The organism is Paenibacillus sp. J22P15, from assembly GCF_056269345.1.
In genome coordinates this window covers 1-51,416 of the sequence record NZ_JBWDNT010000031.1, presented here as the reverse complement: position 1 = coordinate 51,416, position 51,416 = coordinate 1, and the positions used below count along the sequence as shown (strand labels likewise).

Sequence of the window (51,416 nt, the reverse complement as noted above, 5' to 3'; positions counted from 1 at the left end):
GCCAATCCATTCAGAGCCGCTTATTCCTAAAAACAAACTGTAATTTTGAAAAGCAGTTACGACACCGACCATGGGATAATAAGCAAAGAAACCAATCATGATTAATCCCGGAAACGATAACAACAGAAGAAAGCGGTTGCATTTCCAGTCATAATTTAACTTAGAAATAAATGACTTTTTAAATATTTTTTCAGTAGTCGTCGACAAGAGCTCACCTCATCCCCTTTTTTTGAAACGAACGAACTGCTTAGGGTCCAACCATTCGCTACCCTCGATCCCCTTGGTCGCAAGAACTCCTTACGCGAACGAAAGCCGCCAGCCGTACCGGAACCGATCTCCGTTTGTGCCAATTGCATTCCAAGACACCCCCCTTTCTTTTAAGCTCTACTAGATGTTTGCAGATTCCCGTAATGTTTCTAGCCGGAAAACCGGTACATTCATCATAGCTGCAACCTTATGAAGCGAAAATAAGCAAGAATTCAGATACGTGCGCATTAATGCAGAATACCGATGTGCAATTCTTATTTGCTTGCGCAAAAATTGAGAATTCGTTAAAATTTTCGGCCCTAAGCGCTTCTAAATAAAATAATATGTAGATAAGGTATGATTTTCCTTACAAACACAATGATCCCCCCTGCATATTGGCAAGGGGGATCATTATTAAAACCGGAGTGTGACTTTTTGATCCTTGCAAACTTCCAGGGACAGATAACCCTCGGTCGGTTCAAGGGTCCAGTCTTCCTTTCCTTCTTCACGGACAATTGCCGATTTATCGGATTTCATTCGAAACGTATTATCGACACGGCAAGCGATGTCAAGCTGACTGACTTGCATACGCTCCCATGTAAGAGAAATTTCAAACCCACCACGGACGCGAACGCCGGATAACGCCCCGCTCTGCCAAGCGGATGGAATTGCAGGCAATAATTCGACATACCCTCTGTGGGATTGAACAATCATCTCTGCAATGCCCGCCGTATAGCCGAAATTTCCGTCAATTTGAAAAGGAGGATGGGAACCAAGTAGATTAGGAGATATGCCGCTGCCTTTTCCTCCATATGCTGTAACGACGTTAAAAATACGCCGAAGCAGCAGAAAAGCGCGTTCCCCATCCTTCAAACGAGCCCATAAACAAACCTTCCACCCGAGACTCCAGCCTGATCCGGCATCGCCGCGTCTGTTCAACGTTAGCCGGACGGCATCCAGCATACTATCCTCCGTCAGTTGATTTCCTGGATACGCGCCGTAAAGGTGTGACACATGACGATGATCCTGATATTCATCCTCGTAATCAATGAGCCATTCTTGCAGCTGGCCGTATTTCCCTATTTGCATCGGATGAAGACGTGCCTTGGCTGCAGCCATATGCTTCACCCATTCATCTTCAACTCCAAGGATGGCAACCATGTTCAAACAATTCTCAAATAAGTCGCCGATAAGTTGGAGATCCATCGTCGCACCTTGTGAGACCGCTCCCAGCTGACCGTCATTCGAATAAAAATGGTGCTCCGGCGATGTCGAAGGCGATGTAATCAGATATCCGCTTTCATCCTCCACGAGCCAATCCAGGCAAAATTCAGCCGCGCCTTTCATAAGTTGATACGCTTCTTCTGCAAGAAATTGTTTATCCTGCGTGTACTCGTAATGCTCCCATAAGTGGCGGCACAGCCAAACCCCGGACATCGGCCAGAATGCCCACGCCGGATCTCCGTGCCGCTCGGCGCCTACAGGCTGTGCATGTCTCCATAAATCCGAGTTGTGATGCGCCGCCCAGCCATTTAGCCCATACCGCTCCTTGACCATTTTCCTGCCGTTTACCGAAAGCTCCTGAATCGCCTTCAGCAGCGGACGGTGGCATTCGGATAAATTCGTCACTTCCGCAGGCCAATAATTCATTTCCGTATTAATATTCAGCGTATAATTGCATCCCCAAGGAGGCCGCACCATATCGTTCCATATCCCCTGCAGGTTGGTCGGCTGAGTCCCTTCCCGGGAAGAGGCGATCAGCAAGTAGCGTCCGAAATGAAACAACAAGGCAACCATTGCTGGGTCGTTAGCACCATATTTCTGCATCCGCTTATCGGTATCAAGCATTTCGTCCTCCAGGGCACCATCCTCTAGAGTAAAATCTACTCGATCAAACAGCTCCCGATAATCGCGTATATGCTCCTCTTTCAATTGATCGTAAGAAATTTCCATCGCTTTCGAAAGTATTGACTCATTATGTCGGGCCAATAGGCCAAAATCGGTGCCTGGCAATTGATCGTAGCCGTTGAAGGACGTCGCGGCCGCAAAGTAAAGAACAACTTTTGTAGCGTCTTGAACACATAACTTGCCATTCCGATATACAACTTGGCCATCTTCGATCGAAGCACCCAATCTTCCCTCAAAATGAATTGATTTCGTATTACCGAATTCCCCGTACACAATCGGCAGCAAGTCCTCTTCGTAATAACCCGGTGCACAGTATTCGGGACAAATTCCTTGCAAAAACAATGCATGATCGTCTTGCAGCGTATAAGATTTATGCGGACTATCCAAGGTCACTTCGAAGTTAAGCTGCTTCGGAACGGAGCTGGTCAATCGAATTGCCAATACCTGGTGGGGGCTTGAAATAAAAGCCTCGCGCGTATATTCGACCGGGCCAATCGTGTACGTTACCGAAGAAAGAGCGCGTTCTAGGTCCAGCGACCGTTTATACCGCCGGCCTTCTTCGCCGTGCATAAAGCGTATTCCCAAGTTCCCAAGAGGCATATACACTTGCGCAAAAGGGCCGAACATATTTTTCGTTTCCTCGTCTGCCTCGCCATATTTATGCTCGCGAAGCAGCTGCCTCACTTTCTGCAGCGATTCCCGATCGTCATGCGGCTTATATCGGCTTGGGGGACCAGACCACAGCGTATCTTCGTTCAGCTGAAAACGCTCCTCCCCCACGCCTCCAAAATGCATAGCACCTATTCTTCCGTTGCCAAGCGGCAATGCCTCCGTCCAGTGCAACGCAGGCTTGCTGTATAATAAACTTTTCATATCGTTCCCCTCCCTTTATGGCTTTTTGGACATCTTCGCGTCGTATGCGGTTTGATAGATTTCCAGATAGCGCTTCAATTTCATGCCGTCTAACGTTTGGATATAAGAATCCCAATCTTTATCGAGAATTGCGTCTCCCGTCACAAATCGGGCTATCATTTCTTTTACAAAGTCTCCGATCGTTTTCTCCAAATCAGCAAGCTCGGATGCCTGTTCGTTCGTCATATAAAGTTCAGGAATGATCGACGCCGCATCCTGCTTATATTTCTCGTAATTTTCGTTTGTCTCTTTATACAAAACGCTTTCAAGCGACGGTTTTGTCGGATCCGTGGCTTTTCCGAGTCGCAGCTCGTTCGTGCGCAATGTCGGAGCAAGCTGCACCCAGCTGTCGTTTTGTACGGCAGCCTCATTCGGGTTAGGGAGGACTTTCCATATTGCCTTTTTGCCGTTAACTCCGATTTCGGATTCAATCGCCCATGTCCATCGCTTATCTTTCTCCCCATAAATGGAAGTGAGGGTCATCTCCGTGTTATATAACAAGTCGGCCAGGCGGAATGCAACTTCCGGGTGTTTACTTGATTTCGTGATCAGGTAAAAGCCGCCTTTGACACTTTGAGCAACGGGAGCAACTTGAACACCTGCAGGACCTTTTAGAGGCGGAACCGTAACGTAATCAAGCCATCTTCCGCTTTTTCCATCCACGTCCGTAAAGCCTGGAACTAATCCCGATCCTGCGCCGACCAGTTCGGCTTCTGGAGTTTCACCGATTTGTTCATATTGCGTACTGTCCATCGTGAACGATTGCGGGCTAATCAGGCCTTCCGCATACAGCTTCCTCAGGTAAGCAAGACCCTCTTTCCATTCCGGTTTATTGTATGGTACATCCACCTTGTTGTTGTTGATGTAAAGACGTTTTGGTCCGTTATTCACTACAAATGCGTTCATCAAGAATGAATCGATCTCGGCATCAATATTGGTGCCTACCATCGGAATTTCATCCGCTTTCTTGTTACCGTTTGGGTCTTGCGTTTTAAACGCTTTCAACACTTCGTAAAATTCGTCTGTCGTCGTAGGCACTTTCATTCCGAGTTTGTCGAGCCACACTTTATTGATCCACATTTTTTGCGGTAACGAACAGTGGTAACATTCATTAACCATTGGCAATGCGTAAATATTGTCATCCGTTGAAGTAATCGAATCTTTTACATTAGGCAACGTTTTGAACATCTCTTTCGTTTCTGTACCATATCGTTCGATCATGTCGTTCAGCGGAAGGAATACACCTTGGCTGCCGTAAATCAGTTGTTGGGTGTTGGAAATCCCGAAGCCCATAATGACATCCGGATACTCACCGCTGCCCAGAACGAGATTAAGCTTTTCCTGCGCAGTCTTATCGTTGACAATGTCCCATTCGATATGGACGTTTGTCTTTTCCTCCAAATACTTGGTAAACCAATTCGTCTCGAAATTTTCTACATCGCCGGGGTCTTTAATCATAATCTTTATCGTTGTTTTCTCTTTCGTAATCGGAAATTGACCGGCTGGATTCACCGCAATGGTCGTCTCCGCATTATTTCCCTTGTCATTCGTATCAACGGCTTCTTTTTCGCTGCTGCAACCGCTTAATACGGATACTGCTCCAAATCCAAAAATCAAGATCAAGCTGACTATCCATAATTTCCTCATGTAACAGTCTCCTTCTTGGGAATACTGTAGAATTTCTAACCATTCAGTGAACCGATCATCATCCCTTTGACAAAATGCTTCTGTACAAACGGGTAGATAACCATCAGCGGCAGAGTCGAAAGGACAATCAACGAATATTTCAACAACTGCGAAAGTTGCTGCCTTTGCAGCGTTTCCGTGATATCGTTTATCATATCCCAATCGACTTCGTCCTGGCCCAGCTCCCCCTTCTCTTGTCTGCTTCCTCTTGATGAATGGCAATCTCCCATTGTACTGTTTCGAGAAACCGATACTTTCATCATAGAGCGAGTTCCGGGGGAGGGAAATAAGAAAACGTTCAGATCGATAAGCATCTATGCAGAAAGCCGATGCTCATTATTTCATATTCGTGTGCAATCATTCATATTTACCGCAATGATTAGTGTTGAGCGCTTCGATAAGCCGATGTGCTTACTCCGTTGATTCGCTTGAACGCTCGTCCGAAGGATCCGGATGAATTGTAACCGACACGCACTGCAATTTCTTGAACGGCTAAATCCGTGTTTCCAAGAAGCTCCTTCGCTTTCTTCATTCGCAAGTTTTCCAGATACTCTGAAAAATTGACGCCGGTTTGTTCTTTGAAAAATTGGGACAGGTACCCTTTAGAAATGTTAACGCTTTCCGCGGCAACATCCAGACCCATGTTGGAATGCATGAATTGATTTTGAAGCAGATCGATGACCCGTTCAAGGAGTTGAACGTTTTGGCTTTTTTTGTGCTCCATTACGTATTCACAGAGCATTTTGTATTTGTCCTTTAGTTTACCGTAGCTATAATCTAGCTTCTCGTGGCCTCCAGTACTGCTGACCGGTTCGATTTCGAACTCTCCCTCCTTCGAAATCTGGTGCAGCAGCTTCACCAAGGTTCCCCACATTTCATTCATCAACAAAACCAGCATATCCAGCGACAAATGATTTTGTTTGAAATTAATGGTATGCATCTCCTCTAGCAGCTCCTGCACTTCTACCCATTCTCCGGCTTTGGTCATGTTCATCAATCGAACTTCAAGATCAGGTGGATAATAATAGCTGTCGCTTTCTTTGGGCATATCCCCAAAGCTCATAAAACCGCTTCTTTTCTCCCAGCTTAGGTATTCTAGAACCCGCCTAGCCTCCTCATAGGAACGGGACACATTCGAGAGGCCGTCGTACATACCGCCAATCGCTATGCTTATCGGAATATGCAGTCTTGACCGAACCTCGTCAACCACCCTTTCAAGACGTTGCTTGATCTCACCATTTTTCTCGTCTGCTCCCGATGATTCAAATGAGTAAATAAACGCAATCTTATCGCCCGCCACATCAATCAAGTAGGCTTCCGGCAGCAGCGCTACAACAACGTCCTTCACCATGATGCGTATGACATCAAGCTCGTCCAGTGCTGTCCTGTCTACAACAGTTTCATTGCCTGAAAAATGAACGATCCCTGCGACAACATGCGTGCCGTCCATGACAATACCAACATGACACATCCGAGTATGGATCTCATGGGAAGATAAATAATCACCTTTCAGCAGACCTTCGAAGAAGGCCGCCTGCAGGAGAGGCTCCTGACGTTTGATTTGGTCCCGCAGCTCGTCGTTGCTGTCCAACAGCCGGGATACGGACTCGCGGATGACCCGGTATACATCCGCTCCCGAATCGTCCCCTCCTTCCGTTCGCATATGAAGAGTTTCTACAATGTGGCGAAGCGGACGGCTGTTACGGTAAGCTATCGCGAATGCAACTAGCAATCCGATTGCAAGAAAGACAGACGTCAATATAAACGTATTATTTCGGATATAATGCAATTTGCTCAGAACAACGTGAGTCGGCTGAGCAACTAAAAAAGTCCATCCGCTATAATTCGAAGTCGTATAGGTAATCATCATGTCAACCGAATGAATGCGCTCCTTCTTATTGCCCTTAAGCCCTTGCAACCGGCTTTTATCTATCGGCGTAATATCAGTGCCGGAAGCGATCGAACTGATAATATTTCCTTGTTGATCGACAATATATGCCCAGCCGCCTTCCGAAAGATCAAGTCCTCCAAGAAGCTTTTGTACCTCTCGATTGTTAATCGTAACGATAATCGATCCTTGCGGATTGCCTGGATAGCCAAATGGCTGTATATAAGTTAGCAGCGATTTAGTCTGGTTTCCCATTTTGACGTCTTGCGCAGGAATGATCGCTTTCACCCCGAATTCGCCATTGAGATAACGCTTCCAATTTTGAAAATTCAATGACTTGTATTTCAGATAGGAAGAATAAAATTCTTTATACGTATAAGTGGAGCCCAGCGTCAGGACTAGTTCGCTGTTTTTGAATGCAATATAATATTGATCAATAAAATTGTTGGTCAAGTTGTAAGGGAATAACCCTTTGTGGGCTTCGAGAATACGGACTGGATTAGAACCCGTGAAAGGTTGGGAAACGTCTTGGAATTTTATTATCCTGGTGTCATTTGCAAGTTGCCGAACGATCGATTCTACTTCTTTGAACCGTAAATCCAATGTATTCTTGCCTTGTTCCAGTATGTTCATATTGTTCGTCGTCAACTCTTTCTCCATGACGACCAACGTCTTGTTGTAAATGACCCATCCGATCAGCAGCGGCAAAAAGATCAGCAGAATGTTCGGTACTAGTAGACGCACAAGGATCCGGTGCCGTTTAGCTTTTCTCGTCTTTTGATTCAGGATCATTTGGATTCCCCCTTCGCCTTTTTAACATGTACATTATAATAGCTCAATCAAACTATGTGAGCAATAACAATATCTTTCGGAAACACCAATAGAGCTTTTGATTTCCTGGGAAATCTCCCAGCCCTATCGTTGAACAATAAAGTGGAGCAGTTTCCACACACGCTCTACCACTCTAATATCATATTTCCGTCTAGGTTTCAGTGTTGCAGTAATCCAAGTTTTGTAAAACCTAATAAAAAGATAGCAAAAAGAAATCTGCTAGAACCACGAACGGGAACAAGTATCTTAAATCTGCCTTGGTAGAAGCAGCTCACTCCGTTGCGGCATCCAAGAATTTTCTCAGGGCAATGTACAGACGAACAGCAGCACGAAAAGTCAAAAAACGAGCTGCAGTAAATGTAGCCCATGCTATGTTGAGGATTACGTATTATCTCTTAACTCGTAAAGAAATGCAAAAATCGAAGATGGGGGGTTCAAACGTGGTTCCTCTCTGACCTCTTTTACGACGAAGTACCTTGACATCAGAATGCTATATAGTATTATAAACATAATTGAATATGTTGAATTTTCTTATCAAGAGTAGGTGGAGGGACTAGCCCGATGAAACCCGGCAACCGACAAACCTTTGTTACCAAAGGAATGCACGGTGCTAATTCTTGCAGAAAAGCTGTACTAAGCGAATCTGGGAGATAAGAGAGAGGATATGACTTTGAATTCTTATGACCTTTCTCTGATTCCAGAGAAGGTCATTTTTGTTTTCATGAACTAACTAAACATGTGTAAAGGTGTGATAATGATGCCGATCACGATTCCTAACAATGAAACTACCGAGTATCACCAAGATATTCATCCCCTTCGTATTGCTTTGCTAAATTTGAAAAAATCAGCGATTGGTCTTTCTTTTGAAAGTTCGCAGCAGTGTAAGATTACCCGAATAGAATGTTTTCGATTTGACAGTAAACATACAGAAAAGCTGCAACTTGGACATGGAACAGATGATATCTGCGGGCTAATTGCTATCTCCACAAATACAGGAGCAGTTGGCTTAAGGGAATTTGAGATCCCTTGTAACAGCCTGAGGCCCGATTTGACTATGTGGGCTGCTCCTTTCCAGCGAATTAAAGGTCTGACCTTGACGGAAAGCATGAATTATGCTCAATTAAAGCAAGAGGCATGGGGACCCGTGAGATTTGAATTAATTGAGTCCGCAATAATGGATATAATTGAAAAAAATGAATTAGCATTAATAAACAACAAGGATCAAAGATACTTCTACTTCTGGGATCGGGCATACATATTTAACCATACGCAAGCGTATATCTCTTTTTTTTAGAGATTAACAATCCTACCCGTAAGCGGAACAAAGAGCTTCAACACGGCTTCCCCAAAGCAGACCGACGGCCCGAAGATTCCGAGTGTCTACTTTGGGGCTGAATTACAAAGATGGTTTGTTCAATCAAGCTAACGTGTCCCGTAGTTCAATAACCTTTACTATTTTAGTCGCTTAAATTTGAAGAGATCGAGTAATGCATAGAAGAATCGGTTTATCAGCTTTTTATCGATAAGTTATGTTGGCACTTTTGTGTCATTGGACATTAGATGGTGTCTAACAAATGGGGTGCAGTTCCAAGTAGCGAGCTAACTATGGTCGATCACTTTTCTTCCCGGAGACTGGGATATTTTAAGCTGATGTTCACAAAGTCTATAAAACAATCGTTTTTTAGACTGATACGACATTTATTTTTTGATGTCCACAATCCGTCTGCAATTTTAGGACACAGAAAAACCCAGCCCTCATTCGGACTGGGTTGGTGGAAGCGAACCGCGGCTTGACAAATCCACAAATTCGCCAAGACACGAAGATCGTTCGAGACCATTCGTACGAACTATCTGGTTTCCATATCCATGACATTGTATATTTCCAGAAATTTCGTGTTATAATCCCCTTTTACAAACATCTCATGCTCCAACAATCTCTGGTGAAATGGAATCGTTGTCACAATCCCTTTTATAGTAAATTCGTCGAGTGTCCGCTTCATTCTCTGTATCGCTTCCTTGCGGTCTCTTCCCCAAACTATCACTTTCGCCACCATAGAATCATAATAAGGAGAAATCTCATAGCCAGAATAAACCGCACTATCAATTCGCACTCCGAATCCACCCGGCGAATGATACTGTTCCACTTTCCCAGGTGACGGCATGAAATTGTTGTAAGGATTTTCTGCATTAATCCGACATTCAATCGCCCAACCCTTAATGTCGATATCTTCTTGGCAAAAAGAGAGCGGAACGCCTGCCGCCACAGCAACTTGCTCTTTAATTAAATCTACTCCCGTGACGAGCTCTGTTACCGGATGCTCTACTTGAATTCGGGTATTCATCTCCATAAAATAAAACCCACCGTGTCGATCCAGAAGAAATTCTACAGTTCCAGCGCCATGATAATTGACGGCTTTGGCGGCTAAAACGGCTATCCGCCCCATTTGCTCCCGCAAAGCTTGATCAAGGGCAGGCGACGGCGCCTCTTCCAGCAGTTTCTGATGACGACGTTGAATCGAGCAGTCCCGTTCCCCAAGGTATACGACTTCCCCATATTTATCTGCCATAATTTGGATTTCCACATGTCTCGGCTCTTCCAAATACTTTTCTATATACACCCCTGAATTACCGAAAGCCGTTTCCGCTTCCTGCTGAGCCTGACGAATGGATGTTACCAGTTCTTCCTCGCTGTGAGCTACCCTCATTCCTTTGCCGCCTCCGCCGGCCGTTGCCTTCACAATAACGGGATACCCAATCTCGCAAGCGACCTTGACGGCAGACTCCAGATCTTCAATAATGCCTTCGGTACCGGGCACCGTAGGAACGCCGGCCTGTTTCATCGTATCTCTGGCAACGGCTTTGGCACCCATTTTTTTAATCGCGTCGGCATCTGGCCCTATAAAGGTGAACCCGGACGCTTCGCAGATTCCAGCGAAATCAGCGTTTTCCGAAAGAAACCCATACCCCGGATGAATTGCGTCCGATTGGGTAAACGTTGCCACAGTAAGAATATTTATCATATTCAAATAACTTTCTTTTGAAGCAGTCGGTCCAATGCAGTACGCCTCGTCCGCGAGCTGCACGTGCAGCGCTTGCCGATCTGCTTCAGAATATACGGCAACCGTAGCGATGCCCATTTCCCGGCAAGCTCTGATCACCCGTACGGCGATTTCCCCTCTATTGGCAATCAACACTTTGTTAAACATCACTTAATCCCCCTTTTTAACTAAAAACAGAGGTTGGCCAAATCCAACAAAGTCGCCTTCCTTAACCAAGATTTCTACAATCTTCCCGTCGACCCCGGCATGAATCTCATTAAACAGTTTCATCGCTTCAAGTACACAAACCACCGTTGAAGAAACGACGTTTTGGCCGATTTTTACAAATGGATCCTCCCCCGGCTGCGGAGCAGAATAAAACGTCCCTACCGTGGGAGAAGTAATTTTTTGCAATTCGATATCTTGTTGGACTTCAACCGAATACGAGCTAACGGCTGGTTTTACAGGACGTACTTCCTCTTCAGTCTTATCTTCGATGATTGTTGATTTTACTGCATGCAAATCATTTTTCACGATAACGATCCGGCTCGTCTCATACTCGAATCTCTGTATGGCAGACTCCTCAACCATTTTAATCATTTCTCGGATCTCATTTATTTTTATCATGACGAATAATCCCCTTTAACTTCATTCTTAGCTTCAGACTTTGAATATGCATTTCTCTAACCATATAAAGCCTTTCCGCTTCTTCTACAGTAATCTCTTGAAAGGTTAATTTATTCCCCGGCTTCATTTGGGCGATAACCGAAATATCTACCGCAGCGACCTGAGCAATTTTCGGATACCCACCTACCGTCTGCCGGTCGGCTAACAATAAAATCGGGTTTCCATCGGGAGGAATTTGTACGGTTCCAAGGGAAACCGCTTCAGAAATCATTTCTACCGGTTTCTTTAACTTCAACGCTAGACCTGACAATCGATAACCCATACGGTCCGATTGGGGTGTAACCTGAAACGGTTCATTAAAAAAAGTAGTTATACTGTCTTCATCAAATAGCTCAAACTGACTGCCGCGCATCACACGGACCATCGTGCGCCCTGTATCCTGCGGGATACAACCTCTTTCTATATACCAAGAGGTTGGTACAAACGGCCTCTCTCTGGATTTCGCTTCCAACCCTCTCATCGTGTGAACTGCTTGTTCCGAAGGCGTGTTAAGCTCAAGCACATCCGCCTCTTTTAAAGCTCTTCCATGAAAGCCTCCTAATCCAGCTCTCAAGTAAGTGCTCTTGCTGCCCATCACCTCAGGAATGTTAAATCCACCCGCGACCGCTATATAAGACCGGCATCCCGATTTGCACGTTCCAAACCGAAGCACGCTTCCTCCCTTGATATAAACAGGTCTCCACATCGGGATCGACTCTTCGTCGATGCTGGGCGATAAATCTCCGCCGGTAATGGCCAATAAGGTATCTTGCTCTATAAGAAACGAAGGACCCATTAAGGTAATCTCTAATCCTGCTTCACCCTCTTCATTACCAACCAGCAGATTGGCAATCCGAAGAGAGTACGTATCCATGGCGCCACTGACAATGACTCCGTGTTTTTGATACCCGTATCGACCCAAATCTTGGATGCTAGTAAGAAGACCTGGCTGCAACACTTTCATACTCATTGGCTCTCCCCCTTGCAAAGCTCATATTCCTGAAGGGAAATGGAACGAAATTTTACGATATCCCCTGATTGAAGAAGACTTGGAGGATTGTCGCTTGGACGGAATAATTTCAATGGGGTACGGCCAATCAACTGCCAGCCTCCCGGGGTTGAGATAGGGTAAACACCCGTTTGTATTCCTGCAATACCTACGGACCCTTCCGGAATGGATTGACGGGGAGAAGACCGCCTGGGAGACGAAATCCTCTCAGACATCCCTCCTAAATAAGGAAAGCCGGGAGCAAACCCGATCATATAAACAAGATATTCGCCGCTGGAATGAATCTCAATGACCTCATCCGGCTTGATCTTATTTTGCTCTGCCACATCTTCCAAATCCGGTCCGAATTCCCCGCCATAGCAAACCGGAATTTCCATAATCCTTGGTTCATAATGGTTGGAGATTTCGAAGCTGGACACCATCTGCTCTATTATTGAGACCACTATTTCATATGATGAGCGTTTGTTAATCTCCCCGTGGTCTGCATATAAAATCTTCACCTTCATAGGATCATACAACACAGTAACGCTTGCAAAAGCAGGAATACATTCAATCATCCCTAGAAATGGATGCTTTTCGATGTAATCTCTTACCCCGTGTACCTTGCGATGTATATCATCATTAATGCTTTTCCCCAATTCGATGCGAATCGCCGATTCCCCATGCGGGGACAGCTTCATCTGGAATTCACCATTTCCCATAGAGTTACCCCCTCTTAAAACGCTAGAAAATACATCAGGAATACATTCACTGCCAATAATATTAGCGCTGTTGGCACTTGAGCCTTAATTACGCCGTTCTTATCAGGTAAATCCAGCAAAGCCGCAGGCACAATGTTGTAGTTCGCCGCCATTGGCGTCATCAGTGTCCCGCAATAGCCGCTGAACATGCCGATCGCAGCTAAAGTGGCCGGATTGGCACCGTGAACATGAACGAGCAGCGGCAGCGCGATCCCCGCGGTCATGACTGGAAAAGCAGCAAACGCATTCCCCATGATCATCGTAAACAGCGCCATCCCAACGCAATAGGCCAGCACAACCAAGAAGCGATTGTCCACAGGAATCGCGGCGCTAACCAAATCGGAAACCGCTTTGCCGACACCCGCGGCAGCGAAGAGACCTCCGAGCGTAGCCAGCATCTGCGGAAGAACGGCCGCCCAACCAATTGCATCAAGCAAACGGCGGGATTCTTTGATCGACCGCAAGCCTGTTTCCTTCGTCAGCATTATCGCTGCAATTAATGCGATTACACAAGCAACACCGAGACTGACGAGCGTAATGTTCTTTTGATCCAACAATTGAAACCCGCCTATAGTCAAGTTTTTTAAACCAACTGTCCCTACCAATGTAATCAATGGGATCAAAAGAGCCGGCAAGAATAAAAGGTTGCCCAGCTTTTTCGAACGGGCGGCACGTTGCTCCTCATCAACTTGATCATAGGATCCGATCCGAACGCCCCCAAAGCCGGCAATCAATGCCAGAACGATGACGATAATTCCCATATGTAAGGAAGGAATGACGGTTCCGAATAAGAACGTAACCGCATATAATCCCCAGAATATAGCTGTCATTACACGTCTCGGGTTCCCTTTGTCTCTCAGCGTTAGAAGTGCAATGACCGCCAGAAAAATACCGGCAACGTAATAAATATATTCGAGACTAATAATCACGCTGTTCTGTTCCCTCCTTCTCAGATGAATCCTTACTTGCTTCGGCACCAGCTTCTAATTCGCGCTGAATTGTCCGATCGAACAGAAAAAGCCGGGTACTATGAACAAGGAAAGCTGCAATGGCAGTCGGAATCCCCCATACAGCAATATCCAACGGCTCCAACATAATGCCATTCTGTTCAAAGAAGCCTTTCATCAGCAAAATTGCGCCAAAAGCAATGAATATATCTTCCCCGAAAAACAATCCGACATTGTCAGAGGAAGCAGCAAACGCCTTGATTTTATTGCGGATCTCTTCCGGTAATTTCCCATATTTATTTTCGGCTGCCCCCTCCGCCATCGGAGCAACGAGCGGACGAACCATTTGGGCATGTCCGCCTAGACTGGTTAATCCTAAGGCTGCAGAAGCTTCGCGTATGAAGAGATACAAAATCAGGATGCGGCCTGTTGTGGCGGCTTTGACCTTACCGATCAATTTTTGCGCTTGTTCCTTCAAGCCGTTTCGTTCCAAAAGTCCTATAACAGGCAAGGTCAAAATAAACAAAGACAAATAACGGTTTTTTACAAATGCATCTCCAAAGGTCGTAACAATCTTCTCCAACGGGAGATGTCCGGCCAAACCAGTGATAATACCGGCTACCGTTACGACGAGCAGCGGATTAAACCGCAAGGCAAATCCGACTATAACGATAAGGATACCAATGAGTGATAACATATATTAGCTTCCCCTCTTCATTTTCGTTTATTTTTTCCAATAGCCTGAACAATAATTCCTGCAGCTTCAAATGATTCCCGAATATGACTCGCCAAACTCAACGCATTCGGGCTGTCGCCATGGATGCAGAGCGTATCTGCCATGATTGATATGTCTAACCCTTGCATTGTTTTTACTTTTCCTTCTTTCGCCATACGAATGACCTGATCGACCGCTTGACGATGATCTGTGATCAAGGCATCATGTTGACCACGGGGCGTTAACGATCCGTCTTGCTGGTACGTTCTGTCCGCAAAAACTTCGCTAGAGGTTTGAAGTCCTATTATCTGTCCAGCAGCGATTAAACTGCTCCCTGAGAGCCCAAATAGGATCAATTCTGGGTCGACTTTATAAACCGCTTCGGCAATCGCTTCGGATAACACCGGGCTCTTCGCAGCCATGTTATATAAAGCACCATGGGGCTTCACGTGCTGCATCCTTCCCCCTTCCGCCTTTACAAAACCGTACAATGCCCCAATCTGATAAACGACCATATCAAAAGCTTCCTGCGCTGAAATATCCATATTTCTTCTGCCGAAGCCGACCAAATCAGGAAGTCCTGGGTGCGCTCCGATGCCGATCCCTCTATCCAACGCCAGTCGTACCGTTTTACGCATGACAGACGGGTCCCCTGCATGAAATCCGCAGGCAATATTGGCCGAGGTAACAAATTCGAGTATCTCCTCGTCTTCCCCCATCTTGTAGGTGCCGAAGCTTTCACCCATATCACAGTTCATATCGATTGTGTACACAATTATATCCTCGCTTCCCTTTTGTCCCGAATTTCGGAACATCTATTCCGAAATGATTAGGATTCATATTTCAACAAGTTATAACTTCCCTATTTTCCTAATAAATTATCAAAAAAAGAGCCCTTCTCCCCATTTTCAAATTGGAGGCCGCTGGCGTCACTATTTACGTTACGGATGATTTAGCCGAGTCCGGTCCGTAGACAAACTAGAGCTGTTTCGCCTCAGCTACAAAGCCGTGTAACGCAAAAAGGAGCCTGCCACCATACTTCAGTGGTAAAGCTCCTTTTTTGTGTTTGTGGATTTGATGTATGGAGGCGAGGGGATTTGAACAAGCGTACGAGTTCAATGTTACACCGTCAGTCAAAGAGGGAGCCTGTCTATACAACTGAACCTAAAAAAACCGCCTGTCACAAGTTGCACAGGCGGATAAATTTGGGGTCTGTGTAGCAATGGAACTAAAGTTAAAACCGTGTATCCCAACATCCACAAAACGGATCTACCGGACTCTTTCCTTTAAATTCGGATTCCCCCGTTAACTTCTTATAGAGATAATCAATAGTATTTTCGTTTGCATGATAGCAGTTGATCATGACAGGGACTCTCGGAATATCGAATAAATGATAAGGATTAGCCAAAGAAATGAAGATAGTAGGCACTTCCTGAATGAACCATGGTATGTCGCCCGCAAACAATGGCGACCACTGCAGCCTTAAAGTCGGCTTTAAGTTAGCAGAAGGAATGTTCGCCAAATAAATAACAAGATCAAATTGTTCTTTTATTGTGTACGAAGGCTCCGTAAATGACGCTCCAAATTTTTTTGGCTCAAAGAGAACCACCTCAAACCCATTTGTTTGCAGCTTTTCTGCAAATCTCTCAGTGTAGGATTCTGTGTAGAACCCCTCTCCTTTTAACTGAGAATTTATGTCCTCTACAGAAATTAACAAAACTCTCCGATATAGATCAGCAGATATAGGCAGTAATTGTTTTGTATCTTTTACTAGGGTAATCGATTCATCTGCCGCAATGGATGCCCACTGCTTATGTTCTTGACAGCCGAGTACCTCGAGCTCCTCTTGTCTAGGAATTAACGCAGCGGTTTCTTTTTTATGAAGACCAAGAGATGCTTTTAAGGCCAACACCCTCGTGGCTGCTTCCTCTACTCTTTCCATAGTCAGCAGTCCGTTTTCAAGGCCCTGCATCATAAATTCAAAGTCTTCTTGTACATCTCGGTTAAAGAGCAGCACATCACAGCCCGCTTCGATTGTTAAAGGAATTGCCTCTTCTCGATTTTTCGCCATTGAGAACCCAGCCATCATTGTAGAATCAGAGACGATGACCCCATTAAATTGCAGTTGTTCTCTTAGTAAATTCTGTAACAATTCTTTAGAAAGAGTAGCCGGCATAATTTCTTCTTCCTTAATATCTGGACGAAGCTTTCTGGAATAATGAGGGAGCATAATATGTCCGGCCATAATAGTTTTTGTACCTGCCTCAATTAATTCCTTATAAACAATACCAAAGGTACGATCCCACTCCTCAACAGAGAGAGAATTAACAGCAGTCACTAGATGCTGATCTCTTTCATCCACACCGTCTCCCGGAAAATGTTTGGCGGTTGCCGCTAGTCCTTTTTCTTGCAAGGCTTGTACATACGCTTTTCCCATTTTTATAACGGTGGAAATATCTGATCCAAATGTACGAATGTTGGTAATGGGATTTCGAAAGTTTATATCAATATCTACTACAGGTGCAAAAGACCAGTTACAGCCTACCGCTCCACCTTCTTTAGATGCAATCTCCCCTAACTTGTGTGCTATTTCTGTGTTTCCTGTTGCTGCTGCCTGCATAGGATTAGCAACGGCTGTCCCGTCCAATGCAATGCCTTTTCCTCCGCTTTCTAGGTTTGCCGCAAGAAGTAGAGGAATGGAGGATTGCTCTTGTAAAAAACGATGAACCTCTTGAATTGTCTTTCCTTTGTCCGGCCTAAACATAAACCCGCCAGGGTTAAATTTCTCTAATATTTCTTTCAGTATCTTTTCATCCTTATGCATAACGTGCAGACAGAACAGTTGACCGACTTTTTCTTCAGTAGTCATAGAGGATAAGGTTTTATTTACCCATACAATATCTTGATCTGTCAGATAGAAAGGATTTTCTCTTAAATTAATCACATTTACTCCCCCGATTTGTATAGTTCTATTTTTAACACAGTTCCGCATCTGCAGCTATTATGATACTTTCACAGCATTCTGAAATTCACTCGTACGACTCTTTCGTCTAATTTTTATTTCAGATAGGATTTTTGCATAGACCCCTTCTGTTAACTGGTATTTCAAAAGCGGTAACGCAGCAGTTATCATTAATATTCCAGGAATAAGGGTAAAAAATAAATGCATCCAAGTCATAGTAGTATTCGTTTGGGCTCCTTTCGGAATATATCCAACAGCTCCCAACGCATAAGCTCCCATTGCTCCTCCTAAAGCATCAGCCAATTTTGAGCGGAATGTATTGGACGAAAATACAGTTCCCTCAGCTCGTTTTCCCGTTTTCCACTCTCCGTATTCCACACAATCCGCAACCATAGCGCTCATCGCAATCGCCGCTATACCGAAAAATAAAGTTCCTAACCCGCTCAATGCAAAAAGGAATATGATGTTTTTACTCACAAAGAATAAAGCAACATGAGCCAAACCGTAACCAACAGTTCCGATAATAGCTGTTGTTCTTTTCCCTAGACGCTTCGATACGAATGGCGCAAGTAAGGCTCCGAGCAACATAGGAAGCATACTTGCTAAAGAAAATACCGGAAACAAATGTTCCGCATTCAAATAATATTTAAAATAATAGATGGAGAAAGCACCTCGAATATTCATCGTCATGTCCCCAATTAACAATGTCAGCAATATTAATAAAAGCGGCCGATTCGATCCGATAAAACGTGCGGCATCTTTAAAAGTGAGTTTTTCATTTCTTGCTACTGTTACTTGCTCCTTCACGTTATAAAAAGTAATCCAGAAGAACCCTACACATAATACAGCATAAATAGCAGCCACTGGGATCCAGCTGTTTGCCGCTTTAACAAACGGCAGGGTCAATACACTTACACAAGTAGCGGCAATAGCTCCCATTACACGAGGTACAGTAACAATCTTGGTTCTTTCCTGCGAATCTTCTGTAATCGCAGATGTCATAGCCCAGTATGGCACATCTACTACACCATAGCTTATTCCCCATAGGATATATGTGACAGAGGCATAAATAATTTTGGCTGTTGGACTAATATCAGGCTGCAGAAAGCATAGAACCGTAAAGACAGCCATTATTATAGGAGCAAATAGAAGATAAGGCCTAAACCTTCCCCACCTGGATTTTGTATTGTCTACAATTACTCCAATGACAGGATCTATCATGGCATCAAAAATCCGTGCCACAAGAAAAAGGGTACCTACAATTGCCGGTGACAATCCGAAATAATCTGTATAAAAAAGCATAAGATAACTAACCATTAATACATAAATTAGATTCTGGCCCAAACTCCCTACCCCATAGGAAAGAATCGTTTTTGTGGAAAGCTTCATTGTATATCTCCTCCAAATTGATTATGGTTCTGAACAACACTTTTCTGCGGTTATTAGTTTGTTTTAGCTTCCCCCTTAAAGTCATTGGTCTTTAAACAATGAGAAACAACCTTTTAACTTGGATCTGCTTTTCTAGTTGTATACAAGTAGTATACACATTGTATGTAAATGAAAAATCAATTGCATTTAAAGTTTATGTAAATTTTCGTTTATTTATCTGGAACCTACATTTACAATTAATTGCTTGCAGTTGAAGCACACCTACTTTAAGATAATTTAGTAAATGATAAACGAAAGGGATTAAAAGTTCATGCCATCTAAATCATTGATAGATACTGCCTATACAAAAATACGCCAAAAGATCATTCTTGGAGATTTCATGCCTGGAACCCTATTATCAGAAAACGAACTTGCAAATGAACTGAACATGAGTCGAACACCAATTCGAACTGCCATTTCTCATTTGGAATCGGAGGGGTTTGTGGTTTCATTAAAAAATCGGGGCATTTTGGTGAAAGAAATGTCGTTTAAAGAAATTTTGGATATAATAGAAGTGATGGCCTCTTTTCAAATACATGCGTTAGATTCTATTATTGAACGTGGTTGTCCTATAGATATCCCAGAATTAGAAAAGTGTCTCAAAAATCAGATTCAAGCCAGCCAGCAAGACGATTACCCTGAATACGTAAAATACTCCAATTCTTTTCTGCGCGGTATTATTTCTGCTTTGAATAATCAAGCTATGCTGCAAATTATGGATTCGTATCAAGATAAAATTATCATGATTGCTACCGTACACTGGAAGCTCACCCCTCATCTTCCTCATTATTCCGCTAACCGAGCTAATGAATCTCTTTATCAAGCTGTGGCATCCAGAGACTATGAAGGTGCGAAGCAAATAGTAAAAGAGACTCTTCTCAACAATCGTAATCGTTTAGTAATGGAAGGAAGAATTTAAATTTTGCATTTCACTTGTTTATGCCTTACCTTACCTTACCTCACATTACTCAGGGACGTCAGATAATAATATATCTTACGTTCCTTTTTCTTTTTCCGTTCTGATCATACAGGATGTTTTTTTATATTTAAAATCGGAATTTACAAGAATTTTAAAAAGCGTTAATGTTTTTTTTACAATCAAGTAGTATCCTACTTGTATACTACTTGTGATGAAAAGAGGAAATTATCGTCCAACTCTCCAAGAAGTAAGTGTTCCTAATTACAAATAGAAGAGGTGTTTATTTTAATGGAAATCACAACAACAAATCGTTTTGCGTCATATCCTGCAAACCGAGTAGTCCCCTTTATTGGAGCTAATAACTTTCGTGACATGGGCGGCTATACAACATCCGATGGCCGTACAGTAAAGTTTGGACTTTTTTTCCGTTCAGACGAACTAACAGGTTTGACAGATGAAGATATGAACTTCTTACAAACATTAAATATTAAATACATTTTTGATTATCGCGATGAGTTGGAAGCACAAAAGAAGCCCGATCCTACACTTTCAAATGTGGCATACGAACGTATCCCAGCATCAAAGCAAAATAATCAATTCGGCACTATCGAAGAATTGGCTAGAAGTAATTTCTTCAAAAATCTTAACTTAGATAATATGTCGGAGTTGTATTCCAAACTTCCGCTAAACAATCCATCTTACAAACGATTGATGGAAATTATCCAAGACCCAAATAATTTGGGTTTAATACATCATTGTGCCGCTGGAAAGGATCGTACGGGTGTTGGTGCTGCTCTTATTTTATCTGTGCTTGGAGTTCCAAAAGAAACTGTTATGAAAGATTATTTATTGACAAATGAAACGATGAAAGTGTTTAAGGAAAAGGTTTTGAAGCAAATCTCAACGCATTTGGATGACAGAGGCCTTCAAATCATGGAACATCTGCTTGGAGTAAAGGAAGAGTTTTTAGAGGGCGTTTTCCAATCTATTACGAATACGTATGGAAGCCTTGAGACGTACTTTGCTCATGAGTTCGGTTTAACAAAGGAAAAACGACAGGCATTACAAAGCTTTTGTCTTGAATAGGATAAGGTATGTCTAGATGAATTCCTTAGAGTAGTAAAATCAACGTTTTATCATGTCGAAATTTACTTAAATTCCGATTTGCTGGTGGGTACCCTGGTGGTACCCCATTTAGTTTTAAACAAAATAATCCCCTAAAGTTAACAAGATCCAACATGAATATTGTATACAAATACAGTTATCATAAACGCCAAACCCATACAAACACCGAGTTGTAAATTTTATTTCCTCAGTAATCAACTCATTATTCGATAATAAATCGCTTCTAAAATCCATGTTAAATACTTTCCCTACACAATCTACATACATTCAGATCGCCTCCATGACCCATATAATAAAAAAGTCCCGATATATCAAGGGTTTCTTGAATATCAGGACTGATGAAGTTGTCTAAGATTTACTTTTTATACGCTCTCTGCCGCAAGCTCTCATAAAGCAGCACCGTTGCCGCCATCGCCACATTCAACGATTCAGCTTGACCAACCATCGGAATAATGACCGATTCATCAACAAGCTCGCGAACCATAGGTGATAATCCTTCTGATTCACTGCCCATTAGCAGCCATGTTGACTGCGTCCAGTCATAGCCGTAGCAGGTATGCTCCGCTTGTAGACTTGTTCCTACTAGCTTTATGTCTTTCTCTTTCGCTTGTGGAAGCAGCTCTTTTAAGTCTGCTTCGATAATTGGTAAATGGAACAAGGAACCCATCGTCGATCTTACCGTCTTCGGATTATAAAGATCTACGCAGCCTTTGCCCAAAATAACGGCGTCTGCTCCAACAGCATCAGCACTGCGAATGATCGTACCGGCATTGCCGGGATCTCGTACACCGTCAAGTACAACAACAAGGCCGTTTTTACGGAATAAAGCAGCTTTATCTACAGATAGCTTAGACAAAATAGCAAATACAGGAGGTGGCGTATCCGTCCCGGTACATTTGGACATAACCGCTCGTGAGGCTTGTACCCACTCCAAACCGAGCGTTGCTGCTGTATCGTTCGTTTCTCGCTCAAGCTTAAGTTCTGCGGGAATGCCGCGTTCCGTGTCATATACGATTGTTGTCACATCGGCTGTTCCCTTTAGCGCTTCCAGTACTAGGTGAACGCCTTCAATTAGAAACTGACCGCTGCGATCGCGGTATTTTTTATCCAGCAGTGAGGCCCACTGCTTGACTCTGTCATTTTGAACAGATGATAGTAAAGAATCGAAATTTTCATTCATAGTTTCATTTAACCTTCTTTAACCTTCCGAATATGCGATTTCTAAATTTGTTAGATCCGAGTTTTTGCCAACGATAACAATAATATCATCCCTGCCGATTAAATCGTCCGCATACGGGGCAATGTTCATCGCAGAGCCTGTCTTGATAGCCATAACATTACATTTATACTTTGCTCTAATATCGAGCTGCTTTAAGCTCTGTCCGATCATCGGAAGAGGAGCTTTGAGCTCAATAATACTATAATCATCAGAAATCTCGATGTAATCTAAAATGTTAGGTGATACAAGGTGATGCGCGACGCGCAGTCCCATATCCCGCTCAGGGAAAACAACCTTATCAGCTCCAATCTTGCTTACGACCTTACCGTGAAGATCATTTTGAGCTTTGACGATCAACGTTTTGACACCTAGATCCTTCAAGATCAGAGTTGTCAGAATGCTGGACTGAATGTCTTGTCCGATAGCAACTACAACGACATCAAAATTCCGAATGCCTAGCGCCCGAAGTGCATCTTCGTCCGTCGAATCTGCAGATACCGCATGAGTAACAAAATTAACAACTTCTTGCACCCGCTGCTCGTTCGAATCTATAGCAAGCACCTCAAAGCCCATATCTGTCAACGCTTTTGCAACGCTGGAGCCGAAACGTCCCATTCCAATTATTGCGTACTGCTTCTTAGCCATCTTGACAAAATCCCCCTTACACGGATGATTGCTGCAGTTATTTAGACAGTATACCATAGCTTGCTCATTCGGATGAAAGCAGCAAGTGAAGGGCATAGTAAAGAAGTAAATCCGAATGGGGCAGGAGGCTGTTTAGTTGAATACTATTGATTTGCGTCAAGCCATCGTTATGCGTGTGCAAGATAATTCCGCTCAAGAGCTCACGGAAGTCATTGAAGATTCCATTGGTGCCGATGAACGTACACTGCCAGGGCTCGGAGTGCTGTTTGAAATGATCTGGCAGCAATCCTCTGAACCGGAGCAAGGGCGAATGGTCGATTCCCTGTATAGACATTTACATCATTCCGAATTTGCCAATCCGTCTCAGTAACGAACGTCTGCAGTATACACGATCTGGCCCCCGACAATGGTATTTGTTACCCAAGGCAAGCCTTCATAACGATCGACAATAATTAAGTCTGCTGCTTTGCCAAGCTCAATGGAACCAATCTCCCTGCCAACACCCAGTGCCTGAGCAGGATGTAAAGTGGCCATCCGTACTGCAGCAGGCAAAGCAGCAATCCCTTCATCTGCAAGTTTGAACACCGCTGCCAGCATCGAAGCAGGATGATAGTCTGAACACAAAATGTCCGCTGCACCCGCAGAAATGGCGTCGATTGCTTTTAAATTTTTGTCATGAGACGCGCCCCTGACTACATTTGGAGCTCCCACACAAACACGAAGTCCCCGCTTTACTGCATACTTTGCTGTTTCCAAATTAATCGGAAATTCACAAACAGAAACGCCATATGAAACCGATTCATCAACTTTATCGACCGTATCATCATCATGCGATGCGATTGCTATGCCCGCTTTGGCTGCTAATTTACTCAGATGCTGCAAATGCTCACCGTTTACGAGCTGTCTTCGCTCAACGAGATCCTGAACAATGACACGAACCTCTTCGAGACCCACTCCTTGATTTTTCATCACATATCGCTCAAAAGAGCCAGGCTCACGATATTGGCCTTGCCCTGGTGAATGATCCATAAAGGATAAATATTCTATCGCCTTCTCATCAAGCAATCGTTCAACAATCGGCATCCCAGCAAGATGTGACACCTCAAACCGCAAATGTATACGATTGCGGATCATTGATCGTTTATTGCGATAGCTATTAATTTGCTCTATCATCCCTGTCAGCAAATGATCCCCGCGCAAGCTCAGTCCTACGCCAAGTGATAATGAGTGGTACATTGTCGTAATGCCGTGTACCGGCAGCTTTCTCTCAAATTCCAACAAAGCCATATTAAGCGGAAATAGCGTATTGGGACGCGGCTGCACTTCCTTCTCTATGGCATCACAATGAATGTCAATAAGACCCGGAAGCACATATTGCTGTTTTGCATCTATTCTTATGGATTGGGGATGCAGTCGTATCCAATCATCAATTGCCTTATCATCGCGAAGCACAGCATCAATTCGTCCATCGACCACAGTTATTGCTGCATCGACGATTTCATCAGGCAAAACAACCTTCCCATTCGTAACGACCATCGGCTTCGTGCTAGCTCGAAAGCGATCATTCATCGATTTGCTCGTCCCCTTACCTCTAGTTATATTCATAAGTTTACCATAGTCCGATTATGAAAATCGATGAAGATAATGACTCACTGCGAGACACTAAAAAACAAAAAAACCGCTAGAATAATTCCTTGCGGCTTTGCAGCATAATAAAGGCAAGAAACGGTACCTTTATCACTCCATTAATTTTATAGTCAGTCTTCAAGAGGTATATGTTTATAGATATCTCCGGTTTCGAGCGAATCAATCAAACGATCCAGCCATTTGTAATATTTTAATGCTTCATCAATCTTTTGCGTATCATTCTCCAGCACATCAAGAAATGCCTGATCACTTTCATATTGCTGCTTTAAACCATCGATTTCTTTCATGGAACGATTCAAAGCACTCATGTTGTGCTCGACTGCCTTTCTCCATTTAATGGAGAAGAAATCAGTGAAGTTCTGATGCCAGTTCGATTCCACCTCATACAAATCTTTTCTTGAGCCCTTGCCCCATACTTTATTTATCATCTTTAAGTCATGTAACGTTCGCATGCCTGTACTCATTGAAGTCTTACTCATGCCCATCGTCTGACTCATCTCGTCAAGCGTAACTGGTTCTCGATTGAAGTACATATTTCCGTATAGATGACCAATAGATAACGTAATTCCGTACAAATCCATGTTTTCACCAATTGATTCAATGACTCGGCGCCGCGCCTTATGCAATTTCGTTAGTTGCTCATCTGTTAATCCTGCCAGCTCATTCATGTCGTTCCTCCTGAGGAGTGTCTTTCCCCTATCATGCTTACATCAATCATTGTAATCAAATGGGCATCCAAAAGTAAAGAAAGCTGTTCATGTGAAAAAGGGAGTTATAAAGAGTATACAGTATGTGAAGTACGTAAAGTATAAACTGTACGAAGTATACAACGGCTCACGCCTTTTGACCATCACAAACATTCCCAACTAAACTTATAGGAGTCGAAATATTCCACAAGGGGGCACAACATGGCACTTTTAGAAGCCAAGAGGCTAACCAAGATCTTCGGAGCTGATCCGAAAAAGGCGATCCCGCTGCTGGATAAAGGATGGTCTAAAGAAAGAATTTTAGCTGAAACAAAGCTTACGGTTGGTGTAAACCAAGCAAACTTCTCGATTGAAGAGGGACAAATATTTGTCATCATGGGCTTGTCCGGAAGCGGTAAGTCGACACTAGTTCGTCTGCTAAATCGATTAATTGAACCTACTATAGGCCAAGTTCTGTTTAACGGTACAGATGTGCTTAAAATGTCTCCTGAGCAGCTGCGGCAGTTTAGAAGAAAAAATGTAGGGATGGTATTCCAAAAATTTGCGTTATTCCCACATCGTACAGTTATTCAGAACATTGAATACGGACTAGAGGTACAAGGAATCGATAAAAAGAAACGCAGAGAAATGGCGATGAACTCGCTGGAGCTTGTTGGTCTAAAGGGCTGGGAGAACAGCTACCCCGATCAATTGAGCGGCGGCATGCAGCAGCGTGTCGGTCTTGCTAGAGGACTTGCAAACGATCCTGATGTGCTGCTTATGGACGAAGCATTTGGCGCACTTGATCCGCTAATTCGGAAGGATATGCAGGATGAGCTGCTTGAGCTTCAATCCAAAATGAAAAAAACGATTGTATTCATAACGCATGACTTAAACGAAGCGCTGCGAATCGGTGATCAAATCGCGTTGATGAAGGACGGAAGCATTGTCCAAATCGGTTCACCGGACGAAATATTAATGCAGCCTGCTAACAAATATGTAGAACGCTTCGTCGAAGACGTCGATCTTTCTAAAGTTTTTACTGCATCCCATGTCATGATTAAACCTGAGACGATTACCATTGAGAAGGGGCCGCGTGTTGCTTTACAGTTTATGCGTGACCGCGGTGTATCAAGTCTATATGTAGTTGACAAAGGTATGCGTCTGCTTGGAGTTATAACTGCAGAAGAGGCCGCTAACGCGATTAAAAACGGCCAAAAGCTTGAAGAAGCAATGGAGCGTGAAGCACCTTCTGCACATCCAGATACGCTGCTTAATGAATTGTTTGAATTAATGAGTAATTCTAAATTTCCCATTTCCATCATTGATGACAACGGACGTCTAAAAGGCATCGTCATCAAGGGCGCGGTTTTGGCCGCATTAGCTGGAAATTCCGTATTAGAGGCAGGTGAACGTGTTGAATCTTCCTAAAATCCCATTAGCGGAGTGGATAGAATGGCTGGAAGCCTGGTTGGAAACTAATTTCGATCCGCTTTTCAAATTTATCCGAACAGTAGTAGGTCAGACGGTAAACGGCTTGGATACCGCACTTAACTGGTTTCCTTCGCTAGTTCTTATATTAATATTTACACTATTTGCCTGGTATATCGGTAAGTGGAAAATGGGTATATTTACACTTATCGGATTGCTGATCATCGAAAATCTCGGCTTATGGAGCCAAACGATGCAGACTTTAGCGCTCGTTTTGACTGCGGCCTTCATATCCGTACTGATTGGCGTGCCAATCGGAATTTTATGTGCACGGTATAACAATGTTCAAAAGTTTTTTACGCCAGTACTTGATTTCATGCAGACGATGCCAGCTTTCGTATACTTGCTTCCGGCAGTAACCTTCTTCTCTTTAGGTGTTGTTCCTGGTGTAATCTCTTCCATTATTTTCGCAATACCGCCAACGATCCGATTAACGAATCTCGGTATTCGCCAAGTACCTTCAGAATTAGTGGAAGCAGCTGATGCCTTCGGCTCCACGCCATCGCAGAAACTCTTTAAGCTGCAGCTTCCGATTGCATTGCCAACAATTATGGCAGGCATCAACCAAACCATTATGCTGTCACTTTCCATGGTCGTAATCGCTTCAATGATTGGCGCCCAAGGTGTAGGTGCTTCTGTATATCGCGCAGTAACACAAGGGAATACCGGTGTAGGATTTGAAGCTGGTCTAGCTATCGTTATTTTAGCTATCGTTTTAGACCGTTTAACCCAACAGATTATTCGTAAAAACAGAACAAATTAATATCTAATTTATAAACGTTAATCGCACGCTTTCGTAGCTAGTTTGCTGCGCAAACTTTGAGCGTATGCTTACGAAGCTAGTTTGCTACGCAAACTTTGAGCGCATGCTTTCGCAGTTAGTTTGCTGCGCAAACTTTGAGGAGTGGTTTTTTGAAATTCAACAAAATAACTGTAATTGCAGCAGCCGTAATGGCTTTGACATTGGTAGCCGGATGTTCGTCTTCAAACAATGGGGTCGGCAAGAAAAAAATAACGCTCGCCTATGTAGCTTGGGATTCTGAAATTTCGAGCACATATGTTGTGAAAGAAGTACTTGAACAGAAGCTTAACTATAAGGTTGATATAATGCAAGTAGACGCGGGTCCTATGTGGGCAGGTGTTTCGGATGGCAGCGTTGATGCCATGGTAGCCGCTTGGCTCCCTACTACACATGCTTCATACGTTGCTAAATATAACGGTAAATACGACGATCTTGGACCAAATCTAGAGGGAACAAAAGTTGGCCTAGTCGTTCCTCAATATATGGACATTAACAGTATTGAAGATCTTACCGATGTCGTTGGCGCTACAGTAGACCATACGATTATCGGTATTGAGCCCGGCGCCGGAATTATGATGTCAACAGAGAAAGCTTTGGATGATTACAAATTGCAGGATAAATGGAACCTGCTCGAAAGCTCTTCCGCAGCAATGACACAGCAGCTTGAGAAGGCGTACGCAAATAAAGAGCCAATTATTGTGACTGGCTGGACACCGCACTGGAAATTTGCCAAGATGGATCTGAAATATCTAGAAGACCCTAAAAATGCATATGGCGGAGATGAGCAAATTCATACGATTGCTCGTAAAGGCTTAGAGGCTGATCTTCCTGAGGCATATAAATTCCTTGATCAGTTTAATTGGTCGCCCGATGATATAGCATCCGTTATGATAAAAATTCAAGAGGGCGAAACGCCTGAAGCTTCCGCAAAAGCTTGGGTTGAGCAAAACGCTGACAAAGTTGAAGCGTGGATAAAATAATATAACGTCACTAGAAATAAGAGCATTTACCGAGAGACTGAGGTCTCATGAGTAAATGCTCTTCTTCTATATTAATCCAAGCAGAATGGCTGCAGACCAATCGGCAATGGCGCTGGGCGCTCACAGGTGCTCTTCATAACATAATGTACCCCTTGCTCTGATGCGTCATGGAAGCCGTGCATCGCTTCAAGCACATGATAAGCGAGCTCACCGTTCGCACGATGCTTCCGGCCCGTCTGAATCGCTTTAGCCATATCAGCTGCACCGACTCCGCGAGCGTTTTCTGTGTATCCATAAGCATGCGGAATCGTGGACCATTCATTCGATCCTGCTCGCCAAATTTTGATTTCACCGCCAAATCCATTCGGATCTGGTACTAGAAGCGTGCCTGCACTTCCATATATTTCGATGCGAGGCAGCATGGAGCCGCCCTTCACGTCAAAACTCGTCAACAGCGTGCCGATTGGACCCGATGCAAAATCCATCACTCCTGCTATATGGGTCGGTACTTCCACCTCGACCTGCTGGCCGTATTTCGGCTTGCTTGTAATCGTTCTTTCAGGGAAGGTGATGCGTGCCGAGCCTGTCACACGAGTAATTGGCCCAAGGAGTGCAACAAGTGCTGTTAAATAGTACGGGCCCATGTCGAACATTGGACCGCCGCCCTTTTGGTAATAAAATTCAGGAGCTGGGTGCCATGATTCATGTCCGCCGGAAACAAAGAATGCCGTCGCACCGATTGGCGTACCGATCCAGCCATCCTCAATCAGCTTAATGCTTGTTTGGATACCGCCGCCAAGGAATGTATCCGGCGCGCTGCCAACATAAAGTCCTTTACGCTCAGCGAGTTCAAGTACTTGCTGCGCTTCCTCACGGGTTACAGCGAACGGCTTCTCTACGTAAACATGCTTACCTGCTTCTAGAGCTTGCAAACATACGGAAGCATGCGCCTGAGGGATGGTCAAATTGATAATCATTTGAATTTCCGGATCAGCAAGCATTTCCTCCACAGAACAGCCTCGAACGCCAAACTCCTCGCCTTTCGCTTTTGCCCGAGCTACATCCAAATCTGCACAAGCTACAACCTGCAAGGCATCAAAGCGATTCCCGTTTTCGAAATAAATACCGCTAATATTACCTGTTCCAATAATCCCAGCTTTAATTTTTTCCATAATCTCGAATCCCTCTTCTCATATCCTAAGATTATAATTCCAATTTACAGTTGATTATCCGCCATACCGCTATAAGCCGCAGAAGCCGCACCTGCTTCTAATGCTTTTGCTTTGCCTTCCGCACACCATAAAAAGCCGCGTCTCATGAGCTCCTTCACAGTAGGAATATCCATAATATTGGCTTGATGACCAAGCGAGTTATAATAAACCCGTCCTACACCCCATCGCTTCGTCCATACAACAGGCATATCGACTGCTTTGTTAAGAGAGTGAGGTCCCGGCGTCAGTGGAAATCGTGTTGTCGCGAGCACTTCGACGGCAGGATCTACATGCAAATAATATTGTTCGGTGCTAACAACAAAGTCTTCGATGCCTTCCGTAAGTGAACTTGATGAATTTGTAATATTTACGGTATATTCAAGACCATTATTGCCAGGGTGAGCGACCCATTGTCCTCCGGTCATGAACTGCCAGTCTACATTATCACGAAACGAATCGCACATTCCGCCATGGCATCCTGCCAAACCTACACCGCTTTGAACCGCTGCCGACACATTATTAACGAGCTCTTGCTCAATGCGTGCCATCGTCCAAACCGGAACGATTAGATCCAGACCCAGCAGCTTATCTGCATCCGCGAAAGCCTCCAGCGTATCGGATACCTCTACCTCAAAGTCTTCAGCAGCAAGTACCCCACGAAATATTTCTGCTACCTCCTTCGGCTGATGTCCATCCCAGCCGCCCCATACGATTAACGCTTTTTTCATTAAATTCTCCTGCCTCTCCCAAGCTCATAGCATCTCCATATTTTACTTACGATAATTCGCTAATAGCTACCCAGCGCCGTTCTGCAATTGAACGGTCTACCGCTTCTAGAACCTCTTGGCATTTGACACCATCCACAAAATTCGGTACCGGCTGACGATCCTCAGCAAATGCTTGCATCAGCTCATGCACTTCATGCGTGAATGTATGCTCATACCCGATTGTGTGTCCTGCTGGCCACCAAGCATCCATGTAAGCATGCGACGGGTCCGTTGCAAGTACACGGCGGAAGCCTTGTACATCTTCTGCATCATCTGCAAAATAAACCTGAAGCTCATTCATTCGCTCAAAATCGAATTTGATGCTTCCTTTACTGCCGTTAATTTCAAAAGCATTCGTACAACGATGGCCCGCTGCAAAACGAGTCGCCTCGAAGCTGCCTAGCGCGCCGTTAGCGAAGCGTGTCATGAACAACGTAGCATCATCGACTGTAACCTCTCCAACCGGTCCACTCTCGCTGCCTTTGGCGCTGAGACCTGTCATCGCTGAAGCAATCGGCCGCTCTTTCACAAAAGTCTCATTCATTCCGATAACCTCGTTGAATTCGCCGACAAGGAACCGAGCCATATCAATCAGATGAGCTCCTAAATCACCATGAGAGCCGGAGCCTGCAATTTCCTTCTGCAGTCGCCATACGAGAGGGAAGCTGGGATCAATAATCCAATCTTGCAAGAAAACTGCGCGGAAATGATAGATTTCACCGATTCGTCCGTCAGATACTAGTTTCTTCGCCAGCTGAACTGCAGGTGCGAATCGGTAGTTAAAGCCTACCATATGCTTCACGCCAGCCGTCTCCGCAGCTTCTAGCATTTCACGAGAGTCTTCAAGAGTAAGTGCGAGCGGCTTCTCACAAAAGATATGCTTGCCAGCTGCAGCGGCTGCAAGAGCAATTGCTTTATGCGCATCACTTGGCGCATTGATATCAATCAAATCGATATCATCACGATTAATGAGATCCTTCCAATCCGTTTCTGCGCTATCCCAGCCGAATTGTGATCTTGCATGCTCCAAGCCTTCTGGATCACGACCGCAAATCGCAGTCATTTCCGGTTTAATCGAATTTGGAAAAAACATCGGAAGCGCGCGATAAGCATTGCTGTGAGCCTTCCCCATAAACTTATATCCAACCATGCCAACTCTTACTTTATCCATAAAAACCCGCCTCTCTTAAGATAAGACCTATTGTTTATTCCCAGATGTCTCTCTGACTACCATGCTCACAGGCAGCAAATCCCGATCAGGCTCCGTCGACTCGCCGATCTGTTCTGGGTCGAGCAGCCTTGCAGCCGCAAGCTTACCCATCTCGTAAAAAGGCACAGATACAGTTGAAAGCCGCGGGCTAATAATACGAGAACCGTCTGAGTCGTCATATCCGACTAGCGCATAGTGTTCACCAGCTTCAAGCCCGCGCTCCCGCAATCCTTGCATCAGTCCGATGGCCATTCGATCATTCGCTGCAAATATCGCATCGATTCTGCCGCCTTTGATCTGCCCCGCCAATTGCTCCGCAAGCCCATAGCCGCTCTTGCGGCTGTAGTTGCCGTAGTAGACTAGCTTCGGCTCGTAAGCTATCCCCGCTTCATCGAGCGCAGCTTTATATCCATTTAGCCTGTCAAAGCTATTGGAATATTGCATCGGTCCATTTACAAATGCAATGCAATGTTTGTCCTGTTCCACCAGATGCTGAACTGCTGACTTACTGCCTGATACATGATCCGCATCTACCGTCTTATAAAGCTCCTCGTCAAACCGCTGATTCACAAGGCAGAAAGGAAAGTTCTCTGCCTTCAGCTCAGCAAGCGCAGCTCTTTCTTCTGGGATATTCTGAGAGCCAAGTACGATACAAGCATCAATCTTATGCGTGCGAAACAGCTTAGCGTAATCTCGCACGCCGTCTGGTTCTCTGAAGATAAGCAACAGGTCATAGCCGCAGCGCTTCGCTGTTTCACCTATTCCGCTTAATATTTCTGAAAAATAGTAAGTGGAGAACAAATGAACCTTTGGAACGAAAGGTAAAATGACGCCGATATTCCCGCTCTTCCGCCTGGCGAATTGCTGTGCCAGCGCATTAGGAACGTATCCCAGCTCCGTTGCAGCCTGCAATACGCGTTCTCGCGTTTCCTCTTTGATCGGGCCGACGTTATTCATTACTCTTGAAACCGTTGCCTCAGAAACTCCGGCGAGCTTCGCTACTTCTTTCCTGCTAATAATCATGAACCTCCTGAAAAACTCATATGCTAAGTTGTAAATTTCGTTTAATGTACACGCGTACATTATTGCATGAAAACGTTTTATCGTCAATAAAAAAAAAACGATCCAGAACGTTTACCTTTGCGTTCTAAATCGTTTTTAAGTATTTTCCACACAGTACTCTAACTATTTCTTAGCAATATCATTAATCCACTCATAAACAGCGGACAACGCGTTTGCATCTTCACTCATGTTCATTTTATCGATATAGGATATTCGATTTTGGTACAAGCGCTCGACACTCTCCGTCAATGTCGCTGCTGTCAGCTTCTCTTCATACAGAACGTCTGCATAACCCGATTTCTCGAAAGACTGGGCATTCAAAATTTGATCGCCTCGGCTCTGCTCCCGCGTAAGCGGGATGAGCAGCATCGGCTTCTTTAGAGATAGAAATTCAAAAATAGAATTCGAGCCTGCACGAGAGATAACAAGATCCGTCATCGCAAAAATATCAGGCAATTGTTCATTTACATATTCAAATTGCTTATAGCCTGGCATTACAATCGATGGATCAACCTGGTTTTTACCGCATAAATGAACGATTTGAAAGTTTTTTGTCAAGCTTATAAGTGCCTGCCTGACGGTCTGATTTATTTTACGCGCACCTAAACTTCCGCCCATAATGAGAATGACTGGCTTGTTTTTTGTAAAGCCGCAGAAGGATCTTCCCAGGTCACCATTCCCCTGCTTCACTTCCTCACGTATAACAGCTCCTACATGTCTGCTTTTGTCAGCCTTCAACATTTTGCCCGTCTCTGGAAACGTCGTGCATACGCCCGTTGCGAAAGGAATCGATAGCCGATTAGCGAGTCCTGGCGTCAAATCCGATTCATGAATGAGCAGCGGCACCTTGTTCAACCATGCGCCAATGACGACTGGCACGGAAACAAATCCGCCTTTGGAGAAGATGACATTCGGTTTATTTTTCTTAATGAGACGATATGCTTGATAAAGACCCTTTACCACCTTGAATGGATCTTTAATGTTCTGAATATCAATATACCTTCTCAGCTTCCCCGTTGATATCGGATAATACTTGACCTGCGGAATCGTTGCGATAAGCTTCCTTTCAATACCGCTCTCCGAGCCAATATATTGGACAGACCAACCCTCTTCCAAAAAATGCGGGATCAAGGCCATATTAACGGTAACGTGTCCGGCTGAGCCTCCCCCGGTGAACATAATTGTTTTCATGAATGACTAGCCACCTATCGTTTTTTATCCATTTATTATACGGGTAAACATTTGTTTTAGCACTGATATTGATAACGATGTAAACAAAAGCATCCTCAGCCGCATGCGCTGCTGCGCGATTGGCTGAGGATGCTTCTAGCTTACTTATATCCCTACCTTTAAGGCGCGGTTTCCAGAAACTTAGATGTTGGATTCTTGTCTATTGCCGTACGCATCGCATATTCATTCTCGAACAAAACAACATAGTTGCCTTTCTTGTCCTTCACGAGCGTCGTATTAATACGGAATTTGCCTGGATCAATATTATCATCGACAATCCAACGTGCAAATTGGAACTGCATACGATGCAGTTGAACTTCTACACCGTACTCTGCTCTCATTCGATGCTCGAATACCTCGAATTGCAAATGACCGACAACACCGAGAATCGTCTCGTCGAAGTTGCCCGTAGAATGGAACACCTGAATGGTGCCTTCCTCTGTCAGCTGGTCGACGCCTTTTTGGTATTGCTTATGTTTCAATGCATTTTTAACTGTCACTTTAGCAAAAATCTCAGGTGAGAATGTAGGGAGCTCGTCGAACACGACTTCGCCGCCTTGCGATAAGGAATCGCCAATTCGGAAAATACCTGGATCAAACAAACCGATAATATCACCAGGATAAGCCGTATCAACGATATCACGGTCCTGCGCTAGAAACTGCTGCGGCTGTGCAAGCTTAATGTCTTTACCGTTACGCACATGGCGAACACTCATGCCGCGTTCGAATTTGCCGGAGCAAATACGAAGGAAAGCAATTCGGTCACGATGCGCCGGGTTCATATTCGCTTGAATTTTGAAAACATAGCCCGTGAACTTCTCATTCGTCGGTTCAATTTGACCCGTCGTCGTGTTGCGTGACGCTGGCTTAGGCGCGAGCTGCAGGAAGTTTTCTAGAAAAGTTTGCACGCCGAAGTTGTTAACCGCGCTCCCGAAGAAAAGAGGCGTCAACTCGCCCGCTTGCACCTTCTCGTAATCAAATTGATCTCCTGCGACGTCAAGCAGCTCAAGATCGCCAATAAGCTGATCAGTTAAATAATCTCCAGCCATCTCACGGATAAGCGGATCATTATAATCGCTAACAGGGCGAACCTCTATTGTCGAATGATCATTGCCTTGGAACAGCTCAACCTGTGTTTTCATTCGGTCATAAACACCGCAAAGCTCACGCCCCATGCCGATTGGCCAGTTCATAGGAACTGCGCGAATGCCTAGGACACGCTCAAGCTCCTCCATTAATTCAAATGGACTTTGCCCTTCACGGTCTAGCTTATTAATAAAAGTAAAAATCGGAATGCCGCGTTTACGGCAAACTTGGAACAGCTTGATCGTTTGTGCTTCCACACCTTTGGCAACGTCGATAAGCATGACGGCGCTATCGGCTGCGGTAAGTGTACGATAAGTATCCTCACTGAAATCTTGGTGACCAGGTGTATCGAGAATGTTGACGCGATGTCCCAAATAATCGAACTGCATTACGCTCGACGTTACCGAGATTCCACGCTGCTTCTCAATTTCCATCCAGTCAGATGTTGCATGACGGTTCGCTTTGCGCGCCTTGACTGACCCTGCAAGCCGAATGGCTCCTCCGAATAGGAGGAGCTTCTCAGTAAGGGTTGTTTTTCCTGCATCCGGGTGAGAGATAATCGCAAATGTACGGCGCTTATCTACTTCCTGTTTAATTTCTTTACTTAACGATTCGCTCATTCTTGTCTTCCCTTCATTACGTAAGGTATACGGCAGCGCTTATTTCCCGCTGTTCGAAACCCAAATGACGTTATCTTCATCTTGACCATTAACCGGCCACCAATGGAATCCATCTTCTTTAAGCATTTCATCCGCTGCTTCCGGCCCCCATGATCCAGCTGGATACAGTTTCAAATCACTTTTCTCCTCACGCCAAGCTTGTGCGATGCGATCCACGAATGCCCATGCTTGAGAAACCTCATCCCAACGCGTGAAATAAGTAGAATCGCCGCGGGCTGCATCATGAATGAGCCGCTCGTAAGCTTCTGGCGTGTTTAAGCCGATTTGGCAGCTTTGGCAAAATTCCATTGCTACCGGCTGAACTGAATTGTTTTGGCCTGGTGTTTTGGCATTTACTTTAATATATATGCCTTCAATCGGGTTCACGCGAATAACAAGCAGATTAGGTGCTAAATCATGACGCTGCGCGAATAGGACATTTTGCGGCATCGATTTAAACTCGATTACGACCTCAGTCGTTTTTACTGGTAGACGTTTGCCCGTTCTAATATAGAATGGCACGCCAGCCCAGCGGAAGTTATCGACGAATACTTTTGCAGCAAAATAAGTTTCAGTCGTAGAATCCTCAGCAACCGAGTCCTCTTGACGGTAACCAGGAAGATCTTTGCCATGATGGCTGCCTTCGCTGTATTGACCGCGGACGACGTGTGAGCGAACTTCATCACTTGAGGTATAGTTACGCAGCGAGCGAAGCACCTTTACCTTCTCGTCACGAATATCCTCACCATGCAGGCGGCTAGGCGGCTCCATCGCAATCATCGTAAGCATTTGCAGCATATGGTTCTGACCCATGTCACGCAATGCACCCGATTTGTCATAATAGCCTCCGCGATCCTCTACACCAACCGTTTCAGATAATGTGATTTGAACGTTAGCAATATGGTTATTATTCCACAAAGGTTCGAAAAAGGCATTGGCAAAACGAATAACTTGAATATTTTGAACCATTTCTTTACCAAGATAATGATCGATACGATAAATCTCTTCTTCCTTGAACACTTGGTTAATCTGTTCGTTCAGCTTTTGAGCTGATGGAAGATCGTAACCGAAAGGCTTCTCGATCACGACGCGATGCCAGCCGCTCGACTCAAGCAAACCGCCGTCACGCAAATTGAATGATACGGGTCCGAATAGAGATGGCGCAAGCGCCAAGTAAAAGAGACGATTGCCGGGAATATTGAATTTCACATCAAGCTGCGCAGACAATTTGCTAAGCTCACGGAAGCCTTCTACATCGTTAATATCTAACGACATATATACGAAGTGCTCTGCAAAACGATTCCAAAGCTCAGCATCGTCCGCTTTATAACGACAAAATTCTACAATCGACTCGTACAGGTCCGCACGAAATTGTTCATTTGTACGAGGACGTCTAGCTAGACCAACAACGGCAAAATTTTCCGAAAGCTTGCCTTCTTTATATAAACTGAAAAGGGCTGGAAACAGCTTGCGCCGTGCCAGATCGCCCGTGGCTCCGAAGAGGTAGTATACAGCGCCCTCGGCGGAAACGGATTCAAGATTATTAGTATATGTCATTTGCCTCATTCTTTCCCTATGTATTTTTATACAGCTTTACATGATATGTAGTTTAGCATATTCATCTTTAATTCGCTATTCAACATGTCATAAAAAATACTGATAAGATCCGATACTTCTTCTAATCACAGCAATAATAGCTACTCGCTTTCGGCTGCAGGCGTGCTGTATTCGCCTGTAATGACAGGTACTCCCATTGTCAGAGCGGTTTTATCAGAATTTGTCTCTTTATGTAGAGCAATTTGCAAATTTGCTGTTTTTCCTTTTTCGACAGTAATGGCTGAATGCAATTTAGATGTATACAACATATCACTGATCGTTCCTTTATCTTCATAATGATCCACCGATTTGGCATCAGCTAGCCTTACAATACGCTGAATCGCTTGACTATGTTCCGTATAACCCTGAACCTTCATGCTGCTTGTAAACGCTGGAGAGATGAGCGCAAGCTGCTTCGAAACACCCGCTGTCGCTTGAAATAGCACTTTTTGAGTCGTTAAATTATTATCCGATGTATCAAGCAAAATCATAAGCTGCTCGCCGTGGCTGTCTGCCTGCGTTAGATGGATTGACAGTTTCCCTCCGTATCTCGGAATAGTGCCTGTTACCGTTTGACCCTCATTTTGAATATAAATATCGCTAACCTCTCCTTGTTCCTCATAAAAAAACTGTTGAACAAGCTCCTTCATGGAGCCTTCCTTACCCGTTACATTCCATCTAATTGTCCATTTCGCTCCCTCAGAGCCACTGCTGAACTGATTATCGCTCCATAACCATAGTGCCTCCAAATCGTGCTGAAGCAGCTGTTCTGCTGCGGTCGCTTCCCGAGGTGCCCTGTCTGCTTGCCACATCGCCCAAGCTGCACACAGCAAAATAACGATGAATGCAACAATGATGCCCACCCTCGTTTGTTTGGCACGCTGCTTTGCAGACTTACGATGACGCACAGCGGTTGTTTTATTCGGAATATACATCATTTGTCTCTCCTGTCCTCTTCGGAATGGGTAAACATCCATACACATGAGCCTGTAGGTGAATACACTGGTGGCAGGAATATACAAGTACAATACTCAAAGCGTAATTCTCAATAAACGTAGGAGGTGTCATTAGCAAATGGAACGCATTTATCCATTACATGAGGAAGTCATTAGTCAATTTTGCGGATATCCCGTATGCGTGATCATGAATGACGGCATGCGTCATATAGGCATACTTAGCTCCTGTGGGGGCGGCAGAGTGCTGTTAAACTCAGAATCGGAACAGACAGATGCCAATCTAAACAACGCGCAGCCGCAGGTTCCAAAAAAGAAAAAGGGTGGTAAAGGTAAAAAAGAGTCTCTTCATAAATCCGTATCTGTAAAGCCACAGGCACAGGCACAAACCCAAGCCTATCCATATGATCCTTACTATTATGGAGAGCAGCCTTACTGTCCATGGGGTACAGCGCTCGCTCTTGATTTAGCATCTATCGCATTCTTGTTTCTTATACTTTAAGCGGCGAAGCGGCGAGCTCAGCGGAGATGCGCCGCTTTTCTCATTTCATCTACCCTGCTGACAGGTTTCGCCAGTCTTTTTACTGACGGTATAGTATGCTGACGCTGTTGAGTTAGAGAGGAGTTTGATTATGAGTTCATCTATAAGGTCCATTAGAAGCATAGAACGATCAAATACATATTCACCTGTACAAAGAGTCCGTTCTTACGCTTATTATCCTTATCGCGATGGAGAAGCTCAGCAAGCATCCGATTACAATCGAACTTGGAATACGATGTTTCATCAAGCTGCTAACAGCGTCACATCCTGGCTGCAAGAAGTGAAGCAAGCGCAGCAGAGTATTGACCGAATCACCCGAAATATTAGCAACGAATTGCATACAGACAAGCCTATCGATAATAGCTTGTACAGCCTCACTACAATGCTCAATCATATTGAAGCTCGCTATAATGAGCTTGCCGATGATTTAATACCCGAGTTATGGCAGAGCATTGAACTAGCTTTAAGACATCCCGCAGCCGAAGAAGTTGGACTGCGGCGCAGTGGACGGGACGGCAAGTGGAACATCAATCCGAATAATATCGCACCTATTATCAAAGAAACAATACGTTCAGATGTTCCCATGCGTATGCATCGACTGCTTCTCGGATCGGATGGCATGCTGAATGGCTTGAAATACGCACTTGGCTATGCCCAGCAGCAAAAGACGGTTGATCTTCTGCAGTCTCCGTTAACATCGGCCCTGCCTTATGCCGCTTACCACAATTCGATGCAAACCTACTCGCCGATTCCATATGTTGGTTTATTATTGAATAGATACCTTTAATACACTTGTTTATATACAGTATGTGATATATTCGGCTCATCACACAGAATTTCCTTCCAATTCATTTATAAATATCCCTTTATTTGTTTTAACTATAATTTGACGGTAACAGAATAACATCCAAGAGTTGTCCCGCTTCAGCCCCCTTTGAACCCGAAGGGATGACCGCTAATCCATCCGCATCAGCGATCGAGGCCATCATGCTCGATTTCGTAAACGCAAGGGGATCTGCAAGCAGCGTTCCGTCCGGCATGCTGATCAGCTTAGTTCGGACGAAACGATCATGCGGACTGGGCTTATCAACAGCCGTCGCAAGCTTTGCTCTGACTATCCGCGGCAAAACATCTTTAGCGCCCTGTATACGCAGCAGCGCCGGACGAACGAATAACTCAAATCCAACATAACAAGCCCCTGGGTTTCCCGATAATGCAAACAACAGCTTACCGTTCAAGACTGCTGCTGACGTTGGACTGCCCGGCCTCATCGCAACCCGGTCGAATAACAATTGTCCTGCTGCTTCGTTAGTTAACTCATTGCTGTTCTTTATCGATCGTATGATATCAGACATCACATCAAAATCTCCCACAGATACGCCGCCAGTCGTAATGACTAAATCAACGTCAGTCCAAACGCTCGCAAGCGCAGCCTCTACCGCATCGCTCTCGTCAGGCAATAACCCGCACAGGATCGGCACTGCGCCGCTCTGCTCAACCATAGCCGCGACCATCCAGCTATTGCTGTCGCGGATCTGGCCCGGCGCGAGCGGCGCCTCAACCGGCAGCAATTCGCTGCCGGTCGCGAATATCGCAACGCGCGGGCGCTTGCTCACCGCCACCTCGGCATAGCCGAAGGTGGCGAGCAGCGCAACATGGCCCGGCCGCACGATCGTGCCGGGCAAAGCCAAAGCGCCCCCAAGGCGAAACTCCTCGCCTTGGGGCGCAATGTGCTGGCCGGCCGCGCCGGCGTGCTTAATCAGCACCGCCACTGAACCATCGGCCAGCATCGCTTCCGCGGTCTGCTCAAGCATGACGACCGCGTCAGCCCCTGCAGGCACAGCCGCGCCCGTCATGATGCGCACGGCTGTGCCCTTCCGCACGGTTGTAAGGGCGAGTTCGCCCGCTGCAACCGAGTCAATGACGCGAAGCGTCGCCGGTGTATCCGGCGACGCTTCCGCTATATCTGCCGCGCGCACGGCATAGCCGTCGAGGCCCGAGCGCGCGAAGGGCGGCCAATCGCTTGTCGCAGCTATCGCCTGCGCAAGCCTCCGGCCGCCGCTGGCCGGCAGCGGCACAAGCTCGCTGCCGAGGCTTAGCCCTTCCGCAGCTGCAAGCACCCGCTGCTGCGCTTCTCCAACCTTGACAGCTTGCCGATTGAACCGGCCGCTCTTATTTCTCACGCTCATCCCGCCGCTTTCAGTCATCTCCATGACTATCCCCCGCTCCATTCGCTGCCAAATCAATATTTCAACAGCTGATTTAGCATCCATTTTACATTGTATGATAAACTATTAGCAATTAAAGTTATCGAGCCTTGTGAAGGAGAATCTTATGCAATTAATCGTTCAAATCGTTGGATACAAAAATACCGGCAAAACCACATTGGTTTGCCGGCTGATTGAACTTTTCAAACAAGCGGGATATAAGGTTGGAACTATCAAACGTGACGCGCATGATTTTCAAATCGATACACCTAATACAGATACGTGGAAGCACCAAGAGGCCGGAGCAGATTTAACAGCGATCACTTCCGCCAATCGCACAGCGATCATGAAGCAGCATACCGAATCGCTCGATCAGCTGATTCATCAAATGGCTGAAGCGAATGTCATTATAATCGAGGGTTTTAAAAATGCATCTTACCCAAAAATCATTATGATTCGTACGATTGCAGATTTAGAGCTGTTGCAAAGTGTATCGAGCCCTCTTGCAGCAGCTGTTTGGCCAGAAGTCGATTCTTCAGTATTAGCCCACTCCACTACTCCCGCTATAGATGTGAATGATAGCAAGCAGCTGTTCCAACAAGTATTGTCGCTTTCCTTGGCTCGATAGCTGCTTATTTACTCTGCAATTCCCTGCCTATGTGCATAGATTGCTGCTTGCGTGCGATCATCCACATCGAGCTTATTAAAAATATTCGTAATATGAAATTTCACTGTTTTCACGCCAATAAACAGCTCGTCGGCGATCTCTTGATTGGATCGTCCCTGAGCTACCCGCTTCAGTACATCCATCTCCCGCTCAGTCAGCTCATCATGCAGCCGTGCTTGCTCCTGCTGCTTCGGTTGACGGAAGCGATTCATCATTTTGGCAGCCACCTGCGATTCCAGCACCGATTGACCGCGTGCAGCGGCACGTATGGCATCAGCTATCTCCGTAGCTCGTGACGTCTTCAGCAAGTAGCTGAAGGCTCCTGCTTCAATAACCGGGTAAAGCTTACTGTCATCCAAGTAGCTAGTTAATACGATAACCTTGCATTCAGGGTACAGCTCCAGCAGCTTTGCTGTCGTCTCGACACCATCCATGCCATCCATGACTAAATCCATAAGAACAACGTCTGGTCTGTACGCCTGTGCTAATCGAATGCCGTCCATGCCGTTGCTAGCTTCACCGACAACCTCAATCCCATCCTCGGTATCCAGCACCGCTGCAAGTCCGATGCGCACCATTTCATGATCATCTACCAGCAGAACCTTTATCGGCCGACTCAATTGCTCAATTGCTTCCACACCATACACCGCCTTCATTTTTTCGTAAAGCTTTATTACTCTTCATTCTTTTACTATATGCTCTTATTACACATCTACAGGCACCCAAATTAGAATGAGTGTTCCTTCACCAGGCTTGGAAACCATCTGCAAGGAGCCTCCAATCTCAATAACACGCTCTTCCATTGTGAGCAGCCCATAAGACGTTTGCTTCTTCGCCTCAAGATCAAATCCAACGCCGCTATCATGCAAGCTCATATGCACTTGGTTCCCAGTGCGAATCAACTTAATATCCATACTGTCCGCCTTGGAATGCCTCAATGTATTTGATAATGCTTCTTGTGCGATACGGAACAAATGATCCTCGGCATTTGGAGGAAGTAAAATCGTGTCATCCACTTCAAGTGAAATCGTCATCGGTACTTTCTGCTTCAGCTCATCCACTAGAACAGTAAGCGCCTGCCCTAAATTTTTTCCGTCCAAGTGGACGGGCCGAAGGTGCAGCAGCAGGGCGCGCATTTCTGATTGTGCTACAGCTGCCATTTCTTCAATAAGATGTACCTGACGCTTCGCACGCTCCCAATCTCGATCAATTGTCCGGCTAACAGCAGTCGCTGTCATCGATATGGCAAATAACTGCTGACTTACCGCATCATGCAGCTCGCGTGCCAGCCGCTGGCGTTCTTCAATTACTGCGGTGAATTTGACCTTCTTCGCCCAATTAGGATCGACCTGCTCCTGCTCTGATATTTCGTTGTCTGCCGTCTCCCCATTGCTTAACGTAACTGTAAATCGACGTTTCTTCTGCTGTTCCGTCAGCCGCTTCAGCGATTCCTTCAACTTCGAGTTTTGCAAATAACCATTCAATGTTGCGGCAGCTAAGCCTGCACCTACGAAGGTTAATCCGATGACCGCCCATTTTCCTTGAAGCGTAAATAGATCAACATAGCCAATTCCTTGCAATATGATAACAACCAAGCTGATAATAATAACTAGCCACAATATCGTTTCCGTTATATGTCGTTTGCGGGCCGCATGATTCGGCTGGTTACTTTTATTGCCATGCTCCAAAACGGCTCACTTCCTTCTATGTACTATTTTAACATTTTTGTGCTTCAAAAAAAACATATGAAAGAGCAGACCGTAAACGGTCCGCTTCTTTCATTGTCCAGTATCTTATTCTTCAGTTGGAACTTTCGTTAAAGAGGTTGTTGGGTTTAGCTTGTTTTTCAGAGCCTGAAGCTGCTCATCCACTCTATTTTTCTTCTCAGCATCAGCTGCACTGAAGCTGTTCGAAACACCGCTATAAGTGGAAGGTGTACGCAGTACATCAGCTTCAGCTTCCATTTGCATAATCTTCTCTTCCATACGAGAGAAACCGCGCGATGCAGAACCGCTGTCAATCGTACTGTTTGTAGTCAATTGCGCCATTTGTTTTTGTACTTTAGCTACTTGTGCACGAGAAACAAGCTCATTGCGCTTGTTGCGAAGCTGGTAGAACTCTTCTTTCATGCCGTGCAGCTGTTGCATCAATTCCTCAGCTTGAGTCTTCGCTTGGGCATGCAAGTCGATATATTCCGTTACCTTCTGATCGAAATAAAGCTTTTCTTCGAGCAGCTTGCGAGTATGGTCTTCTTGACCCGCTCTTAGAGCCGCTTCTGCTTTGGATTCACGATCCGCCGCGCTGCGTACTGTCTCTTCCAGACGCTGCTTCATCCGGCGTTCATTAGCCATTTGCTTAGCTACAGTAACTTCTGCTTGATGAATTTCAGACTCCATATCACGAAGGTATTGATTCAGCATAATAATCGGATCTTCTATTTTGTCGAGCGCCTCATTTACCGATGCCTTAGTCATATCTTTCATGCGTTTGAAAATTCCCATATTAAAAATCCCCCTTCTCATATTTAGCAATTTTGGCTTTCAACTCTTCGATTTCACGACGCAGTGCTTTTTTCTCCAAATCATCCATCATACTATCGAACTGAGACGATGTAGTTGGCTGAGATGCGGGGCCTGGTGTATTCCATGAGCCCGGTGCTTGCGGCGGGTTTCTGTAAGGACCGCCGAAAGTTGAATTTACTTGTTGATCTAATCCTGGATTGTACCCTCCGCCAAAACCATTTCCGTTGCTGTAGCCATTTGGCCCAAAGCCCGAATAGATCGGCGGCTCTTTAGGAACGACTAAGCCTGCAATAATGTAGATCAGAATAACAGCGCCGCTTGTAAAAATCGTAACGACTATAAGTAAGATCCGCAGCAGAGTCGCATCAACATTTAACATTTCTGCTAGTCCGCCGCAAAGACCGAATAATTTCTTATCGCGGGAAGATCTATACAGTTTCTTCAAGACGACCATCCTTCTTTCTCAAGCTTTCGCTTCAACTGCTCAAGCTCTCGTTCTATAACGGAATGCAACGTGTTGCCCGCTTCCGTTACGAATTCTTGGCCCATTTTACGAATGTCGCGTAAGCTTTTGGCTTCATGCTCCATCCCGCTTATACGATCCTCCAGCTTTCTAAACACAGCACCCGATTGAATGCCTTGATCACCGAAGCCGCTTGTAAATCGGCTGTTCATCCGTTGTTGAAGTCTTAACGATTCCATACGAGCCGCATAATATTCTCGCTTGTCATACACCGATTGGTATTCACTGCGCATCTCACGAAGCTGCTCTTCAAGATCAATCGTATTCTGGCGGCTTTGCTCGAACAGCTCACGATATTGATGGGAACGTTCTTCACAGCTTGCCTTCTCATGAAGAGCAATTCTTGCCAGCTGCTCCTCGCCTGCTTTCAGAGCCGTCAACGCTTGATTCTCACGACGTTCCTTCTGCTCTTCGGCCTGCAGCCACTGTGCTTTCAGGTGATTGCTATGTCCAGCGTACTGCTGGTACAGCTTCTCGGCCTGTATAATATCTTCTCTAGTAGACCAGAGGAATTGATCTATCAATTTAACCGGATCCTCTGACTTCTCGAGCCGTTCATTTAATGTTGCAACAGTAATATCGCGAACTCGCTTCATAATACTCATCCAATGTCCTCCTTAACGTTTTGCGGTGCAAAACCGGTTTGTTCCACTCTTGCTTTCTATTATTCGCGCAATTAGTAAGCTCTGCGTTTATCTTTCTTAAAGAGGCTCACTCCGGCAACAATTAAGCCGATTGCCAGAAGCAGCAAGATGATGCCGCCCAGCTTGCTGAAAATCATCATTCCGCCAATTGCGATAAGTATTCCGCCAAGCCATTTCTTGTTGTTCATCCAACCGACGACACCCAATCCGATTAGTATGAACGGGAGCAAGAATCCGAATATTGCGCCAATATGAATACCGAGAAAATTAAGTACTGCGATACTGCCGACGATCACGAGCAGAACGCCTAATGCGCTTTTTCCATTCATCCCTATTTCCAACTCCTTTCGACATTTCGTATTTAATCATTTCTCTGTTTCTTGTCTTGCGTGTGTCGTTCTTGCCTATGTACCTAGTTTAGATCAATTTATCCTTTTCTAAAACGGACTTTCGGCGGTTTTCGAACTGGACTTAGGTCGAGTCAACAGCCCGCCTCAGGGGGGTGAAACCAGGTTTATCTCACTAATTTGCAGCATTTCATTCCGTCTTCTGGAAGTAATCCAAAAATGCCGACCAAGCAATAATCGCATGGCCGGCATCTACCTTTAAAGTTCAACTTTCTTTTTTAATAAATAAATCATTAGCAATACATAACCAGCAGCAAAGGCCGTCTCCAATAGAAATGGTCCTAGTAAAAAATCCATTTGCAGTGAAGATCCAATGGTTATCGCCGTCTCAGTCGTTTGCGGAACATTTACTGAAACAAAGCCGATTTCATTATCGTTTTGCACAAATAGTTTCGATGATATCCATGAAGTGATAATTTGTATGGCGAAGAAAAAGAGAATGCCTATCCAAGTATTGTTCTTCATACGAAAGCTGCGAGCAACTGTAATCGAACAAAGAATGATTAGCATAAAAAATGTGTACATCCAAAGGCCGGTTATAGCTATGTTGATAAGTGAAGCCTTTTGAAAAGAAACATGATCTTTCAATTGACTAATATCCATCCCCGAATAAGCTAAAAAGAGTGGCACATGAATCACAGCAATGATCGTGACCATTAGCAAGACTGCCCAACCTAACAAAATGGAAGCTCCAATCCCATGGATGGGATGCAGTGGAAGCAGCATTCGACTGTATGATTTAATGTTGCGATCAAACGTTCTGCAGCAGTGGATGAATAACAATACCATAGCCATTATATAACCGAATATGCTAAGTACGATAAGAAGTGCTTCATCCCAATTCTTTGTTACTCCGGCGATAGTGAGCACTGCTTCTACAACAATCAATATGGCCAGCGTGCTGAGAATACCATCGCTGCTTCTCTTCCAATCGTATTTCAACAGCTTGATCATTCTCCGAATACCTCCTTAAACATTTCATCTACACTTTTCCCATGAGTCACACGTATATTCTCTACCTCATCCTGCAGAACAATTTTACCGTCACGTATAAAAATAACTTCATCGAAGATCCGCTCAATGTCGCGTACAAGGTGAGTCGAAACGACCAGGCTGCTCTCCTCGTTATAATAGTTAACGATCGCATCTAATATCTTTGTTCTTGCTACTGGATCTACTCCGCCTATTGGCTCATCCAGTAAATATAACTTTGCGTTTCGCGATAATGTGAGTGTGAGCTGAAGGCGTTCCGTCATGCCTTTGGATAATCCGGATACACGATCTCTTTTATTTAGTTTCATGAAAGCAAGCATTTCACTAGCTTTCTTTGCATCAAAATCGACATAAAAATCTTTATAAAAATCTATCGCGTCCTCTACTCGCATCCAGCTTTCCGTCAGAGGTTTATCAGGCATAAAAGAAGTTACTGCCCTTGTTTCCATGCCCACAAGTTGACCATCAATGTACACAGAGCCTGAATCAGCGTGAACGAGCCCAGCAGTGATTTTCATCAACGTGCTTTTACCGCTGCCATTGCTTCCTAGCAGACCAATAATCTTACCAGGAGCTATCGATAGCGACACTTTGTCTAAAGCCTTCTTACCGGCATATGACTTCGAGACATCTGTAAGCTGCATTATACTTTCCACGATTTCTTCACTCCTTCTCTTTATCCTCTTGGTTCACTGCCTGTGAAACGATTGTCACTATATCGTTACTTTCAAAGCCAAGCTCCTGCATACCTTGTATGAATCGGCCGAGCAAATCTCCAGCCATCTCTTTTTTGATATCCATAATTTTCGACTCCTCACTCGTTACGAATCGTCCAAGTCCACGTCTCGTTTCAACAATTTGTTCGCGTTCAAGCTCCTGAAAGGTTCGTTGTATCGTATTGGGGTTGATTTGCAGCTCTACTGCCAGCTCTCGTACTGCCAGTATTTTATCACCAGCCTTCAATTTTCCAATAACGATCTCTTTCTTAATATAATTCATGATTTGCAAGTAGATCGGCAAATTATTATCGAATTCTATGCTCACCGTATGTCCAACTCCTCTCCACTGCCCTTTCTAACATGCTGCATGTTAGGCAATATCCCTTTTTTTAAAGGTTACAAAGCTTACAACTAGAAACAAGCTCACATACACTGCACAAATGACGCTTGGAAATAACATTCCACCCGCTGCAGAATCTCTTCCATCAAACAACGATAGATCCGTATTCATAAAAAGTAAATATTTTGAGAAGTCATAGTTCGACAATAACATTTTCAGTAAGCCCTCTAATAAAACAGCGGTCATTCCTATACCTATAGTTGCACCAGAGGATCTTGTTAATATGCCAAACATAAACGCTAAGCTTACATAAATGGACGTATAAACCGTTTGAAAGAGTACTGCCTTCGCGACATCCAACCATGCTTCTTTGTCTCCTATAGACTCAGCTCCGAACGCTATTCCACCAGATACGAGGGCTACAGCTATCGTGAATATAATGAGTGAGCAGACGAATAAGATCGCTGTTACGTATTTAGACGCTAAAATCTTGCTTCTCCCATGTGCTCGTATTAGCAAAAATTTAACTGTGCCTAATTGATGTTCCTTTGCAACGATTCCTGCTGTGAATATGATAGCGACAATCGTTACAATTTGGCCGACTCCATTCGTTGACATGATTGATGCAACAAATTCAAGCATCGAGGGCATTTGTTCATAAGCCATCTTCCATATTAGATAGGTGAATCCTGATACGGTCAGGAGCATAACTGCATATGCAATAAAGAAACTCTTTTTCTTGGACATTTTCAACCACTCATTTACTAATAAACCGCCAAAATTAAGCAATGCGACTACCTCCAGTCCATTTCAAAAACTCATCCTCAAGTGATATCTTTGTTTCTGTAATCCTATAAATTTTAATTTGTTCTTCACTTAGTTTGGCTACCAGCTGAGGAATAAGCTCGTTCTGTAGAGCTAGTTCAAGCTCTCTTCTTTCTGCAGATACCTGGATAACCTCCACGCCTTCCATAGCAGCGGATACTCGACCTGCTTGCTCGATATCATCCACTCGGATAACTACCGATAGCTGTTGTGAGTCTTCCTTAACTTCACTCAGTGAACGATGAGTCACATATTTACCTTCCTGAATGACGACCACCCTGCTGCACATGAGTTCCATTTCCGAAAGTAAGTGGCTTGATACAAGAATTGATATTCCTTCTTGGACTGCAATTTGCTTCAAATATTGTCTCATTTCACGAATGCCTGCAGGATCTAAGCCATTAGTCGGCTCATCAAGTATGAGCAAGGATGGATTATCTAATAATGCTTGTGCAATACCTAGACGCTGTCTCATACCGAGTGAATAAGCTTTTACCTTCTTATTCATAGCTGCTTCCAAACCTACAAGCTCAGTAACTACTTTTATCCGCTCGTCAGTTATCCCAGTTGACATTCTCTGATACTGCTTTAAATTATCATAACCGGTCATATACGGATAAAACTCGGGGTTTTCAATTATAGCTCCTATGTGCCGGATAGCGCTTGTGAATTCATTCCGTATGCTCTTCCCTTGAATGAACACGTCGCCCTCTGACATTTCAATCAAGCCAACAATCATTCGAATTGTCGTTGTCTTTCCAGCTCCGTTCGGACCAAGCAAGCCGACAACCTCACCCTTATGAATATCAAATGACATTCGATCTACGATCGTTTTATCCGCAATTCGCTTCGTTACGTTCTTTAAAGATAGAACAGGAATCGAATCCTTAGCTTCAGAAGTTAGTTTTATCATATCTTTACCTCCAGTGTATCTGTGTGTTAGTTAAATAGTACACTAGGGTGTTCGGAATGTAAATAGTCAATTTCTAGAAACTTTGTGTCTACATAAAAACACAAAAAAACCCTTAAGATCTAAGTGATCTTAAGGGTTTGTGTTAGAAAATTTGGTGCCGATGAGAGGACTCGAACCTCCACGGTTTCCCTCACGATTTTGAGTCGCGCGCGTCTGCCATTCCGCCACATCGGCAATTTAGTAAAGATGGCGTGCCCTAAGAGATTCGAACTCCTGACCTTTTGATTCGTAGTCAAACGCTCTATCCAGCTGAGCTAAGGGCACATATTGTGTAACATTGAGAAATCTGTGGAGGCGCCACCCAGACTCGAACTGGGGGTAGAGCTTTTGCAGAGCTCTGCCTTACCACTTGGCTATGGCGCCAAATTAATGGAGCGGAAGACGGGAATCGAACCCGCGACCCTCGCCTTGGCAAGGCGATGCTCTACCGCTGAGCCACTTCCGCATATAAATGGCTGGGGATTCAGGGATCGAACCTGAGAATGACGGAGTCAAAGTCCGTTGCCTTACCGCTTGGCTAATCCCCAACAAAATACGTGATGTTGATTTAAAAATAATGGGGCGATCGAGGGGAATTGAACCCCCGAGTGTCGGATCCACAAACCGATGCGTTAACCACTTCGCCACGACCGCCATATTCAAGTATTCTATTGGCAGGGGCAGCAGGAATTGAACCCACACCAAAGGTTTTGGAGACCTTTGTTCTACCTTTAAACTATGCCCCTAAAAAAATGGTGGAGGATGATGGATTCGAACCACCGAACTCAGAGAGAGCAGATTTACAGTCTGCCGTGTTTAGCCACTTCACTAATCCTCCATATGGTGCCGTCGAGAGGACTTGAACCCCCAACCTACTGATTACAAGTCAGTTGCTCTACCAGTTGAGCTACAACGGCATATTTACTTGTACTACTTACATCAAACAAATGGTGGCTCGGGACGGAATCGAACCGCCGACACGAGGATTTTCAGTCCTCTGCTCTACCGACTGAGCTACCGAGCCTGATGTTTCTTTTAAGAAAGTGGCGGAGCTGACGGGATTCGAACCCGCGGTCTCCTGCGTGACAGGCAGGCATGTTGGGCCACTACACCACAGCTCCACATCATGATCTCGGATAAATCCGAATGGTAAAGATTTTTGGTTGCGGGGGCAGGATTTGAACCTGCGGCCTTCGGGTTATGAGCCCGACGAGCTACCGGGCTGCTCCACCCCGCGTCGTTATTATTTATTAAATGGTGGAGGATGACGGGATCGAACCGCCGACCCTCTGCTTGTAAGGCAGATGCTCTCCCAGCTGAGCTAATCCTCCGTGCTAAGCGACCTTTATATCTTATCATAGGTCTTTGTTGCTTGTCAATCTTTTTTTTGAAGAAAAGTTGGTGACCCGTAGGGGACTCGAACCCCTGTTACCTCCGTGAAAGGGAGGTGTCTTAACCACTTGACCAACGGGCCTTACTGGCAGAGAGGAAGGGATTCGAACCCTCGAGACCCGGTTAGAGCCTACACGATTTCCAATCGTGCTCCTTCGACCACTCGGACACCTCTCTACAATGGCTCCCCGAACAGGACTCGAACCTGTGACAACTCGATTAACAGTCGAGTGCTCTACCAACTGAGCTATCAGGGAATATTAAGCATTTTCAAAGCAAATTGCGCCCTGAAAACTGGATACGAAAGATAGGTTTGCTGAAACCTTTATGCTGCTGTCTACCGGATGTATGGGTCACGGCAAACGTGTTTAGGATAAGCCCTCGACCGATTAGTATTCGTCAGCTACACACATTGCTGTG

47 protein-coding genes, 16 tRNA genes, 2 pseudogenes and 1 riboswitch are annotated in these 51,416 nt (G+C 44.8%); of the genes and pseudogenes, 10 read left to right on the top strand and 55 right to left on the bottom strand.

Annotated elements, in window-relative coordinates; genetic code table 11:
* From AC0YN6_RS29305 to AC0YN6_RS29285, 5 genes and pseudogenes are all read right to left on the bottom strand, one after another.
* Window positions 1-207 (bottom strand): annotated as a pseudogene (locus AC0YN6_RS29305) (sugar ABC transporter permease); the annotation flags it as partial.
* A 453-nt stretch (window positions 208-660) separates the two neighbouring features.
* Window positions 661-3,027: a glycoside hydrolase family 95 protein gene (locus AC0YN6_RS29300; RefSeq protein ID WP_475751620.1), complete on the bottom strand. Its 2,367-nt coding sequence runs from the start codon at window positions 3,025-3,027 to the stop codon at window positions 661-663.
* A 15-nt stretch (window positions 3,028-3,042) separates the two neighbouring features.
* The gene (locus tag AC0YN6_RS29295) at window positions 3,043-4,713 is read right to left on the bottom strand and encodes an ABC transporter substrate-binding protein (RefSeq protein ID WP_475751618.1); all 1,671 of its coding nucleotides are present in this window, start codon (window positions 4,711-4,713) and stop codon (window positions 3,043-3,045) included.
* A 35-nt stretch (window positions 4,714-4,748) separates the two neighbouring features.
* Entirely contained in the window at window positions 4,749-5,015 is a 267-nt protein-coding gene (locus tag AC0YN6_RS29290) for a hypothetical protein (protein ID WP_475751616.1), read from the bottom strand.
* 116 nt (window positions 5,016-5,131) lie between these two features.
* Window positions 5,132-7,432 (bottom strand): helix-turn-helix domain-containing protein, encoded by a 2,301-nt coding sequence (locus AC0YN6_RS29285; RefSeq protein WP_475751614.1) that lies wholly within the window; start codon window positions 7,430-7,432, stop codon window positions 5,132-5,134.
* 567 nt (window positions 7,433-7,999) lie between these two features.
* Window positions 8,000-8,128: riboswitch (SAM riboswitch) on the top strand.
* Window positions 8,129-8,225: 97 nt separating this feature from the next.
* Here AC0YN6_RS29285 and AC0YN6_RS29280 point away from each other — a divergent pair.
* Entirely contained in the window at window positions 8,226-8,765 is a 540-nt protein-coding gene (locus AC0YN6_RS29280; protein WP_475751613.1) for a hypothetical protein, read from the top strand.
* A 553-nt stretch (window positions 8,766-9,318) separates the two neighbouring features.
* On the opposite strand, the gene accC is transcribed toward AC0YN6_RS29280, so the two are convergent.
* From accC to AC0YN6_RS29235, 9 genes are all read right to left on the bottom strand, one after another.
* Window positions 9,319-10,677, bottom strand: a complete 1,359-nt coding sequence (gene accC, locus AC0YN6_RS29275) for an acetyl-CoA carboxylase biotin carboxylase subunit (protein WP_475751611.1) — start codon at window positions 10,675-10,677, stop codon at window positions 9,319-9,321.
* Window positions 10,678-10,680: 3 nt separating this feature from the next.
* Window positions 10,681-11,136, bottom strand: coding sequence for an acetyl-CoA carboxylase biotin carboxyl carrier protein (gene accB / locus AC0YN6_RS29270; RefSeq protein WP_475751610.1), 456 nt, complete (start codon window positions 11,134-11,136; stop codon window positions 10,681-10,683).
* Complete coding sequence (locus AC0YN6_RS29265; RefSeq protein WP_475751609.1) at window positions 11,120-12,145, bottom strand: 5-oxoprolinase subunit C family protein; 1,026 nt, start codon at window positions 12,143-12,145, stop codon at window positions 11,120-11,122. Before AC0YN6_RS29265 ends, accB begins: the two co-directional genes overlap by 17 nt.
* Window positions 12,142-12,885: a 5-oxoprolinase subunit PxpB gene (gene pxpB / locus AC0YN6_RS29260; RefSeq protein ID WP_475751607.1), complete on the bottom strand. Its 744-nt coding sequence runs from the start codon at window positions 12,883-12,885 to the stop codon at window positions 12,142-12,144. Before pxpB ends, AC0YN6_RS29265 begins: the two co-directional genes overlap by 4 nt.
* A gap of 14 nt (window positions 12,886-12,899) precedes the next feature.
* A complete protein-coding gene (locus AC0YN6_RS29255) occupies window positions 12,900-13,853 on the bottom strand; it encodes a DUF979 domain-containing protein (RefSeq protein WP_475751606.1) in 954 nt (317 codons plus the stop codon).
* Window positions 13,843-14,568, bottom strand: a complete 726-nt coding sequence (locus AC0YN6_RS29250; protein ID WP_475751604.1) for a DUF969 domain-containing protein — start codon at window positions 14,566-14,568, stop codon at window positions 13,843-13,845. Before AC0YN6_RS29250 ends, AC0YN6_RS29255 begins: the two co-directional genes overlap by 11 nt.
* 17 nt (window positions 14,569-14,585) lie before the next feature.
* On the bottom strand, window positions 14,586-15,359 hold the full coding sequence (locus AC0YN6_RS29245) for a LamB/YcsF family protein (protein ID WP_475751602.1): 774 nt from the start codon (window positions 15,357-15,359) through the stop codon (window positions 14,586-14,588).
* Between the two features lie 461 nt (window positions 15,360-15,820).
* Entirely contained in the window at window positions 15,821-17,530 is a 1,710-nt protein-coding gene (locus AC0YN6_RS29240; RefSeq protein ID WP_475751601.1) for a glycoside hydrolase family 3 protein, read from the bottom strand.
* A 57-nt stretch (window positions 17,531-17,587) separates the two neighbouring features.
* Entirely contained in the window at window positions 17,588-18,937 is a 1,350-nt protein-coding gene (locus tag AC0YN6_RS29235; RefSeq protein ID WP_475751599.1) for an MFS transporter, read from the bottom strand.
* Between the two features lie 310 nt (window positions 18,938-19,247).
* Between AC0YN6_RS29235 and AC0YN6_RS29230 the strand changes: the two genes are divergently transcribed.
* Together AC0YN6_RS29230 and AC0YN6_RS29225 are read left to right on the top strand one after the other, a co-directional pair.
* A complete protein-coding gene (locus AC0YN6_RS29230) occupies window positions 19,248-19,895 on the top strand; it encodes a GntR family transcriptional regulator (protein WP_475751597.1) in 648 nt (215 codons plus the stop codon).
* Window positions 19,896-20,183: 288 nt separating this feature from the next.
* On the top strand, window positions 20,184-20,981 hold the full coding sequence (locus AC0YN6_RS29225; RefSeq protein ID WP_475751595.1) for a tyrosine-protein phosphatase: 798 nt from the start codon (window positions 20,184-20,186) through the stop codon (window positions 20,979-20,981).
* A 394-nt stretch (window positions 20,982-21,375) separates the two neighbouring features.
* Here AC0YN6_RS29225 and AC0YN6_RS29220 read toward each other — a convergent pair whose 3' ends face one another.
* Together AC0YN6_RS29220 and AC0YN6_RS29215 are read right to left on the bottom strand one after the other, a co-directional pair.
* Window positions 21,376-22,200 carry a TrmH family RNA methyltransferase gene (locus AC0YN6_RS29220; protein ID WP_475751594.1) on the bottom strand — a complete coding sequence of 275 codons (825 nt, stop codon included), beginning with the start codon at window positions 22,198-22,200 and terminating at the stop codon, window positions 21,376-21,378.
* 18 nt (window positions 22,201-22,218) lie between these two features.
* On the bottom strand, window positions 22,219-22,884 hold the full coding sequence (locus AC0YN6_RS29215; RefSeq protein WP_475751592.1) for a potassium channel family protein: 666 nt from the start codon (window positions 22,882-22,884) through the stop codon (window positions 22,219-22,221).
* 136 nt (window positions 22,885-23,020) lie between these two features.
* On the opposite strand from AC0YN6_RS29215, the gene sspI reads away from it, so the two are divergent.
* The gene (gene sspI / locus AC0YN6_RS29210; RefSeq protein WP_475751590.1) at window positions 23,021-23,254 is read left to right on the top strand and encodes a small acid-soluble spore protein SspI; all 234 of its coding nucleotides are present in this window, start codon (window positions 23,021-23,023) and stop codon (window positions 23,252-23,254) included.
* Here the strand turns inward: sspI and AC0YN6_RS29205 are convergent.
* Together AC0YN6_RS29205 and AC0YN6_RS29200 are read right to left on the bottom strand one after the other, a co-directional pair.
* On the bottom strand, window positions 23,248-24,453 hold the full coding sequence (locus tag AC0YN6_RS29205) for an alpha-D-ribose 1-methylphosphonate 5-triphosphate diphosphatase (protein WP_475751588.1): 1,206 nt from the start codon (window positions 24,451-24,453) through the stop codon (window positions 23,248-23,250). The genes sspI and AC0YN6_RS29205 overlap by 7 nt on opposite strands.
* Window positions 24,454-24,641: 188 nt before the next feature.
* Window positions 24,642-25,199 carry a GbsR/MarR family transcriptional regulator gene (locus AC0YN6_RS29200; RefSeq protein WP_475751586.1) on the bottom strand — a complete coding sequence of 186 codons (558 nt, stop codon included), beginning with the start codon at window positions 25,197-25,199 and terminating at the stop codon, window positions 24,642-24,644.
* Between the two features lie 240 nt (window positions 25,200-25,439).
* Here AC0YN6_RS29200 and AC0YN6_RS29195 point away from each other — a divergent pair, with 240 nt between their 5' ends.
* The 3 genes from AC0YN6_RS29195 (at window position 25,440) to AC0YN6_RS29185 (ending at window position 28,490) form a co-directional block, all read left to right on the top strand.
* Window positions 25,440-26,648, top strand: a complete 1,209-nt coding sequence (locus tag AC0YN6_RS29195) for a quaternary amine ABC transporter ATP-binding protein (RefSeq protein WP_475751584.1) — start codon at window positions 25,440-25,442, stop codon at window positions 26,646-26,648.
* A complete protein-coding gene (locus AC0YN6_RS29190; protein ID WP_475751582.1) occupies window positions 26,635-27,471 on the top strand; it encodes an ABC transporter permease in 837 nt (278 codons plus the stop codon). The genes AC0YN6_RS29195 and AC0YN6_RS29190 overlap by 14 nt, the downstream gene beginning before the upstream one ends.
* A 149-nt stretch (window positions 27,472-27,620) precedes the next feature.
* Window positions 27,621-28,490 (top strand): glycine betaine ABC transporter substrate-binding protein, encoded by an 870-nt coding sequence (locus tag AC0YN6_RS29185; RefSeq protein WP_475751580.1) that lies wholly within the window; start codon window positions 27,621-27,623, stop codon window positions 28,488-28,490.
* A 71-nt stretch (window positions 28,491-28,561) separates the two neighbouring features.
* Here AC0YN6_RS29185 and AC0YN6_RS29180 read toward each other — a convergent pair whose 3' ends face one another.
* From AC0YN6_RS29180 to AC0YN6_RS29145, 8 genes are all read right to left on the bottom strand, one after another.
* Entirely contained in the window at window positions 28,562-29,662 is a 1,101-nt protein-coding gene (locus tag AC0YN6_RS29180) for a Gfo/Idh/MocA family protein (RefSeq protein ID WP_475751578.1), read from the bottom strand.
* Window positions 29,663-29,706: 44 nt separating this feature from the next.
* On the bottom strand, window positions 29,707-30,429 hold the full coding sequence (locus tag AC0YN6_RS29175; protein ID WP_475751576.1) for a ThuA domain-containing protein: 723 nt from the start codon (window positions 30,427-30,429) through the stop codon (window positions 29,707-29,709).
* A gap of 46 nt (window positions 30,430-30,475) precedes the next feature.
* On the bottom strand, window positions 30,476-31,639 hold the full coding sequence (locus tag AC0YN6_RS29170) for a Gfo/Idh/MocA family protein (protein ID WP_475751574.1): 1,164 nt from the start codon (window positions 31,637-31,639) through the stop codon (window positions 30,476-30,478).
* 27 nt (window positions 31,640-31,666) lie between these two features.
* The gene (locus AC0YN6_RS29165) at window positions 31,667-32,701 is read right to left on the bottom strand and encodes a LacI family DNA-binding transcriptional regulator (RefSeq protein WP_475751572.1); all 1,035 of its coding nucleotides are present in this window, start codon (window positions 32,699-32,701) and stop codon (window positions 31,667-31,669) included.
* 162 nt (window positions 32,702-32,863) lie between these two features.
* A complete protein-coding gene (locus AC0YN6_RS29160; RefSeq protein ID WP_475751570.1) occupies window positions 32,864-33,931 on the bottom strand; it encodes an undecaprenyldiphospho-muramoylpentapeptide beta-N-acetylglucosaminyltransferase in 1,068 nt (355 codons plus the stop codon).
* A 158-nt stretch (window positions 33,932-34,089) separates the two neighbouring features.
* Window positions 34,090-35,676: a peptide chain release factor 3 gene (locus AC0YN6_RS29155; protein WP_475751568.1), complete on the bottom strand. Its 1,587-nt coding sequence runs from the start codon at window positions 35,674-35,676 to the stop codon at window positions 34,090-34,092.
* Between the two features lie 39 nt (window positions 35,677-35,715).
* Window positions 35,716-37,272: a glucose-6-phosphate dehydrogenase gene (zwf, locus tag AC0YN6_RS29150; protein WP_475751567.1), complete on the bottom strand. Its 1,557-nt coding sequence runs from the start codon at window positions 37,270-37,272 to the stop codon at window positions 35,716-35,718.
* A gap of 140 nt (window positions 37,273-37,412) precedes the next feature.
* Complete coding sequence (locus AC0YN6_RS29145; protein ID WP_475751565.1) at window positions 37,413-38,249, bottom strand: YwmB family TATA-box binding protein; 837 nt, start codon at window positions 38,247-38,249, stop codon at window positions 37,413-37,415.
* Window positions 38,250-38,385: 136 nt separating this feature from the next.
* Here AC0YN6_RS29145 and AC0YN6_RS29140 point away from each other — a divergent pair, with 136 nt between their 5' ends.
* Window positions 38,386-38,766 carry a hypothetical protein gene (locus tag AC0YN6_RS29140; RefSeq protein ID WP_475751563.1) on the top strand — a complete coding sequence of 127 codons (381 nt, stop codon included), beginning with the start codon at window positions 38,386-38,388 and terminating at the stop codon, window positions 38,764-38,766.
* Window positions 38,767-38,896: 130 nt separating this feature from the next.
* Window positions 38,897-39,592 carry a hypothetical protein gene (locus tag AC0YN6_RS29135; protein ID WP_475751561.1) on the top strand — a complete coding sequence of 232 codons (696 nt, stop codon included), beginning with the start codon at window positions 38,897-38,899 and terminating at the stop codon, window positions 39,590-39,592.
* Window positions 39,593-39,680: 88 nt separating this feature from the next.
* On the opposite strand, the gene AC0YN6_RS29130 is transcribed toward AC0YN6_RS29135, so the two are convergent.
* Window positions 39,681-40,490 (bottom strand): molybdopterin molybdotransferase MoeA, encoded by an 810-nt coding sequence (locus AC0YN6_RS29130; protein ID WP_475751623.1) that lies wholly within the window; start codon window positions 40,488-40,490, stop codon window positions 39,681-39,683.
* 6 nt (window positions 40,491-40,496) lie between these two features.
* A pseudogene (locus tag AC0YN6_RS29125) lies at window positions 40,497-40,994 on the bottom strand (gephyrin-like molybdotransferase Glp); the annotation flags it as partial.
* 145 nt (window positions 40,995-41,139) lie between these two features.
* Between AC0YN6_RS29125 and mobB the strand changes: the two are divergent.
* Entirely contained in the window at window positions 41,140-41,640 is a 501-nt protein-coding gene (mobB, locus tag AC0YN6_RS29120; protein ID WP_475751559.1) for a molybdopterin-guanine dinucleotide biosynthesis protein B, read from the top strand.
* A gap of 8 nt (window positions 41,641-41,648) precedes the next feature.
* Here the strand turns inward: mobB and AC0YN6_RS29115 are convergent, their stop codons facing one another.
* From AC0YN6_RS29115 to AC0YN6_RS28985, 27 genes are all read right to left on the bottom strand, one after another.
* Window positions 41,649-42,299 carry a response regulator gene (locus tag AC0YN6_RS29115; RefSeq protein ID WP_475751621.1) on the bottom strand — a complete coding sequence of 217 codons (651 nt, stop codon included), beginning with the start codon at window positions 42,297-42,299 and terminating at the stop codon, window positions 41,649-41,651.
* A gap of 84 nt (window positions 42,300-42,383) precedes the next feature.
* Window positions 42,384-43,367, bottom strand: coding sequence for a sensor histidine kinase (locus AC0YN6_RS29110; RefSeq protein ID WP_475751558.1), 984 nt, complete (start codon window positions 43,365-43,367; stop codon window positions 42,384-42,386).
* Window positions 43,368-43,472: 105 nt separating this feature from the next.
* Window positions 43,473-44,180 carry a PspA/IM30 family protein gene (locus AC0YN6_RS29105; protein WP_475751556.1) on the bottom strand — a complete coding sequence of 236 codons (708 nt, stop codon included), beginning with the start codon at window positions 44,178-44,180 and terminating at the stop codon, window positions 43,473-43,475.
* A gap of 1 nt (window position 44,181) precedes the next feature.
* On the bottom strand, window positions 44,182-44,655 hold the full coding sequence (locus AC0YN6_RS29100; RefSeq protein WP_475751554.1) for a PspC domain-containing protein: 474 nt from the start codon (window positions 44,653-44,655) through the stop codon (window positions 44,182-44,184).
* The gene (locus tag AC0YN6_RS29095) at window positions 44,643-45,329 is read right to left on the bottom strand and encodes a PspA/IM30 family protein (protein ID WP_475751553.1); all 687 of its coding nucleotides are present in this window, start codon (window positions 45,327-45,329) and stop codon (window positions 44,643-44,645) included. The genes AC0YN6_RS29100 and AC0YN6_RS29095 overlap by 13 nt, the downstream gene beginning before the upstream one ends.
* Before the next feature lie 71 nt (window positions 45,330-45,400).
* The gene (locus AC0YN6_RS29090; RefSeq protein ID WP_475751551.1) at window positions 45,401-45,697 is read right to left on the bottom strand and encodes a LiaF transmembrane domain-containing protein; all 297 of its coding nucleotides are present in this window, start codon (window positions 45,695-45,697) and stop codon (window positions 45,401-45,403) included.
* Window positions 45,698-45,973: 276 nt separating this feature from the next.
* Complete coding sequence (locus tag AC0YN6_RS29085; protein WP_475751550.1) at window positions 45,974-46,729, bottom strand: hypothetical protein; 756 nt, start codon at window positions 46,727-46,729, stop codon at window positions 45,974-45,976.
* The gene (locus AC0YN6_RS29080) at window positions 46,726-47,424 is read right to left on the bottom strand and encodes an ABC transporter ATP-binding protein (RefSeq protein WP_475751548.1); all 699 of its coding nucleotides are present in this window, start codon (window positions 47,422-47,424) and stop codon (window positions 46,726-46,728) included. The genes AC0YN6_RS29085 and AC0YN6_RS29080 overlap by 4 nt, the downstream gene beginning before the upstream one ends.
* A gap of 7 nt (window positions 47,425-47,431) precedes the next feature.
* Complete coding sequence (locus AC0YN6_RS29075) at window positions 47,432-47,812, bottom strand: GntR family transcriptional regulator (protein ID WP_475751546.1); 381 nt, start codon at window positions 47,810-47,812, stop codon at window positions 47,432-47,434.
* Between the two features lie 45 nt (window positions 47,813-47,857).
* Window positions 47,858-48,616: an ABC transporter permease gene (locus tag AC0YN6_RS29070; protein ID WP_475751544.1), complete on the bottom strand. Its 759-nt coding sequence runs from the start codon at window positions 48,614-48,616 to the stop codon at window positions 47,858-47,860.
* On the bottom strand, window positions 48,609-49,565 hold the full coding sequence (locus AC0YN6_RS29065) for an ABC transporter ATP-binding protein (RefSeq protein WP_475751542.1): 957 nt from the start codon (window positions 49,563-49,565) through the stop codon (window positions 48,609-48,611). The genes AC0YN6_RS29070 and AC0YN6_RS29065 overlap by 8 nt, the downstream gene beginning before the upstream one ends.
* A 152-nt stretch (window positions 49,566-49,717) precedes the next feature.
* Window positions 49,718-49,799: transfer RNA gene (locus tag AC0YN6_RS29060), tRNA-Leu, on the bottom strand.
* 13 nt (window positions 49,800-49,812) lie between these two features.
* A tRNA-Arg gene (locus tag AC0YN6_RS29055) sits at window positions 49,813-49,889 on the bottom strand.
* Between the two features lie 25 nt (window positions 49,890-49,914).
* Window positions 49,915-49,988: transfer RNA gene (locus AC0YN6_RS29050), tRNA-Cys, on the bottom strand.
* Between the two features lie 7 nt (window positions 49,989-49,995).
* Window positions 49,996-50,070 (bottom strand) — tRNA-Gly (locus AC0YN6_RS29045).
* Window positions 50,071-50,077: 7 nt separating this feature from the next.
* Window positions 50,078-50,152: transfer RNA gene (locus tag AC0YN6_RS29040), tRNA-Gln, on the bottom strand.
* 30 nt (window positions 50,153-50,182) lie between these two features.
* Window positions 50,183-50,258, bottom strand: a tRNA-His gene (locus tag AC0YN6_RS29035).
* A gap of 18 nt (window positions 50,259-50,276) precedes the next feature.
* Window positions 50,277-50,350, bottom strand: a tRNA-Trp gene (locus AC0YN6_RS29030).
* Window positions 50,351-50,357: 7 nt separating this feature from the next.
* Window positions 50,358-50,442 (bottom strand) — tRNA-Tyr (locus AC0YN6_RS29025).
* Between the two features lie 3 nt (window positions 50,443-50,445).
* Window positions 50,446-50,521 (bottom strand) — tRNA-Thr (locus AC0YN6_RS29020).
* 31 nt (window positions 50,522-50,552) lie between these two features.
* Window positions 50,553-50,628: transfer RNA gene (locus AC0YN6_RS29015), tRNA-Phe, on the bottom strand.
* A 20-nt stretch (window positions 50,629-50,648) separates the two neighbouring features.
* Window positions 50,649-50,725, bottom strand: a tRNA-Asp gene (locus tag AC0YN6_RS29010).
* 39 nt (window positions 50,726-50,764) lie between these two features.
* Window positions 50,765-50,841, bottom strand: a tRNA-Met gene (locus tag AC0YN6_RS29005).
* 18 nt (window positions 50,842-50,859) lie between these two features.
* Window positions 50,860-50,935 (bottom strand) — tRNA-Val (locus tag AC0YN6_RS29000).
* 68 nt (window positions 50,936-51,003) lie between these two features.
* Window positions 51,004-51,078 (bottom strand) — tRNA-Glu (locus tag AC0YN6_RS28995).
* Window positions 51,079-51,082: 4 nt separating this feature from the next.
* A tRNA-Ser gene (locus AC0YN6_RS28990) sits at window positions 51,083-51,173 on the bottom strand.
* Window positions 51,174-51,177: 4 nt separating this feature from the next.
* Window positions 51,178-51,253 (bottom strand) — tRNA-Asn (locus AC0YN6_RS28985).
* Window positions 51,254-51,416: the final 163 nt, after the last annotated feature.

Coding starts and splice junctions, on each gene's coding strand:
- AC0YN6_RS29300 (WP_475751620.1), bottom strand. CDS start 3,027: ATGAAAAGTTTATTATACAGCAAGCCTGCGTTGCACTGGACGGAGGCA.
- AC0YN6_RS29295 (WP_475751618.1), bottom strand. CDS start 4,713: ATGAGGAAATTATGGATAGTCAGCTTGATCTTGATTTTTGGATTTGGA.
- AC0YN6_RS29290 (WP_475751616.1), bottom strand. CDS start 5,015: ATGATGAAAGTATCGGTTTCTCGAAACAGTACAATGGGAGATTGCCAT.
- AC0YN6_RS29285 (WP_475751614.1), bottom strand. CDS start 7,432: ATGATCCTGAATCAAAAGACGAGAAAAGCTAAACGGCACCGGATCCTT.
- AC0YN6_RS29280 (WP_475751613.1), top strand. CDS start 8,226: ATGATGCCGATCACGATTCCTAACAATGAAACTACCGAGTATCACCAA.
- accC (WP_475751611.1), bottom strand. CDS start 10,677: ATGTTTAACAAAGTGTTGATTGCCAATAGAGGGGAAATCGCCGTACGG.
- accB (WP_475751610.1), bottom strand. CDS start 11,136: ATGATAAAAATAAATGAGATCCGAGAAATGATTAAAATGGTTGAGGAG.
- AC0YN6_RS29265 (WP_475751609.1), bottom strand. CDS start 12,145: ATGAGTATGAAAGTGTTGCAGCCAGGTCTTCTTACTAGCATCCAAGAT.
- pxpB (WP_475751607.1), bottom strand. CDS start 12,885: ATGGGAAATGGTGAATTCCAGATGAAGCTGTCCCCGCATGGGGAATCG.
- AC0YN6_RS29250 (WP_475751604.1), bottom strand. CDS start 14,568: ATGTTATCACTCATTGGTATCCTTATCGTTATAGTCGGATTTGCCTTG.
- AC0YN6_RS29235 (WP_475751599.1), bottom strand. CDS start 18,937: ATGAAGCTTTCCACAAAAACGATTCTTTCCTATGGGGTAGGGAGTTTG.
- AC0YN6_RS29230 (WP_475751597.1), top strand. CDS start 19,248: ATGCCATCTAAATCATTGATAGATACTGCCTATACAAAAATACGCCAA.
- AC0YN6_RS29225 (WP_475751595.1), top strand. CDS start 20,184: ATGGAAATCACAACAACAAATCGTTTTGCGTCATATCCTGCAAACCGA.
- AC0YN6_RS29220 (WP_475751594.1), bottom strand. CDS start 22,200: ATGAATGAAAATTTCGATTCTTTACTATCATCTGTTCAAAATGACAGA.
- AC0YN6_RS29215 (WP_475751592.1), bottom strand. CDS start 22,884: ATGGCTAAGAAGCAGTACGCAATAATTGGAATGGGACGTTTCGGCTCC.
- AC0YN6_RS29205 (WP_475751588.1), bottom strand. CDS start 24,453: ATGAATGATCGCTTTCGAGCTAGCACGAAGCCGATGGTCGTTACGAAT.
- AC0YN6_RS29200 (WP_475751586.1), bottom strand. CDS start 25,199: ATGAATGAGCTGGCAGGATTAACAGATGAGCAACTAACGAAATTGCAT.
- AC0YN6_RS29195 (WP_475751584.1), top strand. CDS start 25,440: ATGGCACTTTTAGAAGCCAAGAGGCTAACCAAGATCTTCGGAGCTGAT.
- AC0YN6_RS29180 (WP_475751578.1), bottom strand. CDS start 29,662: ATGGAAAAAATTAAAGCTGGGATTATTGGAACAGGTAATATTAGCGGT.
- AC0YN6_RS29175 (WP_475751576.1), bottom strand. CDS start 30,429: ATGAAAAAAGCGTTAATCGTATGGGGCGGCTGGGATGGACATCAGCCG.
- AC0YN6_RS29170 (WP_475751574.1), bottom strand. CDS start 31,639: ATGGATAAAGTAAGAGTTGGCATGGTTGGATATAAGTTTATGGGGAAG.
- AC0YN6_RS29165 (WP_475751572.1), bottom strand. CDS start 32,701: ATGATTATTAGCAGGAAAGAAGTAGCGAAGCTCGCCGGAGTTTCTGAG.
- AC0YN6_RS29160 (WP_475751570.1), bottom strand. CDS start 33,931: ATGAAAACAATTATGTTCACCGGGGGAGGCTCAGCCGGACACGTTACC.
- AC0YN6_RS29155 (WP_475751568.1), bottom strand. CDS start 35,676: ATGAGCGAATCGTTAAGTAAAGAAATTAAACAGGAAGTAGATAAGCGC.
- zwf (WP_475751567.1), bottom strand. CDS start 37,272: ATGACATATACTAATAATCTTGAATCCGTTTCCGCCGAGGGCGCTGTA.
- AC0YN6_RS29145 (WP_475751565.1), bottom strand. CDS start 38,249: ATGATGTATATTCCGAATAAAACAACCGCTGTGCGTCATCGTAAGTCT.
- AC0YN6_RS29140 (WP_475751563.1), top strand. CDS start 38,386: ATGGAACGCATTTATCCATTACATGAGGAAGTCATTAGTCAATTTTGC.
- AC0YN6_RS29135 (WP_475751561.1), top strand. CDS start 38,897: ATGAGTTCATCTATAAGGTCCATTAGAAGCATAGAACGATCAAATACA.
- mobB (WP_475751559.1), top strand. CDS start 41,140: ATGCAATTAATCGTTCAAATCGTTGGATACAAAAATACCGGCAAAACC.
- AC0YN6_RS29105 (WP_475751556.1), bottom strand. CDS start 44,180: ATGGGAATTTTCAAACGCATGAAAGATATGACTAAGGCATCGGTAAAT.
- AC0YN6_RS29100 (WP_475751554.1), bottom strand. CDS start 44,655: ATGGTCGTCTTGAAGAAACTGTATAGATCTTCCCGCGATAAGAAATTA.
- AC0YN6_RS29095 (WP_475751553.1), bottom strand. CDS start 45,329: ATGAGTATTATGAAGCGAGTTCGCGATATTACTGTTGCAACATTAAAT.
- AC0YN6_RS29090 (WP_475751551.1), bottom strand. CDS start 45,697: ATGAATGGAAAAAGCGCATTAGGCGTTCTGCTCGTGATCGTCGGCAGT.
- AC0YN6_RS29085 (WP_475751550.1), bottom strand. CDS start 46,729: ATGATCAAGCTGTTGAAATACGATTGGAAGAGAAGCAGCGATGGTATT.
- AC0YN6_RS29065 (WP_475751542.1), bottom strand. CDS start 49,565: ATGATAAAACTAACTTCTGAAGCTAAGGATTCGATTCCTGTTCTATCT.